This is a genomic window from Enterococcus sp. E5-37 (assembly GCF_035726925.1).
Lineage (GTDB): Bacteria > Bacillota > Bacilli > Lactobacillales > Enterococcaceae > Enterococcus_B > Enterococcus_B faecium.
Genome location: NZ_JAPMLG010000008.1, coordinates 1 through 57671 on the forward strand (window position 1 = coordinate 1; position 57671 = coordinate 57671).

Consider the following 57671-nt stretch of genomic DNA (forward strand, 5'->3'; position numbering starts at 1 on the left):
CTAGACCCTCTTCACCAAATTCTTGATAGGCATTGATCCAGCGCTTCACTTGTGATGGAGCCTTAATGGAATACTTCTTTGCCAGATAATCACTTCCGCCTTTACCATCCAAATAATCATGAACGATGTTTAATTTAAGTTCAAAAGTATATTTAACCATAAAAAATACCGACCTCCAAAAGTTAGATTTTTTGGTCTAACTTTTGGGGGTCGGTACATTGTCACAGTCCCTTTTTTCGTATAAACGGTGTTCTCCTGCCAACTTCTCGGTCACAAGTAACAATATTCATCAAACATGAAAAGCTGTTTTTTGAAATTGCTCCTTGTGACTCAGAGTTAAACGGCAGGCTCACAACCTCTTCCTTAAACGGTGTTCAAAAGCTTGCATCTACGGCACTAAGCCCAATCAGATGAAAAATATGGAGTGCTATTTTTATCTGATTGTTCTTACTGCTTGATGCAGAGCAGCTTTTTCACAACCTCTTCCTTAAACGGTGTTCAAAATATTATTCGCCTTTTGCTTCTTTCACTAATTTTGCGAATGCTTGTTGTTGGAATTCAGCAGCTAAGGCTTTCGTACGTTGTTCTTGCTCTGCTTTGCTCATTTGCGGATTTTCAGTCATTGCTTTTACCATACCGTCTTGAACATAAGCTTTTGCTTCACTTTCCATCGTACTTTGCTGTTTCTTCACTAATTCAGCTAACTTGGCTGCTTGGTCCGTACTTAATTCTACCCATGTCTCTGGGATTTTGAATGTATTCACTCGGCTGTCATATTCGTGATTGTTATCAGCAATATTGAACCAGAATTTATACATGTCGTTTTTGTATTCCCAATAAGTAGTTTTCGTCACTTTTTCAGCATCGCCGTCTGTCTTTTCTACTTTATTTATTTCGTTATCCGTACCAGTTGCTTTTGGTTTTTCTTGTTTTTCATTTGTTCGGTAAAGATACACTTTTTCTTTTCCATTCCCTAAAGCTTTATACAAAAGCATATCTGCTCCTTGGGAATCAGCACTGGAAACAATTTTTTCTGTTTTTGTTTCCGTTACTTTTTCCATTCCAAAGTGATTGGACAAATTAGCGACGATCAAACTTAGTGAAGCGACGAAGATTAGTCCGAAAATCAAAGATAAAAAGGTTTGCCATGTTTTTTTAGCGAACACGTTCGTTAAAGCAAAAGCAAGCAAGCTGACAATCAAAACTCCAATAATCATGCATTATCCCCCGCTTTCGTTAGAACAGGTTCTTTTTTCTTCAATAAAAAGGCAATAATAAAGCCAAGGATCCCAAAGATGATCGCTACGATAAACGCGGCATGGTAACCTGACAGTGTGGCATTGATTGCCTGATCTTTATAAGCTAATGGCGTATTATCCAATACAGATTTGCTTGGGATATTTGCTTTTGTCACATTCGTCAACACACTGATCAAAATAGCTGTACCAATCGAGCTTGCGATTTGACGGAATGTATTATTTACCGCTGTCCCGTGACTGATCAAGTTATTTGGCAATGCATTCATACCAGAAGTCGTTACCGGCATCATGACCATGGAGATCCCAAACATACGGATCGCATAAAGGATCACGATATATAAAACTGGAGTCGTTTTTGTCAAGAAAGCAAATGGTGCAGTTGCCGCTGTCAAAATGAACATCCCTGTGATGGCTAAACGTTTCGCGCCATATTTATCGAAAATCGCACCCGTAACAGGCATCATAGCCCCCATGATCAATGCACCCGGCAACAACATCAAGCCAGAATGGAATGCTGATTCTCCACGAATATTTTGAATATACAATGGTACGACCATTTCTGCCCCTACCATCGCCATATTTGTTACACCAGCTAAAACAGCTGCAATCGTGAATGTAGATGATTTGAATACGCGAAGTTCCAAGAATGGATGTTCCAAATGTAATTGACGCCATGAGAACAATGCGATGAAAATCACACCAACAACTAAGAAACCAATTACTTTCAAGCTTCCCCAGCCGTCATCTCCTACACTAGAAAATCCGTAAAGCAAACTACCGAATCCAATCGTTGATAAAATAGCGGATAAAATATCAATGCTAGGATTTGACAATGGAATAACGCTCTTCATTAGGAAGAATGCTAAAACCAAGACAAGAACAACGATTGGCAGTACCATACCAAACAAGTCACGCCAATGGTAGTTATCAATGATATAACCAGATAATGTAGGGCCTAAAGCAGGAGCAAGTCCAATAACGATCCCTGACATCCCCATTGCTGATCCTCTTTTTTCTGGTGGGAAAATAGATAGCATGATATTTTGCAATAATGGCATCGATACTCCCACACCGCAAGCTTGGATCAAGCGACCAATTAGTAATGTACTAAAATTAGGTGCTGTAAAGCAAGTAATCGTTCCGATCAAAAAGATCGTCATGGCAGAAAGATATAAATTTCTTGAACTGAATTTATTGATCAGCCATGCTGTTATTGGGATCATGATCCCGTTGACTAGCAAGAAACCAGTCGTTAACCATTGCACATCAGACGCTGAAATATCGAAAGCTTTCATCAATGTAGGAAAAGCTGTCGTCAATAAGGTCTGATTCAAAACGGTACAAAATGTACCAATTAATAAGACAACAACTAAAAGTGTCCGATTATATGGTTTTCCGTAAATATCTACGGGTTGGTTGTTACTCATATTTCTCCTTCTTTCTGAATTTTTTCTGAAACTACTAGAATACTTTAGTCCTAAATTCGTTATTTGTCAACCTACTTGACACATAAGTTAATACGGATATAATTAAGGGAAGCAAGAGGACAAAAGGAGTGACAAAAATGGTTGGGGCTTCCCTTAAACGTTTGTTGGAAAATGATCAATTGGTTGTTGGCATCAGTGAATTAAGTGATATCGTAGGTGTGTCTCCACGTCAATTAAGGTATTGGGAACAAAAGGGATTCATTCGTTCGATCGAAGCTGATGCGAATTGCCCTAGAAAATATCGTTTACCTACAGTCATAAAAGTAGAACTGATCAAAAAATATTTAGATGACGGATTTACTTTGTCAAAAGCTGCAGAAAAGGCAGAAATCCGTCAAAAGAAAATGCACCATGTCCGTAAAGTTTTTTCAAAAGCAATCAAAGATATCGAATTGATCGACGAACGCTATACGATTTTACAAATCGGTAACTTCAAAGAAGAGAATGCTAAGATGTACATCATTCATGACAACGAGACAGACGAATTAACTTACAAGCTCCTTCCTGTCGATGAAAAAGCTGACTACGAACAGCTGTTAAAAGAACTCTAAACGCCACTAATCTCCTAAGTACCAAGCTTTTTAATAAGTAGATGCTACATAAATACTTGAAAAAGGCCTGTTTGAACATAAGAATATCCGAACGGTGATCTGCGTTTCTTTCATATAGAAAGGAATTCTCCATCACTATTCGGATATTTTTTTATTTTTTTCGGTTACTTTCTTCTAATACATCTGTTAGCCAATTTGCATATTCTGTTTCTCGATTGATCGCATGCGCTAAAATCAGGTAGTGTCCGTAATTTTCATGTTTTTCTTTTTCAGTAGGAAAGATCGTTTTTTTTCGCTCTAATAGATGAAGTCGTTTTTCTTCATGAAGGTCACGCTGCTGCTGAATAATTTCTACTAATGCCGGATCATTCACGTCTTTGACGAAATATAATTTCAGAACAAATTCGTCTCGATTAACCGGTAGTTCATTGGTGGGTGTATGAATCCACTCTGCTAATTGTTCCTTCCCTTCTTCTGTTAATTCATAAACTTTCTTTTCCAATTTTTCACCTGTGATCTCTACTTGATGCTGAATGATTCCTTGCTCTTCCATTTTTGCAAGTTCAGGATAAATCTGACTATGTTTTGCTTGCCAAAATTCTCCTATTTCATTTTTGAACGATTGATTCAATTCATATCCTGTCATCTTCTTCTTACTTAATAACCCTAACAAAATATATCGAAGTGTATTTTTTCTTGCCATCAGTTTTCCCTCCTTGACAAATCTTTAAATCCATTCTATCATAAATGAGTAATCTAAAACATGTAGTTTATTACATGTTTTAATTTATAAGGAGATGCTTAAACATGAAAGAATTTAAAGAATTGGAAGATTTTATTGGAACTCACTTTATCTATACGTATGACAATGGTTGGGAATATGAATGGTATGCCAAAAATGACCATACTGTTGATTACCGTATCCATGGCGGAATGGTCAAAGGCCGTTGGGTAAAAGACCAAGAAGCTGATATCGTTAAATTGACGGACGGCGTATTCAAAATCACTTGGACAGAGCCAACAGGGACAGACGTGGCATTGGACTTTATGCCAAATGAAAAGAAACTTCACGGAATGATCTTTTTCCCTAAATGGGTTGAAGAACATCCAGAAATCACTGTTACTTTCCAAAACGAACATATCGCAGAAATGGAAGCAGCTCGTGAAAAATATGAAACTTATCCAAAATTACTTGTTCCTGAATTTGCTACTATCACTTATATGGGTGATGCAGGTATAGACAATGAAGATGTTATTAGCGAAGAACCATATGATGGAATGCCAGATGATATCCGTAGCGGAAAATATTTCGATGAAAATTATAAACGAGTAAAATAAGGTTGTGAAATCAGCGTTTTGACCTGAGTATTAGAGAAAGAAACGGAAAAATAGTTCCTCATATTTTGCCGTTTTTTGAGCTAATACCGAGGGTCAGCTGATTGAACACCGTTTATCAAGAGGTTGTGAAATCAGCGTTCTGACCTGAGTATTAGAGAAAGAAACGGAAAAATAGTTCCTCATGTTTTGCCGTTTTTTGAGCTAATACCGAGGGTCAGCTGATTGAACACCGTTTATCGAGAGGTTGCGACAGAAGTGGTTAGCTTCAAGAAATAAGAAGGAATTTACGAAAATTGCTTCTCAAATTTTTGTGAAATTTCGGCTTATTTTTCGAAGAAGCTACTTCTGGAACACCGTTTATCAAAGGTCGTAACAACTGCATATTCACACAGTTAAATTAGTGACTTCAAAATGAAATAATGCTCCCAGCAAAAAATTAGGCTGGGAGCATTATTTCGTTATTCTGTTCATCAAAAATCAGCGTTTTGATTCCATTTCATCACAAGTTCCTCCTCATTTACTGCTTCATCTTTTTGCTGTGTTTGAATTGTAAAACCTTGTGAAAGATAGAAATGAATAGCTGATTGATTTTTTTGATAGACTTTCAAAGTCAGTGTTTTATTGGTTTCTTTTATTTTTTTCATTAGTTGCGTACCGATTCTTTGTTGCCGGTATTCCCTTTTTACAAAGATTCCTGCGATAAACTGATCAATCACCCCAGCAAAACCAATAATTTCTTGATCTATTTCTGCTAAGTAAATCACTGCATCTGGTAAAGCTTTCTTAACAGATTCTACTTGATTCTCCCAATAAGTTGATGGAATGAATTCATGAGAATCCAAGTTAGCATGCAGCCAAATCGATAGAACAGATTCCAGTTCTTTGGCAGACAATTTTGTTGCTGTGCGGATCATTTTTTTCTCTCCTTACTTATTCATTGATTTTAAAATAAAAACCATTTTTTTGAAGCTCTTTTACAAGTTTTCGTCCCTCAAAAAAGTATATCTTCTCTTGTTTTACTTTTCTAATACCAAAAGAAACAGCAACTTTAGGATCATCAGCTGAAACGATTCGATAAGTCCCACCAGGCAATTGATCCAGCTTGACTTTCCCATGATGGTCGCTTTGTACTGAAAACGGCACACCATTTCTAGTAAGTGTTTTTTTCTTATGTTTCAAAATGAATGAACTACCATTTACCGGTTTCCCTGACGAATCACTAATAATAAATGAAAAATCAAGCACTTTTTTACTTAATCTATACTGATAGATTAGTCGTCCGATAAACACTAACAGTATGACTACAGCTATTATCGTTCCTGCAAGAATAAACCATTGCCGCATGGTTCTTTCCTGATTTCCTTTTCCTTCTTCTTTTTTTACCGATTCGTTATAAGGAATCCGATGTCCTGTCACTAGCAAACGATGCGTGTTGATCATATACGGCGTACATGTAAGCAAGGTAACTAAGTCTTTTCCTTCTGCAATCGTTAGAACAGACGTGTCATCTGGCAGTACCACTTGTATATTTTTAACTTGATAAGCCAATTTCTCCCCCAAAACAGTCAAAATAAACGTGTCTCCGTTTTCTAAACGATCTAATTCGGTAAATAACCGTCGATTAGGTAAACCGCTGTGAGCAGAGATCACTGAATGCGTCGAATTTCCACCAAGCGGGAAAGAGGTTCCTTGCAAGACGCCTGCTCCATTTTCAAGGATCCTACCATTGAGCCGATCATAAAGTGAAATATTTAATTGGATCTTAGGTATATTGATACTTCCGATCAGCCATTCCTCTAATTGGCTGGATGTTGTACTTTCATTTCTGTTCTTTTCATTGAAAGGATCAGTACCAGGATTGAATCCTTGGTCAGTTAATCGTTGGTTTTTCTCCTCCATTTTTTTTCGCTGCACTTCAATTTCAGCTGCGGTCCGTTTTTGTACTTGTTCGATACGTTTTTGATCAATAAAACTATTTAAAGAATCCACATAAAATGGATATAAAGCGATTAGTAACCCTACGACGATACATATTAATAAAAACAAACGAAACAAAAGTCGACGAGACTGTTTTTGCTTACTCTGCTTCACATGTGTCCTCCCTTGCAAGTTTTTTTGTTCTTTCTTTTATTATATGGGTTCAGGAAAAAAATAGAAAATGAAAGCCGATGAGGTTGTGAAAAAGCTGTCCTGCATCAAGTAATAAGAACAGCCAAACAAAAATAGCTCCTCCTATTTTTCGTTTGGTTGGGCTTATTACTGCAGATGCAAGCTTTTGAACACCGTTTAAGGAAGAGGTTGTGAAAACTGCGTTATGCTTTGAGTAATAAGAGCGCTAGTCGGAAAATAGCTTTTCATATTTTCTAGGCTAGTGAGCTTATTACCGAGAAGCAGCTGATTGAACACCATTTACCGAGAGGTTGTGAAAACTGCGTTATGCTTTGAGTAATAAGAGCGCTAGTCAGAAAATAGCTTCTCATATTTTCTAGGCTAGTGAGCTTATTACCGAGAAGTAGCTGATTGAACACCGTTTACCGAGAGGTTGTGAAAACTGCGTTATGCTTTGAGTAATAAGAGCGCTAGTCGGAAAATAGCTTTTCATATTTTCTAGGCTAGTGAGCTTATTACCGAGAAGCAGCTGATTGAACACCGTTTACCGAGAGGTCATGAAAAAGCTACTTTGTTTCGATTATTAAGAAAAATTCTGTTTCAAAACAAGGAGATGCAACAAAACTTATGTCGCATCCTCTCTCCTTAGAACTTTCACTTATATTTTTCTTGTAAAATTCATAAATATTTTCATGAATTTTCTAATTTCTTGCCTACCTCTCGCATAGGATATATGATGAATTTATCTAAAGTTTGTAAAGGAGTTCGACAATTGAAAAAATATGGCCCATTTTTAGCAATTTTTTTCATTGCTTTGGCATTTCTCATGCCTCATTTATTCACACATAAACTAATTTTGGGTGCTGATGCCCCATTCCATTACAATCGGTTCTATGATGCCGCGCAACAAATTAAATATGGGGATTTCCATTATTTTCCTTCCCTTTATGGATTCCAGCAAAGTGGCAGGATCGTGAATGCCGTTTACGGCCCATTTTTCGCTTATTTACAAGGATTGATCGTGTTGCTTGCAGGTAGCTGGTTTCATTATCAGATTCTTTCAAATTTTATTCTTTATCTTATTTCAGGATTTTCTATGCTGATTTTACTGAGATATGTCAATGTTCGAAATTGGGTAAGTGTACCAGTAGCCATTTTATTCATGAGTACCTATTCTATTCAATACTGGTCTATCAACCAAGGATTCACTAGCTGGGGAACTTGTTTTTATCCTTTATGTATGATCCCTATTGCTGATTTCGTACTTCATAAAAAGTTCCCTGTTATCAAAGTCGCTGTCTCAGTGGGACTTATGACGCAGATCCATTTGCTGTCTTCGATCATGTTAGCTTTGATGTATATCCCTTTTTATCTTTATTACTTTTTTAACCAGACTGAAAAAGGAAAAGCACTGCTTCAACTGATTAAGTCGGTCTTGCTTTATTTTGTTCTGACAGCAAATATTTGGGCAGGATTAGCTATTGTTTACAGTGGGAATAAGATTCTTCCTCCCTTTGTTAACAGAGAAATGAGTCAAAAGGCGATAGATCTTGATGGCAGTTATTGGCTCCATTACCCTAAGGCCTTTCCTATATTGATATTATCAGGTTTTTTGCTTTTTATTTTCTTTCAACAAAAGAACACCTTATTCCAAAAAATCGTGTTGTACACAAGTCTTGTTTTCTTTTTTCTTTCTACTAGCTTGATTCCATGGACGACATTGATCGAAAAAAATGTGCCTTTTATTAGTTTGATCCAGTTTCCATTTCGATTTTTCGTGCCATTTACGCTATTGCTTCTACTTTACCTTGCCCTTTCACTGAACCAGTGGTCTGAACAAAAGTGGTTCCGTCTTTTAAGTATATTTGGCATTCTTATTTTTTCAGCACAGACGATCCAGAACTTATACCAGCATCTGGAAAAGTGGGAAAATGAAACATTTGTCAGTCGACATACTTATCTATTCGATACACCGGAAGAAGCAAGGAAAACATTCTTCAGCAAAGATATGTCTACCAGCTTGTTCGTTTTCCAAAAAACCACACCTGACTATCTGCCAATCTATAAGGAGACAAAAGACAATAAATACGACCGGTATAACGAAGAAATACTAGAAAACGAAACAACTTTTATAAAAACACATCCAGGCGGTCTTTTGACAATCAAGTGGAAAAACACTGGAGACAAAACTGTTCATATCCCTGTTATCGTCTACGATCGGACTGTGCTACAGCAAAATGGAAAAACATTGACTGATTATGAAGTAACAGATATCGGGACCCCAATCGTGAAGCAGCAAAAAGGAATCAACGAGCTCACGCTTCATTATCAAACGCCAATCTATTTCTATTTCATTCTTTCTCTTACTTTGATTGGCTGGTTTACCTTGCTATGTTTATTTATTTATCATAGATACAAGCATTTACATGCTTAGGCAAAAGGGATAAATACATCCGATCAAAAAAACTCTCCAAACGGTATAATCGTTTGGAGAGTTTTATTTTAATCAGTTTTTTTATGTTATATGTTTTATTCGTTCACATCTAATTCGATTTCCACCCCGTAGTGATCACTGATGATTGGACTATCGATCCCATCAAAAATCCGTTGATATTTTTTAACCTGCATTCCTTCAGGGACGAAAATAAAATCTATACGCAATTTTTCTGTATTTTGTTCCCAACCATCGATTTTCTTTTCCACAGTAGCTGCTTTTCCTTTTTCATTCGCGACAACATACGAATCTTGAAGAAGAAGGCAACTTTCTCTTACAGTATAATAACCTTGAGAGTCTACTGGATTATTGAAATCACCTAGGAAAAAAAGTGGTACGCGAGTTTCCAAAAAGTAATTTTCCAAGTTTTTCCACTCAAAATAAAAGCCACTTTTTTTATCTGTCCACCAAGAAAAGTGGCAGCTCGAGACAAAAATGTCCTGGTCATCTATCTTTGTTTTCCCAATCAAGATCTTGCGTGTCTGATAATCTTCTTTCTTTTGAGATTGGGAGACGGTAAGGACCTGACTTTCCAATGTTTTTTTCGCAAGCAGTGCATTTCCTTCTTCATATTTATCATAACCGATGTGGCTCATTTCCCAACTCCAAAAATACTCTTTTCCGTGTTCCTTTAAAAGCTGAACTAAACGGTAGGCAAAATTATCTTTACGGATAGGTACTTGATTCTTTACCGGACAGAACTTCATTAGCTTCGCAGGTTCTACTTCTTCAGATTCCAGTAATTGGTTGATTTCTTGTAAAGCAATCACTTCATAATCTTCTAACAGGATCTTATCTGCTAATTCTTGCAATTTTTTCTCTGGTTCTGGCTCAAGCCAGCTATGCGTGTTGAGTGTCATGAATTTCATTGGTTTTCTCCTTGTCTTCATTTCGAAACAAAAGGGTTGTGACAAAATTTTTGTCACAACCTCTCCTTACATTTTAATGGAGCCGATCACTTTACCAGCTGTCACTGTACCTAATTGCTTGATCACTACTTCTTCTACTTTATCGTTTGTAAATACAATCATGATCGTTGGATCTTTTTCTTCGTTTTGGATCACATCAAGATCCATCTCAGCTAATTTCGTTCCTGTTCCTATTTCTTGGCCTTCTTTGACAGCAATCTCAAAAGCTGGCTGATTCATTTGAACTGTATCGATTCCCATATGGATCAAAACTTCGATACCATCTTTCGTTTCCAGCCCAATTGCATGTTTGCTTGGGAAAATACTTGTCACTTTTCCAGCGATCGGCGCAACAACTTCTCTTGATGATGGAATAACAGCAAAGCCGTCACCCATCATTTTTTGTGAGAATACCGGATCTTTTACTTCAGATAAAGGAATCACTTCTCCAGAAGCTGCGGAAACTAGTTCTTGTTCTATACCTAAGTATTGCTTACTATCTGCTTGTCTATTTCCTGTAGAAACCATTTCTGGCTCTGGAATCTCTGCTCCTGATTGCAGCAGATCTTCGATATCTGATTTCAAGACATCTGCTTTTGGTCCATAAACTGCTTGAACTCCATTGTCTTTGACGATCAATCCCATCGCCCCTGCTCGTTTCCAGGCTTCTTCAGTCCCTACTTTTTCTCGATCATTTACACTTACGCGTAACCGAGTCATACAAGCATCGACATCTTTGATATTTTCTTTTCCTCCCAGCAAATGAATGATCTGGACCACTTGCTGATCTGCTGTTCCTGTTCCGCTGTTAGATACAACGGTTTCTTCACTGTCATTGTCGTAATTTCCGTTACGTCCCGGTGTAGCAAAGTTGAATTTTTTGATCAAGAAATTTGCTAAGAAATACGTAACAACACCAAAAGCGATCACACACAACACGAAGTTGATAAGATCTCCACCTAAACCCGCTTTGATAGCTAACGGTGTCCGAGTCAGCAATTCGATATTCCCAAATGAATGGACCCGCAATGGCAAGATATCTGCCATCGCAAATGCAGCCCCTTGGATCACTGAATAAATGACATATAATGGCACAGCAGCAAACATAAACATGAACTCCAATGGTTCTGTTACACCTGTTAGAAAGACAGCCAACGCTGCTGAAAAATACATTGATTTATATCTTGCTTTCTTATCAGGATCGACATTACGATACATCGCAAAAGCCATTCCCATCAAGATGCCTGAAGAACCAATCATTTGTCCTACTTTGAAACGAGCCGGCGTCCAGTTATGCAACACAAACTCATATTGCGACATATCCCCTGCACCTTTAAGATTCACTAAATCAGTGGCCCAAGCTAACCATAACGGATCTTGCCCAAATACTTGTGTCCCCGCCTGTGCGCCTGATAAAATCTCATATGATCCGCCAAGCTGTGTATAGTTGATAGGAATCGTCAGCATATGATGCAATCCAAATGGCAATAGTAAACGTTCTAATGTTCCAAATAAAAACGGTGCTAGAATCGGTGCACTTTCTTGTGATTCTGCGATCCATAAACCAAAATTATTGATTCCAGCCTGTACGTTTGGCCACACCACAGCAAGAATCAATGCCACGATTGTTGACCATAAGATAACAACAAACGGAACAAAGCGCTTTCCATTGAAAAATGACAAAGCATCCGGCAATTTTCTATAATTATAGTACTTATTATAAGCCATTGCCCCGACAAATCCAGCGATGATCCCTACGAATACTCCCATATTCAAAGCTGGTGCTTCCAATACACTTGTAAAAAATCCTTTAACCATGATCTTCGTACCGAACAAAGTGTGGGTAAATGCATCTTCATTCGCAAGCATGTCACTTGTGACACCAAAGATAGCCCCAGTGATCCGATTGATCAAAATAAATGAGATCCCAGCTGCAAATGCTCCGCCTGCTCTTTCTTTTGCCCAACTTCCTCCTATTGCTAAAGCAAATAAAATATGAAGATTACCAATAATTGCCCAACCAATATTTTCAATTACTCCGCCCGTTGTGACAAGCGGCGTCCAATCAGGATTGATCAAGGGAATTGATTTCCCTATACTGATCATCAACCCAGCTGCCGGCATAACTGCTACCACAACCATTAAAGCCTTTCCAAATTTTTGCCAAAACTCAAAACTAAATATCTTTTTCATTCCGTTTAGCTCCTTTACGCAATCGGTTTCGTTAAACGTATTATAGCGTGCGTTTTCTTTTTTGTAAATGCTTTATTTTTTATTTTTCTGTCTATACCATTCTAGAAAACCTATAATGCGTGTGTTCCCTTCTATAATTTTCTCCTAAAAATTTATTTTTTTATGCTTTTTTCTATGAAATATTTTCTTTTGTCTATTGACTTGTGCAATCGGTTGCGTTTATTATGAACGTATAAAACAGCTCATTAGGAGGAGAAAAATGAAACAGATCAAACGACTATTTGCTATTGATCCATGGAAAATCAGCACGACACAATTAGATAAAAAAAATCTTCGACTGCAAGAATCTTTAACAAGTATTGGAAACGGTTATATGGGGATGCGCGGGAACTTTGAAGAAACTTACTCAGGGGACCACCATCAAGGTACTTATTTGGCGGGTGTCTGGTATCCCGATAAGACACGTGTCGGCTGGTGGAAAAATGGTTATCCAGAATACTTTGGAAAAGTGATCAACGCCTTGAACTTTATCGCGATAGATATTTCGATCAACGATCAGCTGATCGACTTGGCTTCTTTGGAACCAGAAGGCTTTTACTGGGAATTAGATATGAAAAATGGTGTATTATCTCGTACATTCACAATCACTACTTCTACTAATAAAGTACGCATTTCCTTCGAACGTTTTCTGAGCATTGTCAAAAAAGAATCAGCTTATATCTATTTAACTATAGAAATGCTTGAAGGTAGCGGAACAGTCAAACTCGTATCAAAATTGGATGGAAATGTTCAAAACGAAGACAGCAACTATGATGAACATTTTTGGAATGAGATTGATCGTGGAACTATAGAAGAAATCGGCTATTTGACGACTAAAACTATTCCAAACAACTTTGGGATTGAACAATTTACTGTTACTGCAGCAATGCGCCATTTCGTTAATGGAAAATCAGTCATCCCTGACTATCACGAAGATACTTTAGCATTACATGGTTGCTTGTCTGCAGAATTATCTCAAGGTGAGACATGGTCAGTGGAAAAAGAAATTATCGTTCTTACTAGTAGAGATATTCCAGAAGCGCAGCAAGCAGAAAAAGCTGTCTCAGAATTAACGAACCAGACAAACAATTATATCCAAGCAAAAGAAGAGCAAACAGCGGCTTGGGCAGAACGATGGAAGCTTGCCGATGTGGTCATCGAAGGAGACGAAGAAGCACAACAAGGTATTCGATTCAATTTGTTCCAACTATTCTCTACTTACTACGGCGAAGATGAACGATTGAATATCGGCCCCAAAGGATTCACAGGAGAAAAATACGGCGGAGCCACTTACTGGGATACAGAAGCGTATGCTGTCCCTCTTTATCTTGCTTTAGCCAAACCTGAAGTAACTAAGAATCTGCTGAAATATCGGCATAATCAACTGCCGCAAGCAATCCACAACGCTCAGCAACAAGGATTAAAAGGCGCGCTTTATCCTATGGTCACCTTCACTGGTGTCGAATGCCATAACGAGTGGGAAATCACATTCGAGGAGATTCACCGAAATGGCGCGATTGCCTATGCAATCTACAATTATACGAATTACACCGGCGATACGGAATATTTGAAAAATGAAGGACTGGAAGTTTTAGCAGAAATCGCACGCTTCTGGGCAGACCGTGTCCATTTTTCAAAACGAGCAAATAAATACATGATCCACGGTGTGACCGGCCCAAACGAATATGAGAACAATATCAATAACAATTGGTATACAAATACGATCGCAGCTTGGGTCTTGCGTTACACGCGAGAAAATTATTTAACTTATCAAAAAGACGCTACTATCACTATCAGCGAAGAAGAACTAGCCAAATGGAAAGATATCGCAGAGAACATGTACTTCCCAGTTGACGAAGAATTAGGAATTTTTGTCCAGCATGACACATTCTTAGATAAAGATCTCATGCCTGTATCCGATATTCACACAAGCGATCTTCCTCTGAATCAGCATTGGTCTTGGGACAAAATCCTTAGATCTTGCTTCATTAAGCAGGCAGATGTACTACAGGGGATTTATTTCTTCAATGATACTTTTACAAAAGAAGAAAAACAAAAAAACTTTGATTTCTATGAACCAATGACTGTCCATGAGTCTTCCCTTTCGCCAAGTATCCATTCGATTTTAGCAGCAGAATTAGGAATGGAAAGCAAAGCTGTAGAAATGTACCAGCGAACAGCTCGCTTGGATTTGGATAATTACAATAACGACACAGAAGACGGCTTGCACATCACTTCCATGACTGGTAGCTGGTTGTCGATCGTCCAAGGGTTTGCTCAAATGAAAACTGCCCATGATCAGTTGAGATTCGCACCATTTCTGCCAAAAACTTGGAAAGCTTATTCTTTCCATATCAATTATCGCGGACGTTTATTGTTCATCTCAGTCACAGATGAACAAGTTACTTTCGAGTTATTAGAAGGTTCTCCTCTAGAAATTTACGTCTATGAACAGTCTTATTCTTTAGCGGATCGTCTAGAAATAACGCTAAGAAAGGAGGAAGCAAATGTTTAAAGGGGTATTGTTTGATTTAGATGGTGTCATTACCGATACTGCTGAATTCCATTATCGTGCTTGGCGAAAGCTTGGTCAGGAAATCGGCATTACGATCGACCGCACATTCAACGAACAGCTAAAAGGCGTCAGCCGAGAAGACTCTCTCTCTTTGCTTTTAGCTTACGGAGGAAAAGAACACTCTTTTTCAAAGGAAGAATTTGCAGAATTAGCGAAAAGAAAAAACGATTATTATTTAGAGATGATCCAGACGATCGAACCAAAAGATGTCTTCCCCGGGGTCGTGCCTTTACTGGATTCTTTAAAAGAAGAAAAAATCAAGATTGCTCTTGCTTCTGCAAGTAAAAATGGGCCTTTCCTACTTGAAAAAATGGGTCTTACACCTTACTTTGATGCTATTGCCGACCCGGCAGAAGCAACAAACGGAAAACCTGCGCCAGATATCTTCCTCCTTGCAGCAAAAGCTGTCGGACTAAAAGCAGAAGAATGTATCGGGATCGAAGACGCGCAAGCCGGTATCCAAGCCATCCTCTCAAGTGGTGCTCAACCAATTGGCGTGGGACGTGCTGAAGACCTTGGAGAGGAGATCCCGCTTGTCCCTGATACGACTTTTCTTACGATCGATTACTTGAAAGAAAAGTGGCATGACCATGGATAATCCAGAAATCTCCGTCGTACCAGTTCCAGAGACTGAAATAAAGAAAATCACATTGAAGAACGACTATTTAGAAGTCGTTCTTCTCAATTACGGTGCCCGTCTGCACCAAATCTTCGCACCAGACAAAGAAGGAAAATCAGAAAATGTTTTATTGTCTTGCGATCGTTTCGAAGATGTTCTAACAGACAAAAGCTTTTTTGGAGCAACTATCGGACCTGTAGCTGGAAGGATCCGGGATGCTTCTTGGGGTGAGCATAGATTGGAGAAAAACTGCGGATCACACCATATCCACGGTGGCACGAAAGGCTGGTCTTTCCAATTTTGGGAAGTAGAAGTTTTCAAAACTCCATCATCAATAGGTGTGGTCTTTTACTTAAAAGATGAATTTTCTACCTATCCAGGACCAATCACTGCTACGATCACTTACCGTTTAACAAAAAACGAATTAGAGATGACAACCTCTGCTAGTAGCCTTGTTGAAACCATCTGCAATCCGACCAACCATGCCTACTTCAACCTTTCAGGAAATGGAACAAGAGACATCTATGAACATCAGTTAACGGTCTTTTTAGATGGTGTGCTTGAATTAGATCAAGAAAAACTGCCTACTGGAAATTGGACAAAAAAAGAAGAACTGCCAATCGACTTTAGAAAATCCCCAACACTGCAAGAGATCCTTACACGTTATCCAGATGGACTAGATGATGTATTTCTTTTGCATCATCCTAGGCTTTCCAAAACTTCCTTACAATTATTCGAGAAGCATTCTGGTCGCCAAATGACTATAGCAACTTCTAATAAAAGTATGGTATTATTTTCTACGACTGGATTCGAAGCTGATTTCTCTGTCAATGGAAAACAGATGCATTCAAACTACGGATTAGCAATCGAACCGCAAGAAATCCCTGATATCGTTCATTTTCCCAACTTTGGATCGATCAACCTCCATCCTGGTCAAGAACGGATCAGTCAGACGATTTATCGGTTCTCTGCACAATAACAAGAGAAAGGTGTTTTTATCATGGCTATTACCGTAAAAGATGTGGCGAAAAAAGCCGGTGTTGCCACCTCGACCGTCTCTCGTGTCATCAACGATCATCCTAGTATTTCCGAGACAACAAAGAAGAAAGTCCGAAAAATTATGGATGAACTAGGTTATGTTCCTAACATGACTGCCCGCAATCTAGGAAAACGCATTTCCAGTGCCATCGGCGTAATCTTACCCCCTCTTGATTCAAAAGAGCGGATCGGTAACCCATTTTATCTTGAAATCATGGAAGCAATCAACGAAGAAGCGCGGAATTATGATATGACTACAGCAATCGCTACTGCTAAAAATTTTGATTTGCTGTTAGAGAACGTCCAGCGTATGCATTTACAAAAACAAGTAGATGGTTTTATTCTAGTGTATTCAGATAGTCAAGATCCTGTCATTGATTATTTATACCAAAACCACATCCCTTTCACTTTGATCGGACAGCCTTATCATCATGAGAACGAAATCGTTTATGTAGATAACGATAACCAGCTTCTAGGTAAACAAGCAACAGAATTTTTGATCCAAAATGGACATAAGAATATCCTGTTTGTGACAAACACGACTCATGAAAGTTTGTATTTCGAACGATATTTCGGTTATCAAAAAGCAATGATGATGGCTGGTCTTCCTGCGTTATCCAGTGTAGTACTAGAGCATCCGGAAGATTATCTGTCCTTTGAGAAAACGTTGAAAGAAAACGAAGCCACAGCATTGGTGGTCATTGACGATATCTTCGCCCTTCGCACGATGCAGTTGGCGCAAATGTACGGCTATGTCATTCCAGAGACACTTTCCGTCATTAGCTTCAACAACTCGATCTTCTCAACATTAACACACCCTTACCTTACAAGTATCGATATCGATATCTCCGAATTAGGACGTGTCGCTATGCAAAAGCTGCGCGAATTGATCCATGAAGAATTGAGCAGTGGCGTACGTTTGGTCATCCCTCATCGCTTGATCAAAAGAGAGACAGTCGTTCCTTTAGAAAACCCATACTAAATAGTTGACTCACTAAATACGCTGACCATTTATCCTATGGTCAGCTTTTTATGTAAAAGAAGATACTACTTTTAACATATTGTTTATCTGTAAAAAAGAGCGTGGGACAAAAGTAAAGAACACTTTTGTCTCACGCTCTAAACACGTATAAACGGCGGAAGCAGAAGCAACTCCAAGAAATAAGCTGAAATTCACAAAAATTTAAAAAGCAATTTTCGTGAATTTCTTCTTATTTCTTGGAGTTAAACGCTTCTGTCCTAGCCTCTTTTTTCCTTCCTTCAATTTTTTACACGTCGACGATTCAATAAAAAACCGCCTAATATTGTAAAGACAGGTGCAAGAATCGAGAAAAAGGCAAAAGGCAAGTAATGCAACGCGCTAACTTTCATCGTTCCCATAATGAATGTGCCGCTGACTCCCCACGGTACGAGAGAATTGACGGTCGCACCTGAATCCGCTAGCGTTCGTGTCAAATAGGTTTTTGATAAGCCAACGTCATCAAAAGAACGCTTGAATGTTTCTCCTGGAAGAATGATGGACAGATACTGTTCTCCAACGATCAGATTGATTCCGATACAGCTCAAGGCAGTAAACCCGACTAAACGAGAAGGTCGGTCCATCTTTTCTTTTAATTCTTGAACGATGGTATCAACGATCAGATATTTGATCAGTAACCCACCTAATGCCAATGCAAGTAAAATCAAACTAGCAGAACCTAACATACTCATGATTCCGCCTCGAGAAAGCAGTTCATCTAGCTTTGGATCAGGTGTATTTGCGACATAACCATTCATCAAGATGTCTGCTGCTTTTCCGATCGTCAAACTTTTCTCATGGATAAAAGAAAGAACGAGAGCCGCTGTCGATCCCGCTAGTAATGTAGGGATAGCTGGAATTTTTTTGATTGCCCCTCCAAATAAAATAACTAGTGGAATCAATGTCCAAGGAGAGATCCAAAAGCTCGCTTTCATGTTTTGGATCATTTCATTGATACTAGCTAGATCGGCTGAATGACTGTTATGTCCTAATATCGTATAAAAAATCAACGAAAGGACGAATGCTGGGAAATCCGTATAACGCATACCAGCGATATGTTCGAATAGATTGACTCCTCCAATACCCGCTGCCAAGTTGGTCGTATCTGATAAAGGCGAGCAGTTATTCCCTAAAAAGGCACCGGAAACGACTGCGCCTGTAGTCATTGCATCATTGAATCCAAGTAAATGACCGATCCCCAAAAAAGCAATCCCAATCGTCGAAATCGTTGTAAATGAACTGCCGACGGTCACTCCGACAATTGCACAAACAAGAAATGCTGTCGGTAAAAAGAAACGCACAGAAACAAGTTTAAATCCATAAACCATAATCGTAGGGATGGTTCCAGATAAAATCCATGAAGCAACTAAGACACCAATCAAAAGAAAAATCAGGATCGGAATGATCCCTGGAGTAATTCCTTTGATGATTCCGTCATGGATCTCATCCCATGTGAACTTTTTAAATCTGCCATAAAACAACAAACACATGAAAGCTGCAAGGATCGGGATATGTGGCGAGAGCTGGAATCCGATGATCAGTACTCCTAGGAGTGCCAACAACACGATCAATACAGCGATACTTTCTTTTAAAGAAATATTTTTATTCATCGTCGATCTCCTATTTCAAATGAAAAGGCCCTGCCATGAAAAAACTATTCACTTGGCAGGACCTCCTACTAAATCAGCGACAAAACGTCGGCTGAAAGACTTATTTTTTTATTTTTCTTCTAAACTTTTTTCTACCTCAATCCCCCAAGAATCTTTCTTGAAGTGATTGATGATCAATGGAATAACGAACATGACCACTGTGATAGCTGCTACTAATAATGCATCACTCAATGTCGCTGTACCTAATGTAGCAAATACAACAACGATGATAGAGAAGATCAGCATGCAGCTGACTACCCAAGCTAATCCGTTTCCGTTTTTACCAATTCGGTAAGGACGTTCGAATTCTGGATGTTTCTTACGCATTTTAAGCAATGAAACAGCAATCAAAATGTACACGATACAATAAATAACAGTTGTAGCATTTGTAAGTGTCAAGAATACAGCACTTACGTCATCCATTACACCATAAAGCAAAGCAAATAATGAAATAACGATTGATTGTGTTAGAACGACATTTCTAGATACGCCGTATTTGTTTTCTTTATGGAATCCGAATTTTGGTGGAAGGAATCCTTCACGAGCTACTTGGATGATTGTTTTTGATGGTCCAGTAACCCAAGCTGATAATTGTAAAAGCACACCAATAAATACCATGAAGCTGAAGATATTTCCGATCACTTCTGGTAAGCCTAGGATTTGACAGTCAATCAAGATTGGCTGCGTGATATTTGCTAATTCCATTTTTCCATCTGGTACGACATTGGCAACAAGCATCGCATTGATGACATTCAATAAAACTAATCCGATCAAAGCGATAAATACGCCTTTTGTATAATTTTTTGTTGCGTCTTTCAAACGAGGCATGTAAACAGAACTCATTTCGATCCCAACAAAAATAAATGTGATACCAGCTAAGTATTTCAATGAATCAATATGTTCCAAGTCAGGGAAAGCTTTTGACCATGAAAAGTCACCTAGATAGCCGTTTGAGACTAATCCGACTTTGAAGGCTGCCAAAACACCTAAAACGAACATAATGACTACTGGGATATATACCCCTAGCCATACACCGATGTTCCCGCCGACTTTTGCCATATCGAATTTCAAGTTCAAGATCGTGATGATCCAGTAGATAACTAAAATACAACCTAAAACGAACCAGTGATTATTGCCAAGTTCTACATTACCAAATGTGTTTCCTAACAATGGTCCTAAAGTAGAAGCGACCATTACCATACCTGGGAACATTTGCACCCATAATAGCCATGCAACGACAAATCCCCATTTGCTGCCCAGTGCTGTCTTTACCCATAACTGAGGACCGCCTTCTTGAGGAAGCATCGTTGAAAGCTCACCGGAAACCATTGATATCGGACCGGCAAAAAACAAAACTGCAAAAATTGAATAAAAAATCAATGTCCAACCGACTGCGGCTAACGTAGGAATACTCCGAACCGTTGCACACAGTGCCATTGTCAGACCGATAAAGGTCCCAAGACCCATTTTACTTACTTCAGATTTACTCACCGTTGACACTCTCCTTGATTTTTTGGATAAAATAACGGTGTCTTTGAAGTAGTTTCAGCAATAAACGAAACAATTCAGCGAATATTTGAGGGGATTCTTTGAGTCTATTGCTTGAAGGGTTTCTTCAAAGACAACCTCAAAACAAAGGGATCGAAGAGCTTAGGTCTCCCCTTGCTCTTCAGATCCAAACATGCGTCAGAAACAGTTAGTATTCAAGCTGTTTTCTAACATGATTACCTTGCTTATTTTGCTTCGCTTGCCAATAATTGGTCTGCGTAGATTTTTTCCAATTTTTCTTGAAGAGCTGCTTTGATTTTTTCAGCATATTCTTCAAAGTGTTCTTCTTTGTTCATGTATGGTGTCATTACGCTGGCACGCAATACAGTTACTTTTCCGGCACGGTTCCATTCTTCATCTGAGAATCCTAGTTGGTTCACAAATTGTAATGGGCTGTTGCCATAGTCTGGGATAGCAAAGTCAGTATGTGAAGTTAAGAACTCATTACCGTAAATGCTTCCTTTCACGTATGAAGAATAATCATATACGTCATGGTTCAATTTATTCATTGCAACTAAGTCATCGTTGCCTTTTTCTTTGAATACATAGTCTACCATATTGAAATCTGGATAAGTTAATGGATGAACTTCGATTTCTTTGTCTCCTACTTTAAATGACAAGTCATTCAAGAAGTTGTAGAAACGATGTGCACCTTCGATTGATGCACCCATTAATTTACCATATCCTGTGACATTCAAAGGTAAGACATGGTGTGCTGCCCAAACGCTGGCTGCTGTTGCCCCTGCTTTTGAACCTTCCAAGATATAAGCCCCAAGTAATGCTGGGATATCTGCGCCTTTTTCAAATACATATGTCGCAAAGTAAGAGATAACGTCTCTCATGCGGATATCTTTGATGACGATACCACCGGCAGAATATGGAACATAGCCCATTTTATGTGGGTCGATCGTTACAGATTCTGCTTCTTCGATTGCTTTATATGCACTGTGTACTTCTTCTAAGATATAATCTTTGTTTTCTGTAAAGACATTGTATTTGTAATGAACATCTTTTAAATCTTCAAATGGAATGAAGTTGTTGTCTTCGTCTAAGAAAATCGCACGGCCGTATCCGCCATAAGCAGCATCTACGTGTAAGTAGAAGTAAATACCGTCTTTTTCTAATACGCGACGCAATGCAACGATTTTATCGATACCGTCGATTGCTCCTTCTTCTGTTGATCCTACAACACCGACTACACCTAGGATTGGTGTTTTTTCAGCTGCTAGACCACGAACGATTTTTTCAAGTTCGTTGATGTCCATGCGATAGTTGTGGTCAACTGGCACTGGAATCACTTGGTCTAAACCGATACCGATGATGTCGGCAGCTTTTAGCCATGAATAGTGTTTAGTTTGTGGAACCAACCATTTTCCTAATTTTTCTAAATGTTTTCCGCTACGTGCTGAGTGAGCTTTGATTTCGTCGATTTTTTCTGGGACGCTGTCTAACAGATTCATGATTTCTTCTGTTGACAAGTTCATTAATTCCCAATCGCTTTTTCCAGCAACTAGTTCAGGTGTCACTTCTTTCATTGCAAGCGGCAATGATTTGATGTTGCGGGCATACCAAAGTCCTTCTAAGTTTGCTAAAGAACCATCAGCAACGATGTGGCCCCAGCCATCTTTATAGCTCATTAATTTTGCAAATTCCATTCCTACTTCTTCTTCCATTTGGCTTGTTGCAGGAGAAGATTCATAGGCAACGTTATTACCATTCCATAGCATAGCAAAATTGTACGCTAGTAAAGATGGCATCAATGTTTCAGAGTTCATATGACCCCAGTAACGTCCGGCATTATGCCAAGGAACGGAATGGGTACGCATCCGCGCTGAAATTTCTGATAGAACATCCTTTGTTTTATTCACAGTGTGTTCAAAACTAGCACTGCTTTTTTCTTCTGGCGTAATAATAGGCATGTCTTGAGGCATGTAGTTTTGACGCCAGCCTAAATGTTCATCCACCAATTCATTCAACAAAGCTTTATAGATTTGGCCGTTCTCAGCTTTGTCCCCAATGAATAGGGCATTTAGGTTTAGATCTTTCGACAATGATTCACTCATAGTGAAACCCTCCTAAAAAAATATTTAAATTTTGTCGAGCCCTACATTACACCTGTTCTTCTATTCTGTAAACTAAGTTTTGGCCTGCTTTTTAATCATATTTTAATATGTATCAATTATCCGAATTGTTCACACTTTTGAAATAATTAAAAAAAACGAGGGAATTTACAAATGTAAACTCCCTCGCAAAGATTGTATTAACGACAACCAGCGTTCTATTTTAGGATGGGTTTCAAAATTGGAATGTTGTAATAGTATTTCCCTTTTTCAAGGCAAAAACTTACTAAATTCTAATCAATTACTTTGGCCAAAAAGTAATTTTTCTTACCTTTTCGAATAACCACAAACTTACCATCGAATTCATCTGATGGATTTATGACAAAATTTAAATCGGTAACGCGGTCACCGTTAATACTTATAGCTCCGTTTGAAACATCTTCACGTGCCTGACGTTTAGATGGTTCAATTTTTGTGGAAACAAGTAGTTCCACGATATTTTCAGGTGTGCTTGAAATTTCAACGTTCGGCATTTTACCGAATCCTTGCGCGATTTCTTCCGCATTTAGTTCTTTAATATTTCCAGAGAACAATGCTTGCGTTATTTTTTGCGCTTCTTTCAAGTCTTCTTCACTATGCACAAATCTTGTAACTTCTTCTGCCAAACGGCGTTGTGCTTCACGTTTCTCAGGTTCTGTCTCTACTTTTTTTGCTAATTCTTCGATTTCTTCTTGAGACAAGAAAGTAAAGAATTTCAAGTATTTCACTACATCACGATCATCTTGATTCAACCAGAATTGGTAGAACTCAAATGGTGAAGTTTTCTTCGGATCAAGCCAAACGGCACCGCCTGCAGTTTTTCCGAATTTCGTTCCGTCAGCCTTCAGCATCAATGGGATCGTTAAACCGAACGCTTCTGCTTCTGGTCCTTCTAATTTTCGGATTAGGTCTAATCCAGCTGTGATATTTCCCCATTGGTCTGCTCCACCGATTTGCAATTGCACATCGTATGTTTTATGCAGATGCAAAAAGTCGATAGATTGCAGGATTTGGTAAGTAAACTCTGTAAATGAGATTCCTACTTCCAAACGGCTGGCAACGATATCTTTTGCTAACATCGTGTTGATGTTGAAGTTTTTACCGTAGTCTCTCAAAAATTCAAGTAAAGAGATTTTTGACAACCAGTCGTAGTTGTTCACAAATGTGATATTTGCATCTTTACCAAACAATTTTCTCATTTGATTGGAAAGTGCGTCCACGTTATGTTGCACTTGTTCCATCGTTTGCAACACACGTTCTGTTTTGCGGCCGCTTGGGTCGCCTATCGTTCCTGTTCCGCCGCCAATCAGAATATATGGATGATGGCCTGCCAATTGGAATCTTTTCATCATCATAAATGGAATCAAATGTCCGATATGCATCGAATCACCAGTTGGATCAACGCCGCAATAAAGTGAAATGCTCTTTTCTTCAACGAGCTCGCGAAGTCTTTCTTCGTTTGTTTGCTGATTAATGGCGTCGCGCCAAGTTAATTCATCAATAATATTCATTTTACTGACCTCCGTGTAGTTTTTTTATGAAAGCAGGAACCTGCTAGCATGTGTAATTAAATATTTCTTCAGGATAGGATAGGAAATAAAAAAAAGTCCCTTGGCATATAAGCCAAGGGACGAAATCTCGCGGTACCACCCAATTTGTATGTCTAGATATCCAACATACCTCTCGAACATTTAACGCTGTCGCGTGGCAATCACTGCCAAAGACTCCTGAAATGTAATTCGCTTTAAAGCATGTACTGGTTTGCAGCAACCACCAGCTTTCTGAAACATTGGCTTTAACAACTACTTCGTTTCGATCTTCGTCTTGTTATTATTAATATGTGTCTATCATAGAGCGCAACTTTTTCTTTGTCAACAGAAAAAGGATATTTTTTTTAAATTCCTCATTTTTTCTTTTTTGAATCCGCTCTAATTCCGAACATTTTATTTTCAATTATTGTTAAAAGAAATAACTTTTTCTGTATTTTTTCTGCAATTTATCGAGAAGTCACTTTACTTTGCCTCTTATTCTTTCTTCGTTACAATAAGGAATGGGACAAGTAAAAAAATGAAAAAGCAAGGGACGAGGTATATGGAAAAAAAGCAAAAAATTATTTTAGGAGCCACTTCTGCTTTAACTATCGTTATTTTAATTTTAAGTTTGTTTTTTGTCATCCGATCATCTACAAAAAAAGAACCAATCATTCCTGAAAAAAAAATAACAGAAAAAGCAAAAGAACCGACAGATGATAAACAACAACTAGTTACTCAAGCAAAAAATCTGGCTCAAAGCTACGATTATGACCAAGCGATTGCGTTATTGGAAAAAGATAGTAAGAACGGATCTACTGAAACACAACAGCTTCTTCAAACACTAAAAAAGGAGAAAGAACAACTGATCGACTGGTCTGATCCTACTCAGATCTCTCATGTCTTTTTCCACAGCTTGATCGTGGACCCGCAAAAAGCCTTCCACTCTCAACAGGCACAAGGATACAAAGATTATATGGTGACTGTTGAAGAATTCAACCGTTCGATCGAACAACTTTATCAAAATGATTTTGTTTTAGTTAATTTGAATGATTTGATCAAAAAAGATGCAAAAGGAAATATTTCCTTTAACGGACTTGCTCTACCTGAAGGAAAAAAACCATTGGTTCTTTCACAAGATGATGTCAGCTATTATGAATATATGGATAATTCCGGTTTTCCTAGCAGATTGGTCGTATCAAATAACAATGAAATCAAAAATGTCTATAAAGAGAAAGATAAAGAAGAAATCGGTGACTTTGACATGGTTCCTCTGATCGATGCCTTTGTCAAGAAACATCCTGATTTTTCTTATCGAGGCGCAAAAGGTACCTTGGCCTTGACAGGTTACAACGGAGTTTTAGGTTATCGAACATCAAAATCTCAATATGGAGACAATGAAAAAACAAAAAAAGAGATTAAAGAAGCTAAAAAAGTGGCGGAACAGTTGAAGAAAGACGGCTGGAGCTTTGCTTCCCATACATGGGGTCACTTGAATATGACTCAAGCTTCACTAGAAGATGTAAAAAAAGACAATGAATTGTGGCAGCAAGAAGTTGCACCTATCCTAGGAAAAACAAATATTCTGATTTATCCATTTGGTGCAGACATCAGCGACTGGCAGCCTTATTCCGCAGAAAATCAAAAATTTGCTTACTTGAAGAGTCAAGGTTTCGATATTTTCTGTAATGTCGATGCTTCTACACCAGCTTGGGGACAATTAGGTACCGATTTCTATCGAAATGCTCGGATCAATATCGATGGCATTCGTTTTCAATCTGATTTAGACGGAAAAAATCCTATTCTTGATCAATTCATCAATGTCCATGATGTCTATGACAAAGAAGCACGCGAATCTGCTTGATTTTACGTCATTTATGAACCAAAAAAGCCGAACTGACATTTTATCGTCAGTTTCGGCTTTTTTATGCTTTATTTCTTCTTCGGTGCGATTCCCTTGATCAGGACTTCTGTCCATTCTGCTGTATATGGAAGCAGTTTTGCGTATATCTCCGGCTTAGAAATTCCTTCTACCATTGCTTGAAAATAGAGGATCAAGAACTCATCCGAATATTTCAAATCCACTTTTCCTTCTTTCCGCCCTCGATGGAAAAGATCAAGCATGATACTGAAACTTTCTTGCGTATACGCATCCATCGCGTCAGAAAATTCTTTTTTTTCTTTTTTTGTATAGTATGTCATCAAATCGATATAAAATTGTTTGTTTACTCGATTGAGATAACGGATTTTTTTTTCACTCATGGCAATCAGTGCTTCTTCAAATGGAAGATTTTCCGCAATCAACGCTTTCGCTTCTTGCCCTAAATCATTCATAAATGCAAAAAATACTTCATAAATCAGCCCTTCCTTGCTACCAAAATATTTAAAAATCGTCGCTTTACTTACCTGAGCGTTCTCAGCTACCTTATCCATTGTCACTCCAGCGGTTCCTATATCTGTGTTCATCAAGTCAAAAGCTGCTTGTAAAATCTCTTTCTTTTTCTCTCGTGCTCTCTTTTCAAAACCGTTCATTTGTAGAGCCTCCCGTAATTTTAAACTTTTATAATATATATAGTTCAAATTTATTCTGAGGTTTATTATAACTATCTATTGAGAAAGTATCAAGCTAGCAATTCCTTGTTTATGAATTCATTGACAGAAATTTATAAAAAGAATATTATGTACTAAAATAATAAAAAAAGTTTTACAAAAAGGTATAAAACTATTTTATTAAACTATTTCATCTTTTTTAGTATATATCTTCAGAAAAAGGAGTGGGGTTTTTATGGCAGAAATCGTCAAAGTCACACATTTGAAAAAGAGCTTTGGACGTTTCGAAGCTTTAAAAGACGTCTCTTTCACCGTACATTCAGGTGAAGTCGTTGGATTTATCGGACCAAATGGTTCTGGAAAATCCACGACGATTCGGACACTTTTAGGGATTATAAAAAAAGACGGCGGAACGGCAACGATTTTTGGGCAAGATGTATGGGAAGATAGTTTATCTATCCATGAACGCCTTTCTTATGTTCCAGGCGATATCTCTTTGTGGGGAAATTTGACTGGAGGAGCGATCATCGATCTCTTCATGAAGCTTCACGGAAAAGGGAACGCTCAAAAAAAGGATGAACTGATTCAACGTTTCTCTCTTGATCCTAAGAAAAAAGCAAAAAACTATTCAAAAGGAAATCGCCAAAAAGTGGGCTTGATTGCTGCTTTGGCCGTTGATTCGGATCTCTATTTATTCGATGAGCCTACTTCTGGTTTAGATCCTTTGATGGAAACGATTTTCCAAGAAGAAGTTGAAAAATTGAAAGAACAGGGCAAATCCATCCTGCTTTCTTCTCATATTCTCAGTGAAGTCGAGCGACTAGCGGATAAAGTCGTGATCATACGCGAAGGAACAGTCGTAGAAGAAGGAACACTCGATGAATTGCGTCATTTGACTCGTTCGACCATCACTATAGAAACAGAAGCAGAGAATAGTCACTTAGCACAATTGAACGGTGTCCATGACTTTGTGCAAAAAGGTCACCTCGCTCAATTTGCTGCTGATAACGAAGCTTTCGATGTGATTTTAGCTGAAGCGTCCAAATTAGGTGTGAAAAAATTTGAATCTATTCCACCGACTCTTGAGGATTTATTCATGAGACATTATGAAGGATGAGGAGGAAGCGAAATGACTGATAAATTTTCACGCTGGTCCACCCTTTTTTCTCAAAACCTTAGCCGTGACTGGAAAAAGATCCTGATATGGCTAGTCGGAGTCACTGCTTTTTCTGGTGGTTTTGTCCCTGCGTTTGAAGAATTGACTTCCGGACAAGGATTAGCTGGATTATACGAAACCTTGCAAAACCCGGCAATGATTGCAATGGTCGGTCCAACGCCAGCTTCAAATGCTGCTGAGTATACTTTAGGAGCGATGTATGCAAATGAAATGTTGCTTTTTTGCAGTTTGTTTGCTGCTGTGATCTCTGTTTTACACGTGGTGAGCCAAACGAGAAAAAAAGAAGAACTTGGTCTGATTGAACTTATTCGTTCCTTTCGAGTCGGACGTCAAGCAAACTCTTTAGCTGTCATTGCTGAAAGCATTCTGATCAATTTGCTTTTAGCAATATCGATCAGCTGTACGATGTTTTTTTTCCAAGCAGATTCGATCACTGCAGAAGGTGCATGGCTTTTTGGACTATCTGTAGGTAGTATGGGGATTTTTGGGAGTGCCGTTGCACTGTTTGCTGCACAACTGATGCCAAGTTCAGCCAGTTCGAATGGTCTGTCTCTAGCATTTTTAGGTGGACTTTACCTTCTACGAGCAATAACAGATGTAGCTGATTCTTCCCTTTCGATGTGGAATCCTTTAGGCTGGTCTTATTTGACCTATCCATTTACAACTAACAACTGGATTCCTTTGCTTTATTTGTTTTTGTTCAGTCTAATCTTGATAATCAGTTCATTTGTTTTAGAGGAACATCGAGATTTGAACACCGGCTATATCCCCGAACGCGAAGGAAAACCGTATGCTAAACGTTCACTTTTATCCTTGCGTGGCTTATTATTCTATCTAAATAAAGGGATGACGATCAGTTGGCTTATCACTTTTGGTTTGATGGGGGCGGCATACGGCTCTATCTACGGGAATATGCAACAGTTTTTAGAAAGTAACGACTTAATGAAACAGATGTTTATCCAATCTGGTGTCTCAATTGAAAAAAACTTTACAAGCACGATCATGGTCGTCTTGATTTGCCTAGCTGCTATTTTGCCGATTGCTAGCATCAATCGTTTATTTACAGAAGAAACCCACGAACGTATGAATCAGCTGTTCGCAACAAAAATTTCTAGGAATCAACTTTATTGGACCAATATGTTACTAGCTATTCTATTTGCTATATTGGCAATCCTGATTAGTTCTGGTGCACTAGGGCTTTCTGCTTTGGCTTCGATGAAGGATGCGAAAGATATGGATCTATTGCTGTTTCTTAAAGCCGGGTTCAATTTCCTGCCTGCCGTTTTAGTGTTTATCGGAATTAGTAGCTTTCTATTCGGATGGCTTCCTCGAATGGGTAAATTTTCTTATATCTACTTAGCTTACTCCTTTGCGCTCAATTACTTTGGCGGGATTTTGGATTTACCAGAATGGTTCTCCAAAACAGCGGTCCCTAGCTGGGTACCACGGATGCCAAACGATTCTTTCGATCTTTCCGTATTCCTTACGTTATCATGTATCAGCCTTGCACTGTTCGTTCTTGGTTCTATTGGTTATAGGCGAAGAGACTTACTAGAAGGATAATAAAAAAGCATGTACAATTTCATGCTAGCCTCCAAATCTGGGTCAAAAATCCAACATTTGGAGGTCATTTTTTTATTTACAAGTCTTCTAACTGCTCTTTATCAATGATCCAGACTTCTCGATTTTTTCTTTTTACATAACCATTCCCCTCTAATAATTTAAATTTTCTAGATAAAGTTTCGGGGGTCGTACCGATGAATGCAGCAAGTTCTTTCATTTTCATTGGCAGGAAAAAGTGATCCTTCCCTGTCACTTTAGCTAAATCAAGAAGATAGACAGCGACTCGTTCTTCTACTTTTTCCATCATCAAAAAAGTTGTCTGCTGCTGTACTTTTGTTAATTTCTCAGCGTTGATTGCTAAAAGTCTCAGACTAAGGGCGGGATAATGCAGTAAGAGTTCCGAGAAATCTTTTTGTCTCAACACGCAAATTTCCGTTTTTTCTAGTGCTTCGCCAAATAAAGACTTATTTGGAACGCCTAGCAACTGGCTCTCTCCCTCATATCCGCCCGGCTCTACTACTCGTAAAAGCTGTTCCTTTCCGCTAGCAGATAATTGATACACTTTCATACTGCCTGAAGCTACGATCACTAATTGAGGTTCTCCATTCGGCGCAAGAATCTGTTCTCCTTTTTCCACATAGTGATGTTTGACAAGTGCGTGTACTTTTTCTTGATCTTGCTGTACTAAGTGATTGAACAAAGGAACAAATGAAACACATAAATGATCATGACTCATAATCTCTCCTCCTTCTAAACAGCTATTTCTAATAAAGAAACATAACTTCCCTTATTTCAACTGATAATTTTCTTTTATCATAGCATAAACGTCAAGCGAACCAGATACCAGCAAATAGAGTGGATTTCTTTTTGTCACTTGCTTTATTTTCCTTCTTTTGAGACCTTAAGTAATTGATTCCTATCAATTTTTTAAATATTTACTTTTTGAATAATCAAAAACAAACCTTCACTCGCAAGCCGAGAGTAAGGTTTGTTTTTCGCATTGCTTATTTCGTGTTGTCTATTGAAATTTTTCCGCACCTAGCTTTTGATATAGTGATGCTAGTTCTTGTAAGGTTTCAGCGGTTACTTGCTCGATATGTTCAATTTCTTGCGGATAGAAGAATAGTTTACCCATTTGAAAGGTTCGGTCTCTCATCGCTTTTTTCAACTCTTCCTGTTTCTTTGTATCGGACAAATAGTCAGACAAAGCTAAGTGGTCGTCAAGTTCATGTTCTGGTTGCGGCCATATGTAATAATCCTTGATATCAACTGTTTTGCTCCACTCTTTCAGTATCGCAAGCAACTGGTTATACTCTGCAATGCTACCATATCGTTCTTCGCTTTTATAATTTTGGTACATCAAATAGATTTGGTATTGTTTTTGATTCAACAAAACTGCTAGACAGGCATTCTCGTCTTGACGAGATTCGCTTCGGTACGCGCTCCAAAAATGACTGCGTAAATTCCAGCCATTCGTCCAGCTTTCGATTTTAGGTTTGCTCATGCCGTACGTATCAGGCAAAAGTGCAGCTGTCTGGAGCTGGATCTCTTTCCATTTTTGCCAGTTTTCTTTATATTCTTTCTTGATTTTGTTCGATCTTATCTGTTGGATGGCTCTCTTTGAGCTGTTTGAATGCGTAGATTGGTCGATTAAACAACTGATAATCTGATTTTTCAAGTTCCATTGTTTCGCCTCTTTCCGTTATCTTTTGTATTCTACCTGAATTTTGCGATATGGACAAATAGAGGTTGTGAAAAAGCTGTTCTGCATCAAGTCATAAGAACAGCCAAACAAGAAACTGCGATGAGCATCACCGCAGCTTTATTGAACTTAAGATTGATTGATAACATCTAAAAGCGTTGAAAATAAAATGGCACTAGAAGCTGCTCCTGGGTCGATATGCCCGATTGCACGCTCTCCTAGATAGGAAGCACGTCCTTTTTTAGCTACCAGGTCTTTTGTATGTTCTTTTGCTTGGTCAATGATTTCTTTTGTTAAATTTCCTGCCTTCAATGCCTCTGTGACTGGCAGCCAAACATCTAACATCGTTTTATCGTCAGCTTCTGCCTTTCCTCGGCTTTGAATACCAGCTGTGCCCTGTTCGATTACTTCTCCTAATTTTTCTTGAGAATCGATAGAATCGACCTCTTTTGTCGCTTTCATCATGTTCATGAATGCAGATCCGTATAGTGGACCGGAAGCACCACCGACTTTCGATATCATCGCCATAGAAAATACTTTGAATGTATCGCTGATTGTTTCAGGATGATCGGCTTGAAAAGCTTCTTCATAAGCTGAAACTCCTCTTCCCATGTTATTTCCGTGGTCTCCATCGCCAATCGGGGTATCTAGATCACTGAGATATTGTTTGTTCTGATTGATTGCCTCTGCCAATTGCGCGAGCCACTCTTGGATTTCTTGAACGGTTAGCTTCATATTATCACCCTTTTATCTTGAGATTTTTTACCATGAAATCGTCTGTACATTGCTTTCTAAAGAATCTTTCCATTGTGTTTCCGTCAAGTCGATCAGTGTCAGAGAAAGACCTTGCATGTCTAGTGAAGTCATGAAATTACCGACTTTTCGGAAAACTACATTGACGCTTCTTTCTTCCAACAAAGCTAAAACATCATTCATGAACACGAACTGTTCCATCAAAGGCGTCCCGCCCATTCCGTTGACTAGTACACCTGCTTCTTTTGGCAAATTCGAGTAATCATCTAAAATCTTAGTAACAAGTTCCTTTGCCAGTACTTTAGAAGGTTGCATCTTTTCTCGACGATAGCCTGGCTCACCATGGATACCAACACCGTACTCGATCTCATCTTCTCCTAGCTCGAATCCAGGTTTCCCTACTTCTGGTACGGTTGCTGCTCGAAGCGCTACACCAATCGTCTTAGTTGCCTGTACGACCTTTTCTCCCAATTCTTTTAACTCTGCTAGGGAAGCACCGTTTCTTGCTGCATCTCCCACGATTTTGTGTACAAGGACAGTACCTGCGACTCCACGTTTTCCGGCAGTATACGTACTATTTTCAACGGCGATATCATCATCTACGATCACACTTTCTACTTCAATATCGTCCATAGCAGCTAGTTCCTTTGCCATATCGAAGTTCAATGCATCCCCTGTATAATTCTTAACGATCAGTAAAACTCCTTTTCCACTATCCGCTTCCTTGATAGCCGTTTGAATCTGATCTGGAGTTGGCGAAGTAAACACATCACCAAGCACCGCTGCACTTAACATCCCTTCCCCTACAAACCCGGCATGGGATGGTTCATGTCCGCTTCCTCCACCAGAAACCAAACCAACTTGTTCCGCTTTCTGATTCTTGGCTACAACACGGGAAGATTCTACACGATGAACAAGTTCTGGATAGCTTTTTACTAATCCTTCCAGCATTTCTTCGACAATATTGCTTGGATCATTCATGATTTTTTTCAATTTATTCCCATCCTTTCTTTCCTGCATTTTGTGCTTCTGTTAAGATTTGCTGAGTATCATCTGTTATACCGGCAGTGATGGCTGCTGCAAAAGCTCCTTCCACTAAAGGCGCATCCACCAGATGATAATGTTGCTGCTGTTCTTCTTCCAACATGTCTTTTGCCAGTTCCGAGTTCAATACCGCGCTGCCGATATCCGCAAAAACAAAATAACTAGCTGCATCGCTTGATTCATTGACTGCTTCTACGATTTTCATCGGGTCTGATCCGATCTCGCCATTTATTCCGCCGAGAGAAAAAATTTGCACCTCTTCGGATTTTTGCATCTGCTCAATCATTTCTTTAATACCATCTGTTACTTTTTGACTATGAGAAATAAGCAAAATACTTTTTTTCACAAGAATCTTCCTTTCTTTTACATAGTTGCTAACGATTGGTTCCGCTTTCATTGATGAACAATTCAAGTATATAATAAATTTCTAATTTTGGGAAAATATGTGTTGCGTATCTTGAACTTTGTTATACTTTCATTAAAGAGAGGAGTGATCGAATGATTACAACAACCACGAATAGTGTGGAAGGAAAAACCGTAGTAGCTTATAAAGGAATCGTTTTTGGTGAAGTTATTACTGGGATCAATGTATTGAAAGATTTTGGGGCTGGTTTGCGAAACGTCTTTGGCGGCCGTTCAAAAAGTTATGAAAATGAACTAATGGGCGCAAGAGAAGAAGCCCTTGCGGAAATGGCCGAACGTGCAAAAGCATTAGGAGCTGATGCAATCATTGGCGTAAAAATGGACTATGAAGTATTAGGCAGCGACAATGGCATGCTGATGGTCACATGTAGTGGAACAGCTGTCTCCACGAGATAAGTAGGGGACATCTGTTTTAATAACTAAAGAGAGATGGGACATGTAGTGGCACTCAAGAATTAGATTTTTCAGTCTAACTTCGAGGTACTCTACCTTCCCATCCTCTCTTTTTTATTTCTTTTTGCGGATGATTCCGTAAGCTGCTGCGACTAATACACCCGCCCCTGCTAAGGAATAACTGACAGAAGCTGTTTTTTCATTTGTTTTTGGCAAAGTCTGACTTGTTGATTTGGATGGCTCTGTCGTTTGCTGAACGGTTTCTGTCGGGCTTCCAGAGGCCACTGATTTTTCTCCTGCCGAATGCAAAATATCTTTTATGCGTTGGAAACTAGCTGCTAAGTCTGCTTTTTTTGCTTCAAAATCATTAGCAACTGTTTGTGCTTCGCTGATCTTTCCATGGATTGCTTGACTGGCCGCTGTGATATCCGCTTGAGTTTGACTTAGCTTTCCAGAAGCTGTTTGAGCAACCTGATCTAATTGTTGATTGAATTCTTTGGCTTGCTGGATCTTCCCGTCAAGATCTGTTTGGACAGCTTCCGCTTTTGCTTTCGCTTCGGCAAGCTTTTTCTCAAGTTGTGCACGGTCATTTCCCACTTTATTTTTAAGATCAGCTAAATCTTGATCGATTGCTGCTTGGTCTTCTTTCAATTTGTTTTTTGCAGCTTCTAATGCTTCTTCGAGTTCTTTTCTTTTATTTTCCAAGTCTTGCAAATGATCGATTTGGTCAGAAGAGGTAGAACTATTTATTGATGTATCTTCTGAAGATGAAATCGTTTCTCCTGAATTATCTATCGGTACATTGGAAGTCGTTTCTGTTTCCGAGGCACCGTTTTCAGCATCAGAAGAGCTTATAGTTGTTGAAGGTTCTGTTTGAGCAGGTTCAGAAGTTTCCGCAAAAGCTGTCTGTCCCAATAAGAAAATACTGGAAACAGCAATTGGCCAGATTAACGGCTTCATTCTTTTTTTCATCACTTTTCCCATCCTTACTACTTTTAACTAATTCCTTATTATAAGCAAAAACAACTGGAAGAACCATAAACACAACAGGCTATTTGTCTAAAAACGTTGCATCTTTTATTTTTTTGTACGTTCCGGGCTTTTCCATGTCCCGCTTCCATAACCTAAAATCGTTTTGACTGCTGGAATGAAAGTCGTCACGATCGTTATCGCGTTCACTATCCAGAACAAAAGCATATATAGTGGTGCGAAAAGAAGGTATTTCAATTTTCTTCGTCGATCATCTACAATCAGCGAAGCTAGCAACTGGAAAAATCCTGCGACCATTTCAAAGCAGATGAACACAAAACTGAATGTAAAAGTAATATAAATCTGTTCGTAGTTTCCTTGATATACATAATGCCCGATTAATCCAGCAAAAAGAACTACGGAAATACAAAAGAATATTGACCAGACAATACTCAATGTTTGATCAATGAAGATGATCGTTCTTCCAATATGTTTAAAAGGATGGAGCATCACTTTTTTGAAATTCGTCAGCCAGACTTCTGTTCCACCTTTTGCCCAACGTTTTCTTTGTCGATATAGCATCTTCAACGTCACAGGTACTTCCATGAAAAAGATGATCCCAGGAGCAAATACAGATACCCAATCATTTAACTGATGATCCCAAGCAATACTGATGTCTTCTGTCGCTCGATCTTGTCTGAATCCGCCCACATCGATCAAGGCTTCTTTTCGATACATCGTATTTGCTCCACTGTAAGCATAAAGACCACCGAAAACAGCTGACTGTGTTCGTTTGATGATACCCACGATACTTGAGAATTCAACCGTTTGAGATTTTGCAATCAATTTGGTACGATTTTGGACATCCATATTTGCAGTGACCGCAGCAATATGTCTTGCACCAGGGCGAATGAAATAATTCACATACCTAATCAGTGCATCTGGCTCCGGTACCGTGTCTGCATCATTGCTTAAAATCAATTTCCCTTTTGCAAAGGCAAGTCCGATATTAAACGCGTGGGCTTTTCCTTTATTTTTTTCGATCCGAACCACACGAAGATTAGCGTATTTTTTCATCAGTCTAGCTAATATTTCTGGTGTTTGGTCCGTTGAACCATCGTCTGTCACTAATACCTCATAGTTGTGATAATTCAATTTCGTCATCAAATACTCGATTGTATCTTCGATCACAATTTCTTCATTATGGGCTGGCACCATGATCGTGATGAACGGTTCGACACTCAAGGGAACATCTACCCATTCTTTTTGCTTATGTTTGTATAAAAACACATAACATCAGACACCAATAAACCATACAAATCCGCCTAAAATCGGATAAGAAACGAGAAAAAAATACATAATAGACAAACAAGTATCTAAGAATAAATTACCTGTATGGGTGATTGAGATCATTTCAGTTCCACCCCATTTTCTTTATACAAATCTGCAATGAATGTCGTATCTAGATTTTGCTCCGCGGAGACAGAATAAAAACGGACCGTTTCTCTCTCTTCTTTTGTTCCGAAACGTTCCGTATACATTTCTTCAAGTAATTCTTGTCTTTTTTCCAATTCTTCATCTTCATATTCAAAAGATTCATTTACTTTTTTGTATAGATTTCGATTGTTCCACCTAGTCAATACAAATGAGGTAATCAGGAAACTGAAAAAAATCAATACAAAAAAGCCGATTAAGAAATACAGCATTTTCTTTTCTGATAAAAAAGCGTACAAGGAAAAATCCTTGGCTCTTTCTGGTCTCGTTAATGGGAAAAACACCCATATAAAAGGAAGAACAACGATCATCCATCCTAAAAGAGCCACTAACGTTTGCCAAATCTTTAACCAGTAATTACCTTTTGAAAAATACTTATCTTTCACCAAAATTGATGCAACTTCTTCTCTTGTTACTTTTTTCATATCCTCACCTCACGTTTTTTTGTTACGACGTAGGAGTTTACCATACATTTCATTTCTTTTCACATAAAGTGTTCCTAAATTTTTCCTAAGAAAAAGAACAAAACATTTCTCATCAGCAAATGAAAAATATTTTGTTCTTTTTATCAGTTGTTCTTTTTATTTTTTATCTCTTAATTATGTTGCTCTTTCCAATACGACAATGCTTTTCATTCCTCTAGATATCGCCGTGTACATTTGTCTGCGTCTTCTTTGCTCATCTCCATTGTTTTCAAATGGATATAAGATTACATGATCAAATTCCAGTCCTTTTGCTAGACTCAAAGGGATGATTTGGCAGTTTTCTAATCCATATGAACTTTTTTTAATCGATTCTTGTAGCGTTTGAGCTTCTTTTTCTGACTTGGTGATAACTGCCGCTTTTTCTCCTTTTAGAGAAACCAAAATCTCAGCTAGTATTTTCAACAATTCTTCAGAGGATCGAAAAGAGCGGTATTCGGGTTCTTTTCCTTGCGGTCGGATCGATACGATGTCGATCTTCTCTTGATCCACAGCATAGGCTTTGAAAAACTCTGTGATTGCTCCGCTAGAACGGTAACTATTTCTAAGATCATACCGATGGATCGGCAGATGATAGTCGTCGAAGCTACTCATAATATCAGCAAAAGTAGTTGCAGAATTAAAAATTGCCTGATTCTCGTCACCTACTAAAGTAAAGTGAGTTTTTGGAAATAATTCAATCAATAAACCTAATTGTGCCAGGGTATAATCTTGTACTTCATCAATCAATAGATAGCGAAATGCTGGTACATTTACCTTTTCAACAAGTAAATGACGAATAGCTAATAAAATGACTGCTTCATCAACAGTACGTGTGGGTTGCCAAATATAGGCTGAGCCATATCGTTTTTCATAAATTCTTTCAAACAACTGGTGCTCATCCACCCATGCCATTTCTTCGATTCGTCTGGTTATTTTTCGATATTTTTTTTGTAAAAGTTTCCTTGCATAAGCTGCAATACTTTGTTCCGAATCATCAGAAATCAATTTACCGAATAATTCCAACTGCCTATCTTCTGTCAACGAGAGTACCTGATTCTGCACAGCAGGACTTTTTGCTTGTTTAAAAAGATGATTTTTCCATTCGCTCATCAGTGCCTTTTTCGTTGCTTGAAGTCTATGGATCAATTTAGGCTGAGCAGAAACTTTCTCATATATTTTTTCGATCGTTTTTTTAGAAAGAACTGTTTTTCCATTTTTAGTAAGTCCACGGATAAAATTCGGATGATCTAAAAACAAAGGATCTGATTGTTTTAGATTATCGATAAACTTTTTGCTACGCAAACGTTCTGTCTGCTCCGATACATTTTTTCCCGTGATACGTTTGAAATAAGCCTCTTCACCTTCTATTTCCTCTGCTGAAAGCTGTGAAACCAGCTGCAAGATGGTTAGATTCAGTGGATTTCTTTCGCCTAGTGATGGTAGGACATTCGAAATATAGTCGATGAACCGATGATTAGGTGATAGAATCAGCAAGTCATCAGATGTCATCGTATCTCGATATAAATAGAGCAGATACGCAATACGCTGCATGATAGCAGAGGTTTTACCACTTCCTGCTACGCCATTTACCAAGATATTTTGACTTTTCACATCCCGAATGATTGTGTTTTGTTCCGATTGGATCGTAGCAGTGATAGCCTTCATTTCATTGGTCTCATCTTGACCTAACACTTCTAATAACACATCGTCTTGGATAGCTACAGACGTATCAAAAAACTTGACCAAACGATCTCTTTCCAAAATAAATTGTCGTCTTTCTTTGATAACCGTATCGATTTTATTTTGACGAACCGTATAAGAAGATGGGCCAATCATGTTATTGTAAAAAAGTTCGGCAATTGGCGATCGCCAATCATAAACAAGATTCTCATCTGCATCATCTGTGAAATTTGCTGTACCAATATAAAAGGATTCTTGTGGCTCATTATCTAGAAAATCTACAACGACTTTTCCAAAGTAGGGACTTTTCAACAAACGTTCGATCTTTGCCAGCTGATTTTCTGCGTTTTTCTGTTTGATATTCATCTGATCGATTTCTCTATTTTTCATTTCAATCATCGAAAAAGTATCCAAATTATCTAAATAACTGTCAAAATTCAATCGAAGATCGCCAGCCATTTCTTTCAGCGACTGGTTTCCTTCTATTTTTGCCATATCCATCGATTCCCGAAGTTCGTTTCTTTTATCGATTAGCTTTTGATACACGTTCTTCAAATATGCTTCTTCTAACTGCCTTTGTGTGTTGACCATACACATTCTCCTCTTTTTTTAAAGTGGTGGAACCGATCAGTCTACCTCTTTTAAGAGTCGAATGCAAGCTTTTTAACGAGTATCATTTGTTAGGATATATCAGTTCTTCTGGTCGGACAGTTTGATATAAAGAAAATGCACCATCAAGGTTTTTTACGTGGTAGCCAGACTGCTTCAAGATTCTTTCCGCTAGATAGCTACGTAGTCCACTATGACAGCTGACGATATATTCTTGCTGGCTGTCTAATTCATCTAATCGGTCTCGAAGTTCATTCAAAGGGATATGTTTAGCTTCCTTGAATTTGCCCTTTTCCAATTCTTCTGCTGTTCGCACATCTAATAAAATTTTTCCTTTTGCTAATTCTGTCGGCAATTCATGCCATTGTACGGTTTCACTAAGCCCTTCTGCAATATTCATTGCTGCATATCCTAGCATGTTTACTGGATCTTTAGCTGAGCCAAATGGCGGTGCATACGTCAATTCTAACTCCGGTAAATCGAAGATCGTCAAATGTCCTTTGATCGCTGTTGCTAAAATATCAATCCGTTTATCCACACCTTTTGCCCCAACACCTTGTGCACCATAAATCTCACCAGTCTTTGGATGAAAGATCAGCTTCAGTAAAATATCTGTTGCTTCTGGATAATAGCTTGCATGATCTTTTCCTGATACATGAATGACTTCAAAAGACAGTTCGCTTTCTTTGGCTGTTCTTTCACTTAAACCGGTGGATGCAGCGGTCATTCCAAATGTTCGGATAATTGCCGTTCCGATACTGCCTTGATTTCTTCGAGAAATTCCGGCAATCGTGTCCGCAACTTGTCTACCTTGACGATTGGCTGGTGAAGCAAGAGAAATAAGTACATCTTTTCCAGTGATTTGCTGTTTTACAACGATAGCATCCCCCACCGCATAAATATCAGGAATATTCGTTTGATATCGTTCGTCTACTAGGATACCCCCGCGTATACCTAATTCGATTCCAGCGGACACTGCTAACTGGTTATCAGGACGAACACCAATGGATAAAATAACTAAATCAGCAGGGATGGTACGCTCGTCATCCAGTCGCAACCGTTTCCCGTGTTCTTCAAATCCAGCGACAGCATGAGAAGTAATCACTTCTACTCCTTGATGAGACAATTCTTTTTCTATAAAAGCTGCCATTTCTTCATCCAGTGTCGGAAGAATATGCGGTGCTTGTTCGATCACCGTGACTTCTAAACCTCTTTTTTTCAGGTTTTCAGCCATTTCCAATCCGATGAATCCTGCACCAATGATCACAGCACGTTTTGGCTGTTTTTCTAATGCATTCATCACTTTATCGATATCTGGTACATTTCTAATAGAAAAAACATTGTCGGCTTCTGTTATCCCTGGAATCGATGGAACAACTGGTTTTGCACCAGGAGATAAAACCAATGCATCGTACTGTTCAATGTGTTTTTGACCCTCATGTACGACTTCTACCGTTTTGTTTTCGGGAAAGATGGCTGTCACTTCATGATTTGGACGCACATCTAAACAAAAACGAGCGGATAATGATTCTGGCGTTTGGACAAGAAGATTTTCCCGTTCACTGATTTCTCCCGAAAGATAATAAGGCAAGCCGCAATTTGCAAAAGAAACATACGGTCCTTTTTCAAAAACAACGATTTCTGCATCTTCCATTAATCGGCGAAGCCGTGTAGCAGCAGACATTCCACCCGCTACACCTCCGACAATCACGATTTTCATCTTATTTCCCTCCTACTGTTCGATCAAACCATTGATTCATGCCACCACGTACATTCACTACATCGTAACCAGATTTCTTTAATTCTTTAGCTGCTTGTTTACTCCTCATCCCTGATTGACAAATCACATAGACGGTCTTTTCTTTGTCTCCATCATATCTGTTTATACTTTGTAATGGAACATTTTTAGCTCCTTTTATATGCCCACCCCGGTATTCTGCAGGTGTTCTAACATCAAGTAACGCTGGATTTTCCAAAAGTTTTTCCTTTAATTCTGGGACTGTTATCGATTTTATTGATTGAAATAGCAAACTCATTTTCTGCACCTCATTTACATTTTTATAAATACCTTACGGGGTATATTAAACAGGAGCTTTATTAATCTGTCAACCAGAATGACTCTTCATTTTTTTCACTACTTTTTATATTTGCATAAAATACCGATAAGGGGTATTATCTAATTATAAAAATAGAGGAGAATGTGTTATGGAGATTGAGAATAAAAATATCCTGAACCGTTTGAAACGTACAGAGGGACAAATTCGTGGTATCCAAAAAATGATCGAAGATGAAAAAGAATGTATGGATGTCATCACTCAATTAAGCGCTGTTCGTTCTAGTATTGATCGCGTAATGGGCATGATCGTTGCAGATAATCTGAAAAATTGCTTTGAGAAACCTGAGAGTAATCCAGAAGAACAAGCGGCTAAACTAGAACAAGCGATCAAGATGATTATTAAAAAGTAAAGGAATGATTTCAATGAAAGTCGTTTTCCATATTGATGAATTAGAAAAATGGTCAGAAACAAGGAAAAACGTAAAAAACCTGATAAAAGCTTCTCCAGAAACAACGATTGTCGTATCTGTAAACGGCATCGCGATTACCGGGTATCTTGACAATGCCAATGCAGAATTCCTGGATTTGGAAGGAGTCGTTTTTCACGCTTGCGCCAATGCTATGCGTGCTAATCATATTTCAGAAAGTTCTTTACCTGAACAAGTAATCGTTGTACCAGCAGGTGTCCTTGATTTAGTTGAACTGCAATCCCAAGGTTATGCTTATATCAAGCCTTAGTCAGTAGAGGTTGCGACAGAAGTGATCAGCTTCAAGAAATAAGAAGGAATTTACGAAAATTGCTTCTCAAATTTTTGTGAAATTTCGGCTTATTTTTCGAAGAAGCTACTTCTAGAAGCTACTTCTGGAAAACCATGAATCAGAGGTTGTGAAAAAGCTGTCCTGCATCAAGTAATAAGAACAGCCAAACAAAAATAGCTTCTCATATTTTTCATTTGGTTGGGCTTATTACCGCAGATGCAAGCTTTTGAATACCGTTTAAGGAAGAGGTTGTGAAATCAGTGGTTTAACCTAAGTATTAGAGAAAAAAACGGGAAAATAGCTCCTCATATTTTGCCGTTTTTTGAGCTAATACCGAAGGTCAGCTGATTGAACACCGTTTAAGGAAGAGGTTGTGAAAAAGTCGCTTAGTTTCGAGTAGTAAGAAAAATTTTGTGAAAATGGCTTTCTACATTTTTGCATAAATTTGGCTTAATACCGAGAAACTGGCTTTTGAATACCGTTTACCCAGAGGTTGTGAGCCTACCATTTAACTCCGAATCACAAGAAATAATTTCAAAAACAACTTCTCCTGTTTTTGGTTTGGTTGGCTTATTATCGAGAAGTAGCTACTGGGAATCTATTTATCAAAAAAAGGAGTGCGACATAGGTCACACCCCTTTTTTATTTTCTTTGAAACATCTTTCGGTACTCGACAGCATACAAGACAAAAGATTGTAAAAGACCGTAAGTGATGACGGCAAAAATGACTCTCACCCACAGCGTTGGTAATTCCGGGAAAAGCAGCAAAAGGATCATGCCAACATAGATGACAGCAGTCGCTACTTTGCCATACCACTTCGCTCCACTTAATTTGATATTTTTAGATAGCCCGATTAATCCAGCTACAAACATAAAGCCTTCTTTTATCAAGAATAGACCAAACAACAGCCAAAGCCACGGTCGATACCATGCCATAGACAAAATCAGAAAAAGTTGTGTCAATTTATCTGCAAACGGATCAAGCACCTTCCCTAAGTCTGTTACCTGATTATATCTCCGAGCAATGACCCCATCTAGATAATCAGACAAACCTGAGACAACAATGACCGCTCCTGCTATATAAAATGACTGTCTCAGCACAAAATAAAGATAAATCGGCAGCAAAAAAATACGGAATATCGATAAAAGATTTGGAATCGTTTGTATTTCTCTACGCCAGTCTGTGCTTAATTTCATTTTATCGCCTCACCTCCTCAGCACTCTTTTCTTTTTATTTTAGCTTACACGGAGAATAAAACCAATGTATTTCACTGTTTTTATTTTTCTTTACAGCCACTGATATTATGAGCTAATTTGAGATAATCACTTGCTGTTTTCATCGTTTACTCTTCTTTTTTCCTGTCGTTTGCGCATTTCTTTTACTAGTACTTTATGTGCTTTTTTTGATCCTCGCTCTAGGTCACGCTGCCGTTTGCGTGTTTTATAATCGATAAACAGACTGTCTAAATCGTAACCTGTCGGGTACAGATCTTCTGCTGAACGCACCAGACGAACACGCTGACGAGACACGTGGATCATTTTTTTGTCTAAATATACATCAATCGTATCTTCACCTATATCCTCATAAACCAACGCTTCTTTTTGGTATTCATTCACAAATATTCGATCACCTTTTGCAAAGAGCTGGCGTTCTTTTTTATTGTTATCCCTATTTATAACTGCTGTCTTAGGAGGAAATTCTTTTTTCTGTGTCCGATAGGCTTTTTCCGCCAAGTAACGCTCTGCTTGCTGGATCAATTTTATAGACATATCCATTTTATGAGCAATCCATAATGCCTGGCTTTCTCCTGTTTCTCCAACCCGCAATTGATATTTAGGCTGAAGTGCTTCCCGATCGAAAGCCATAGCAGCCGGCACAAAATCTTCATGATCTCCGGCGAATTTCTTGATTTCTCCATAATGGGTCGTGGCAATGATCAATGCCCCTTGCTCATACATAGATTCCATGATTGCGATAGCTAGTGCAGCCCCTTCATTTGGCTCTGTTCCACTACCAATCTCATCCAAAAGTACCAATGTATTCCTTTTTATCTTTTTCAAAATAGCAGCGATGTTTTGTATATGACCAGAAAATGTACTCAACGCATTTTCTAAATTTTGGTGATCACCGATATCGACGAAAACCTCATCAAAGACTGCAAGCTCCGTCCCTTCTTTTGCCGGAACTTGCATGCCGAACATCGCCATCAAAGTCAATAAACCGACCGTCTTCAACACGACTGTTTTGCCGCCGGCATTTGCTCCGGTGATAATCAAACCTCGATAGTCTTTACCGATTTCAACATCCAATGGTACCGCATGATCAGGTAAAAATGGATGTCTGCCTTGTTTGATGACGATATGTTCTGATTTATTGATTTTAGGCGTGATCCCATTGATTTCTCGGCTAAATTTTGCCCGAGCAAAAATGATATCTAATACCGTCATCGTTTCGATCAATAAGTCGATTGCTTCTTCATTTTCTGCAATAGCACCAGTCAATGCAGCCAGAACTTGATATTCTTCACTGATTTCTTCAGCTTTTAACAACTGATAGAGTTCATTCAATTTAGAAATCACAGTTGGTTCAATAAAAACCGTCGTTTTTTTATTTGATTCATCGATAATCGTTCCATCTATTTTATTTTTATAGCTGGCTTTGATAGGAATCGTATAGTATTCGCCTTTTTGAACAATCATTGCTTCTTGGATCATTTCTTTGTTTTTCGGATGACGCAAGAATTTCAGCAATTTTGACTGGATTTCTTTTTCGATTAGTTGTAATTGTTTGCGTACTTTACGCAAATTGCGTGAAGCATCGTCACTGACTTTATTATTTTTTATTTTCTGGTCAATCAACTCTTCTACATTTATCAAATCAGGAAGATGTTTGCTATAAACAAACAACAAAGGTGCCTGGTATTGATTCTTATCAAAAAACTTTGTGATCATCCGACTGCTTCTTAGAAAATCTGCATATTCGATCAAATCAGCGGGCGACAGAACCAACCCTTTTTTGACTTGTTCTGTCAGTGCATCGATCCTCGGCAATCCCATAAATGGAACATGCTGACTACTTTCTAAGATCAAGCGTGCTTCTCTTGTTTCTTCTTGACGGTCCAAGACAGTTTGTAGGTTTGTCGAGATTGTCATATCGCTGATTCGTTTTTTGCTATAGTTTCCAATCGCTCTTGCTTGAATTTCTTTTTTGATCCGATCAAATTGTAATTGACTAATCATTTCGTTGTTCATACTCTCTCCTTTTCTTGAAGAGATACCTGTCCCAAAATAAATAAGGGCCTAGAGATAAATAAAAGGATAGAACACAGCTTAAAAAAGTCATGTCCTATCCTCATTAGAATACAAAGATATTGTTTTTCTGACAGGTACCGTTTCATAAGCACGCCAAATAAACCTTGTTTATTGGCTATTCGACTTACTGATTAGATACCAGCTACACTCACAAAACATTCCCCATTCTTCTAGGTCTTATTTATTTTCCACTTAACTATAGCAAGACACACTTTGGTTGTCAAACCTTAGAATAAAACCGTGCAAAAAAAGGAACTGTGACAAAATTCGTGTCAAAGTCCCTTATTCCGAATAAACGGTGTTCTCCTGCCAACTCCTCGGTCACAAGTCACAATATTCATCAAACATGAGAAGCTGTTTTTTGAAATTGTTCCTTGTGACTCGGAGCTGAACGGCAGGCTCACGACCTCTTTCTTAAACGGTGTTCTATCAGCTGACCCTCGGTATTAGCTCAAAAACCGGCAAAATATGAGGAACTATTTTTCCATTTGTTTCTCTAATACTCAGGACAAAACGCTGCTTTCACAACCTCTTCCTTAAACGGTGTTCAAAAGCTTGCATCTGCGGCAATAAGCCCAACCAAACGAAAAATATAAGGAGCTATTTTTGTTTAGCTGTTCTTATTACTTGATGCAGGGCAGCTTTTTCACAACCTCTGATTCACGGTATTCCAGAAGTAGCTTCTTCGAAACATAAGATGATATTTCACAAAAATTTGAGAAGCAATTTTCGTAAATTCCTTCTTATTTCTTGAAGCTAACCACTTCTGTCATAACCTCTTTTATAGATTTACACCATTAATGAATAGACACCTACAGCGATAATTGCTCCGATCATTGGCCCTGCAATTGGTACCCATGAATATGCCCAATCTGAAGTACCTTTATTAGCTATTGGCAATACCGCATGAGCTAATCGAGGACCAAAGTCCCGAGCAGGGTTGATTGCATATCCTGTTGGCCCTCCTAATGAAAGACCGATTGCCAAGATTAATCCGCCTACAGCGAATACGTTCGTTCCAGGTGCAAATTCGTTTTGTCCAAAAGCTAGCAACCCAAGAACTAATACAAATGTACCAATTAATTCTGTGATCACATTTGCTGGATAATTCCGTATAGCAGGGCCTGTTGCAAACGTTCCTAAAATCGCGCTTTCATCTTTCGTTGCATTCCAATGTGGCAAATAAGAAAGCCAAACAAGAATAGCCCCTGCAAAAGCTCCTAAAACTTGTGCAATGATGAAAGGAACGACGAGATTCCAACTAATTGCCCCTGTCATTGCCATAGCTAGAGAGACTGCAGGATTCAAATGAGCTGGGCCCATGAACCCAGAAATATAGACAGCCATTGTTACAGCGAGTCCCCATCCAAATGCGATAACAATCCAGCCAGAAGCCTGTGCTTTACTTTTGTTTAAATTCACAGCCGCACACACACCATCTCCAAGCAAAACTAGGATCAGTGTCCCAATAAACTCCCCCATGATTTGAGTCATATCACTGTTCATTTATTTCTCCCCCTTTAGTTCCCGCAGATCTGATTCTGCAATCAATGCCTCTAAACGTTTAGTCTGTTGTGCCTTCTCCTCTTCTGTCCATTCAAAATACCCAGCAATTGCATCGATCACAGGTTGCTTGATCTCATCAAGCTGATCTCGTTCAAACAACAGATGATTCGTACGACGAATGAGATAATCGCCTGGGGCCAAAACCATTTCTTCTTCTAATCCATAACGTAACCGAGCTGACTCAGCAAGATTCAAACCAGGATAAGGTGCCATTTCTTTTGCTAATTCAAAGATACGTCGGGCATTAGTCCCGTAAAAATCAGCGATATAAGTAGCGTCTTCTTCCTCTAAACCGGCTGCTACTCCTTCTTTTGCCAATTCTGTTACTGTTTCTTCTAATTTCGTTGGATCGAAATTTCCACCTGAAATTTGATATTTTTTAGAATCGATTTCTTTCGTATCTATTCCGTATTCTTCTTTTAATAATTGGCGTATCAATCGCAAAGCTCCTTCTGCCATCTTACGGTAATCGGTGATTTTCCCACCAGATAAAGTCAGCAAACCATCTGGTTCTCTTTCTAAAGAACTACCTCTGGAAATCGTAGAAGGTGCTTTTTCATCACGGCTGTTTTCCAAATGGTTCAACACGTCTTCTACTTCAGCACGAGAAACTTTGTTTTCCTTATATTCACTTACTGTATCGACAACTTTATTGAAGCTCTTTTCTGAAATCGATCCATTATCTCCACCATTGTAATCAGAACCAGAATTACCAATCAACAGTGGACGAAGTCCTGCCCAGCTTGCTTCGATATCTTTCAATGTGATATTTGCTTCTGGATAGCGATGATTGATCACATCCAATAGATAATCTACATCTTCTTGTGTGACTTTCGGATCCGTAAAATCTCCTTGGTAATCCGTATCTGTCGTACCAAAGTAAGTCTTGTTTTCTCTTGGAATAGCAAAAACCATCCGCCCATCTTGCTTTCCTGTATCGAAGTATGTGGGTTGCGGTACAGGCAGTTTTTTCGCATCTACAACTAAATGGATCCCTTTAGTTGGACGCATTTTAGGAGAGACTGGACGCGTAAAATTCAAGTTTCGTACTTTATCTACCCAAGGACCACTCGTATTGATCACTAATTTTGCTTTGATTTCGATCACTTCATCTGTCAGCAGGTCACGAGCTTTGACGCCAACGATTTGATCGCCATCATATAAGAAGCCAATCGCTTTCATTTTACTTACTAGATAAGCCCCATCTTCGGCAGCCTTTTTGATATTATCAATCACTAAACGGGCATCATTGTTGCGGAAATCTAGATAGACACCCGCGCCTTTTAGCCCTTCTTTTTTCAAAAACGGTTCTCTTTCCAATACTTCTTCTGGTGTCAGCGTATAATTCTCATATTTAGTTCCTGTCACATTTGCCAATTTGTCATAAAGGTCCATTGCTACTTTGACCGAGAACATATTGAAGGTTGTTGCTCCTTCTCCCTCATAGATTGGCAAAAGCATTGGATCTGGTTTTGGGATGTGTGGGGCAATACTTTGTACGACTGCACGTTCACCAACTGTGTCAGCTACTACTTCCACATCAAATGTCTTCAGATAACGAATACCGCCATGAACAAGTTTGGTCGAGCGAGAGGAAGTCCCTTCTGCAAAATCCTGCATTTCGATCAATCCTGTTTTGATTCCTGATGCTGCTGACTGGACTGCCACACCGGCACCAGTGATTCCACCCCCGATGATCAACAGATCCAATTCTTCTTGCTGCATTTTTTGAATGCTATCTTGTCTTGTCTTGTTTGAAAACATATGGATTTCCTCCTTATTCAAATGCTTGGGTAGCTTTTACTGCTTTTTTCCAACCGTTGTAAAGTTTTTCCCGGCGCTCTTCCTCCATTTGAACTTCAAATAGCTTACCAGCTTCATAAAATTCACGGATCTCATCTGTATCTTTCCAATAGCCGACAGCTAATCCTGCTAAAAATGCTGCCCCTAGCGCCGTTGTTTCCAAGTTTTCTGCTCGTTGGATCGGTACATTCAAGATATCTGTTTGGAATTGCATCAGATATTCATTGTTTGCTGCACCGCCATCTACTTTCAATACAGGAATCTTGATTCCAGTGTCATCTTGCATCGTATCGATGATATCTCTCACTTGATAAGCAATCGATTGTAAAGTAGCTTTAATGATATCTTCTTTTGTCGTACCACGTGTCAAGCCAAACATAGCCCCTCGTGCCGCCTGATCCCAATAAGGAGCACCTAGCCCAACGAATGCAGGAACAACATAAACCTCATCTTCGCTTGTAGAGCGTTTCGCTGCGTCTTCTGAATCGCTAGCTTTTTGCAACATTTGAAGTCCATCTCTCAGCCATTGAATCGAAGAACCAGCCACAAAAATACTTCCTTCTAAAGCATAGTAAACCTTTCCATTTATGCCGTAACCAATTGTCGTCAATAAATTATTTTTGGATAATTGCGGTTTTTCACCGGTATTCATGACAATAAATGAACCTGTACCATAAGTATTCTTGACCATACCTGGTTCGAATGCCATTTGTCCGAATAATGCGGCTTGCTGGTCTCCTGCCATCCCTGAAATTGGTGCTTCGCTTCCATAAAAATGATAACCTTGCGTATAACCATAAACTTCTGAGTTAGAAGTGACTTTTGGTAACATCACTCGAGGAATATTTAGTAAATCTAAAATCTCCTGATCCCAATCTAGATGATGGATATTGAACAACATCGTCCGGCTGGCATTCGAGTAATCAGTAACATGCGCTTGTCCATCGGTTAGTTTCCATACTAACCAAGAATCGATCGTTCCAAACATCAATTCGCCTTTTTCAGCTCGTTCTTGCGCGCCTTCTACATGATCAAGAATCCAGCGTATCTTCGTTGCTGAGAAGTAGGCATCGATCACTAACCCTGTTTTTTCGTGGAAAAATTCTTGATAGCCTTCATTTTTTAAGTTATCTGCAATTCCAGCTGACTGTCTGGATTGCCAAACAACTGCATGATAGATTGGACGTCCTGTATCTTTTTCCCATATTACTGTTGTTTCACGCTGGTTCGTTATGCCAATCCCAGCAATCTGATTTGGTTTGATCCCTGATTCGATGAAAGCCCCGGCGATAACTGACTGTACAGAATTCCAGATTTCATTTGCATCATGTTCCACCCAACTTTCTTGCGGGAAATATTGCGTGAACTCTTTTTGAGAACTACCGATGTGTCTTCCTTTCTTGTCAAAGATAATTGCTCGTGAGCTAGTTGTACCTTGGTCAATCGCCATGATATACGTTGATTCTGTCATTGTGATTCCCTCCATTATATGCAAACGCTTTCTTTAACTACTCTTATCATACTACTGTTTTAAAAAAAGAAACTGTCAAAATTTTATTCTTTTTTTCTTTTTTTGACAGTTTTTTATTATGAAGCTATTTTTTAATCAATTCTTTTCTTTTTTCAGCGTCTCTATTCTTCTTTTCAATCGAATAATGTCGTAAGGTGACGCAAATTCTGACAGATAATATTCACACTGTTTTTTGTTTCTCTGGCAAAATGTGATCACCAAATCATATTCTTTACCTTCTTCATAACTTCCAATCTCAATGCCGCCGATTCCCCTCAGTTCTCTGATCAGATATTGTTGAAAAGCAATACGATAAATCGGCAGACTTTCTAAATCGATTCCAATCACTACTGGTTTTGCAATATAAAAATCGATCATCAAAAGAACATTGGCATACTGGATCATCAGGTAACTAAGTTCACTGTCTTCAGCTCTTTTCCTCGGCAATTGCTGCACCGCTGTTTCCTGTAATTTCGCCAGTAACTGTGTTAAGGAGTGCCCAAGCATTTTCTGCTGCTGTTCCAAAAGCCGATCACGCTCGTAGACTTCGATCTTTCCAACAAAGAAAAACCATTCATTGTTGATCTGGGAAATTTGGTAGCCTACTGCCTTTTCTTCTTTGATTTTCAAACGACGAGGACGATAATGCCATAACATCGTTTCCCGAATGTAAGTATCTAAAACAGCGGTTGGTAACTTTTTGCTCCGTGTCAAATCATACTGATAAAATATTTCTTCGTCTACTATCGAAAAAGAAACAAAAAAGCTGTAAAACATCATTGTTTCGTATACATTCAGTTCTGCTGCTGTTCGACTAAGATGCATCACGATGATTGGATCGATTGCTTGATAAAGCCGGTCCGACTGATAGAGTAATTTCTTTTCTTTCAAAGTTGCGTACGTACTTTTTTCATTCAATAGTCTTTTTTTCGTAATCCCGAGCCAGCAAGCAATCTGTGCTTCTGCTGATGCCGTAAACGTTGTTTCTAATACACGGTCCAATCCTAGAATGAACGGTCTTTTTTCTGGTGTATTTTGCAAAAAAAGCGGTCGCTGATCTTCCGGGATATATTGGAATAGTTCATAATAAAAATATCGAATCTGTAGCTCTTCTCCGTATAATTGACCGTTTTTGATTTGTAATCCAAATTCCTCTAAGAGCTGGTTCAATTCTTTGATCTTTCGAAAAACAGAAGACTCACTGATATTAAACGCTGTCGCTAATCGAACGATGGATACTTGTTGATGTTCTAATAAATAGACGAGCATCTTAAACTTCAAGCTTTCCTGCAATAAAAACAATAGAATTTTTTCCAAACTTACATCTTCGTCCAACACAAGCAGCGCCTGATACTCATTTCGCTGTACTTCTACTTTTTTTTCCATCATTCGGCCAATCAATTCAATATCTTCCAAATATTGATCAAACGAGGCTTTTGACAATTGGACATGCTCTCTCAAACCATTGATAGAGGCTGTTCCCCCTTGCAGAACAAGGTTTCGCAAAATCAGGATCTGTAACTGCTCTTTTCTTTCTAATAATGCTTCAATCTTCATAGGCAGTATTCGCCACCTTTGACCACACCATATCTGGCACACGGTATTCTGGCTGGAAAAATAGCTCATGTTCTTCTAACTGTTCAAACGTCCATCCTTCTTCTACTGCAATTGTCAGTTGGTCAAGAAGGTGGAACATCTCTTTTTTGCTTTGGAGCTGTGCTCCAAGAATCTTTTTTTCAGAATCAAATAGAAATTTGAGTTTAACTTTGCTTTGATTTATTGCTGTAAGCTTATATTCTACGTATCCTGTTTCAATTTTTTGGGGATAAAAAATGCTCTCTTCTTCTGTCAAACCTACGCTTCCTAAGAAATAGCCAAACCACTGATTGCCGACTGGACGATAGGTTCCCTGATCCTTTGTCTGTGAGCCACTAATTGTCTTGCTGACATTTCGTGCTGTACGGACAGCGTTATTTACTAGAGAAACATACATTTTTTCATTTGTTGGACGAAAAGTTACTTGGATCGCATCGCCAATCGCATAGACGTCTTTTTGAGACGTTTGCAAGTAGTCATCTACCCAGATCGTTCCATCATCATTCAATGTTAATTGTTCTTCCCACATCTGATTGTCGGGGCGAGAATGATTAGCCAGCAAAACAAGATCATAGTTCTCCTTTCTTTTTTCCGTCTCTACAATAGCGGTTTCATTTTCGGTCAAAGACACAACTTGTTCTTCTAAAAAAAGTAAAAGCCCTTGATTTTTCATTTCCTTTACTAACGGTTCTGTCATTTCAGGATCTAGATAACGAAAAAGAATTGACTTTCGGCTTTCGTAAAGATGGATTTGTTTTTTTCTTGATGCCAAACCTTCAGCTATTTCGATTCCTGCTTGTCCTGCACCAATAATTGCAATTTTCTTTGCATTCATGATCTTTTGCTGAAGAGCCGTTACGTTTTGTATCTTTTTAACTGGGTGAATAAGCGTTGCTTCTGCAGAAATATTTCGAAACTTTTGATTTGAACCAGTCGCTAGAATCAAACGATCAAAATCCAATTTTTCTCCTTCTGCTAAAACGACTTTTTTTTCTTTCAATCCTATTACTGTCTTTTCTGTGTAAACATGGATTCGATAGCGGTCAGTCAGTTCTTCTTTCGTGATCCAAGAAAGTTGTTTTTCACTGGTGACCTTTCCTTTTAATATCAGATTGAACCCGCTGGGAATCCATCCTAACTTCGATTGCTTTTCAATCAAATATATTTCACTTGTTGGCATCAATTGGCGAAGATAAATAGCCGCATGAATCCCTGCAAACGACCCGCCGACAATTACAATGTTCATCTGCATTCCTCTTTCTTATAAGGTGTTCTACTGCTAACTTCTCAATCAGAAAACACAGTATTCATAACTCGCTTTCAACCTTATGATACATAGCGATGCAGCAGAATCAACCCTCTCCATCATACCGTGTTCTAGGTCTGCTTCTCAATAATATACTAGTGGACCTAATTGAAGAGTATCATTTCTAAAGAGATGTTTCAAAAAATGTACTCTTATAAAAGAAAAAAACTCGCCTTTTACGTACCTCTGTCCAAATAGGAAACAAAAAAGAACGAAAAGACGAGTTTTAGTGTGTGTAATGTAATAGTTAGAATAGACACATCATTTTTATGCTGATAATTTTTAATTCTTTAATGCTTCAACAACTGCTTCGCCTAATTGATGAGCAGATTGAGGATTTTGCCCTGTAAGAAGTCGCCCATCAATTTGAACCACTTCTGAAAAAGCTCCACCAGACTGATAGTTTGCTCCTTTTTCTTTCAAAGCATCTTCTGCTAAGAATGGTACTTCATTCGTTGTACCATTTGCTTCCTCTTCTTCATTACTGAACCCAGTCACTGTACGTCCAGCTAAAATAGATTTTCCAGACTCATCTGTAACTGGCAACAATCCTACAACACCGTGACAAACAGCTGAGACCAGCCCTTCATTTCGATAGATTTGTGAAGCGACTTTCCCAAGATCTATTGCTTCTGGAAAATCCCACATTGTTCCGTGGCCACCAGCATAATAAACCGCTGCATAATCATTTGCATCCACATCATCAGGACGTAATGTACTTCCTAAAGCTCGATTTCTAAAATCTTCATCTTTGTAATACGTCCAATCGATTTCATCCATATTCAAAACACTTTGTGGTTCTAAAGGAACATATCCGCCTTTAGGACTGACAAAGTCTGCTTCAATCCCATTTTTTACTAATACATCATAAAAATGAGTGAGTTCACTTAACCATAAACCTGTAGGTCGCTCGATCTTTTCGTACTTTTCTACATTTGTTAATACGATCAATACTTTCATTTTCCCATCCTCTTTCTATAAAAATTGCGTTATTGATAACGTGCTTTCAAGAAATTATATAATGGACTTGGCAAATAAAGCTCTTTATATGCTTCTTCGAAGGGTTTCGTTACAAATTCATCCTCACGATTCTCAAATAGTTTTTCTGCCCAATCCGGATCGACGATCATTTGCTGTCCAACTGCTGCAAGTTCTGCATATTTCAATACCTGCTCTACATCTTCGCGATTGCGGATCCCACCGACACCAACCAAAGGGATCTTTCCTTGAATCGTGTTATGGACCACTTCAAGAATCGATTTATCGTTGTATTTATCAGAACGAGCTATTCGATCATACATATTTAATGAAACATGCAGATAATCTAGTTTTGACTCGCGTAATCGTTCAAGAAGCCAGATCGTGTCTTCAAAACGGATACTTGGTGTTTCATATTCTTCTGGTGAGAAACGATACCCTACGATGAATGGTTTTTTAGCATATTTTTCAACCGCTGAGAAAACCGTTGTTAATAATTCTTCAATAAAACGATAGCGATTTTCCAAGCTACCGCCCCATTGATCCTCTCGTCTATTCGAATGCGGAGAGAAAAATTGTTGGATCAAATACGTATTTGCTCCATGCAACTCGATTCCATCAAATCCTGATTCAATCGCTCTACGTGTGGCTTTGCCAAATGCTTGGATTGTTTCAACGATTTCTTCTTCACTCATTGCTCGTGGTGTTTCCGCATCAGGACGTTTTGCTGCAACTGCACTTGCAGATACAGGCTGTTCTCCAGATAAAGTTGCTCGACTAGTCATTCGTCCACCGTGGAAAATCTGAATAATCGCTTTTGCGCCTTCTCCTTGGATTGCTTTCGCTAGCTCACTTAACCGAGGAATCATTTCATCATGAGCGATGCTCAGTTCACCTGGCCAACCTTTTCCGATATCTTGGACATTTGCAGCACCAGTAATAACAGCACCAAGACCTTTAGAACGTTGTTTATAATAAGTGATCTCATCTTCGGTGATCACTCCATTGAAAAAGCTGAGTTGTGTCGTCATAGGCGACAGCATCAATCGGTTCTTCAATTGAACTCCTGAAGGTAAAGTAATTGATTGATCAAATTGTGACATTGTCATTCCTCCCATAATTCGCTCTTATTAACCTATCGAGAATCATCTATCATTAAACCACTCGGTTAGTTGTACATGCAACTAATTTGCTTAAAAAATTTTATTTTTTTTGTAACTTATCTGTTGCATCATTCATTGTCTGGGCTAATTCTTTACTTGCTTCATTTCCCAAAACTGCTTTGTATGACTGATGAAGTTCTTCCCAGCTACCATCGACTTCCTTAGCAAATTGGCGTCCTTGTTCTGTAAGATAAACTAATGACAAGCGACCTTCGCTAACTGTTTTGACGTATCCTTTATATTCTAATTTTTCAACAAAACGAGCAATCGTTGATGGGGCGGAATAGAGCATTTGTGCAATATCTTTTTGTGGTATTCCGTCTTTTTCTTTTAATATCAATAAAATAAAACCATAAGTTGGTGCCAGACCTGTCCTTCTAAACGCTTCATCAGCTAATTTATTCAACATGCGATCTAGCTTTTTCACGCTAAAGAAAAGACATTCATCTAACGCTTTTTCAATTGGCTTTTCCATTTCATCCCCTCCATTGGCGTACATATCATAGTATGATTTTTGTTTTTTGTCAAAAAACACGGAGTAATGACCGCCTCCTCTGTTTAGTTTTGAGAAAAAGAAGTTGTGACAAAAAATGTGTCACAACCTCTCGGTAATACGTTTCAATCAAATAAGCTTTTCTTTATTTACTTCCACCACAAATGCTTCATATGGTCGTAACTCGACTTTGCCGTCTGGTAACTGTTTCAGAGGATAATTTGACACAATAATCCTTAAAGCTTCACGTGGAACAGTGAACACCTGTTTTTCACTGGACATATTGCAAACAACGAGCCATTGCTGGTCTTCATATATGCGAGAATAGGCAAAGACATGCTCAGGCGTCTTTTCCACTAATTCATAGTCTCCCCAGACGATGATGTCATATTTTCTACGCAAATCGATCAATTTCTTGTACATATAAAAAACAGAATCTTGATCTGCTAACGCTTCTTCTGCATTGATTTCTTTATAATTTGGATTGACTCGAAGCCATGGAATTCCAGTAGTAAACCCAGCATGTTCACGGGCGTTCCATTGCATAGGCGTCCTAGCATTGTCTCTTCCTTTCGCATTGATTGATTCCAAGATTTCCTCTTTTGTAAATCCAGAAGAAATCCTTTCGTTATACATATTGATTGTCTCAATATCTTTTGCTTCCGCGATATCATCGATTGGGCAATTCGTCATGCCTAACTCTTCTCCTTGATAGATATAAGGGGTGCCTTTCATCATATGGAGCAAGATAGCAAACATCTTGGCACTTTCTTTTCGATACACATCGTCATTTCCCCAACGAGAAACAATTCGCGGAAGATCGTGATTATTCCAAAATAAACTATTCCATCCTTCATCACCTAAAGATGTTTGCCATTTGGATAATACTTTTTTCAGTTCAGAGATACTCAAGGGTTTCAAATCCCATTTGTCTTTGCCTTCTTGCTGATCTAATCCTATGTGTTCGAATTGGAAGACCATGGATAATTCATTTCTTTTAGGATTGGAATAAAGTTTAGCGATTTCGGTAGTTGCTCCCCATGTTTCGCCAACAGTCATCAGATTTTTGTCACCAAAAGTTGCTTGATTCATTTCCTGAAGATACTCATGCAGTTTAGGTCCATTACTTGTGATTTCTTTATCCGGTTCTTTGCCAATCATATCGATCACGTCCATACGAAAGCCACCAATACCTTTATCGATCCAGAAATTCATCATTTGATAAATCTCTTGGCGAACCTGTTTATTTTTCCAATTCAAATCAGGTTGATGCTTGCTATACAAGTGCAGAAAATATTGCCCCGTTTTTTCATCCAACTGCCAAGCAGAACCACTGAATATTGAGCGCAATCTATTAGGCTCTTTTCCATTGACCGGATCACGCCAAATATAATAGTCCCGATAAGGATTTTCTTTATTTTTACGGGCCTCAATGAACCACGGATGTTCATCAGAAGTATGATTCACCACCAGATCCATGATGATACGGATATTTCTTTTCTTTGCTTCTTCAATCAGTTCTTCCATTTCTTCCATCGTACCGAATTCTGCCATGATTGCTTGATAATTACTGATATCATACCCATTGTCATCATTCGGAGACTCGTATACTGGAGAAAGCCAAATTGCATCAATACCTAAATACGCCAGATAATCCAACCTGGAAATAATCCCCCGCAAATCTCCAATACCATCTTGATTTGAATCTTGAAAACTTCTTGGATAGATTTGATAAACAACTGAATGGTGCCACCATTTTTGTTCCATGATTTTCCTCCTATAAATGGATGTTTCTATTTTTTGCTTAATCATTTATTTTAGTCTCTCTCACTAAAAATTGTAACGCTTTCAAATA

46 protein-coding genes, 2 pseudogenes and 1 other annotated feature are annotated in these 57671 nt (G+C 38.6%); of the genes and pseudogenes, 13 read left to right on the top strand and 35 right to left on the bottom strand.

From position 1 onward, the window contains the following. From OS138_RS07990 to OS138_RS08000, 3 genes are all read right to left on the bottom strand, one after another. The coding region (locus OS138_RS07990) for a helix-turn-helix domain-containing protein (RefSeq protein WP_148077450.1) at positions 1–160 on the bottom strand (160 nt) is incomplete at its 3' end. 346 nt (positions 161–506) lie between these two features. Further along, positions 507–1217, bottom strand: coding sequence for a DUF4811 domain-containing protein (locus OS138_RS07995; RefSeq protein WP_325069963.1), 711 nt, complete (start codon positions 1215–1217; stop codon positions 507–509). Next, positions 1214–2686: an MDR family MFS transporter gene (locus OS138_RS08000; RefSeq protein ID WP_002293204.1), complete on the bottom strand. Its 1473-nt coding sequence runs from the start codon at positions 2684–2686 to the stop codon at positions 1214–1216. Before OS138_RS08000 ends, OS138_RS07995 begins: the two co-directional genes overlap by 4 nt. A gap of 137 nt (positions 2687–2823) precedes the next feature. Between OS138_RS08000 and OS138_RS08005 the strand changes: the two genes are divergently transcribed. Further along, a complete protein-coding gene (locus OS138_RS08005; protein ID WP_002286344.1) occupies positions 2824–3297 on the top strand; it encodes a MerR family transcriptional regulator in 474 nt (157 codons plus the stop codon). 151 nt (positions 3298–3448) lie between these two features. Here the strand turns inward: OS138_RS08005 and OS138_RS08010 are convergent, their stop codons facing one another. After that, complete coding sequence (locus OS138_RS08010; RefSeq protein ID WP_002286354.1) at positions 3449–4000, bottom strand: PadR family transcriptional regulator; 552 nt, start codon at positions 3998–4000, stop codon at positions 3449–3451. A 104-nt stretch (positions 4001–4104) separates the two neighbouring features. Between OS138_RS08010 and OS138_RS08015 the strand changes: the two genes are divergently transcribed. Continuing rightward, entirely contained in the window at positions 4105–4635 is a 531-nt protein-coding gene (locus OS138_RS08015) for a phenolic acid decarboxylase (RefSeq protein WP_002286355.1), read from the top strand. 470 nt (positions 4636–5105) lie between these two features. Here the strand turns inward: OS138_RS08015 and OS138_RS08020 are convergent, their stop codons facing one another. Then, positions 5106–5549 carry a GNAT family N-acetyltransferase gene (locus tag OS138_RS08020; RefSeq protein ID WP_325069964.1) on the bottom strand — a complete coding sequence of 148 codons (444 nt, stop codon included), beginning with the start codon at positions 5547–5549 and terminating at the stop codon, positions 5106–5108. Positions 5550–5565: 16 nt separating this feature from the next. Continuing rightward, positions 5566–6726: a class C sortase gene (locus OS138_RS08025; protein WP_325069965.1), complete on the bottom strand. Its 1161-nt coding sequence runs from the start codon at positions 6724–6726 to the stop codon at positions 5566–5568. 751 nt (positions 6727–7477) lie between these two features. Between OS138_RS08025 and OS138_RS08030 the strand changes: the two genes are divergently transcribed. Then, positions 7478–9178 (top strand): hypothetical protein, encoded by a 1701-nt coding sequence (locus OS138_RS08030; protein WP_325069966.1) that lies wholly within the window; start codon positions 7478–7480, stop codon positions 9176–9178. Positions 9179–9273: 95 nt separating this feature from the next. Here OS138_RS08030 and OS138_RS08035 read toward each other — a convergent pair whose 3' ends face one another. Together OS138_RS08035 and OS138_RS08040 are read right to left on the bottom strand one after the other, a co-directional pair. Next, positions 9274–10107 (bottom strand): endonuclease/exonuclease/phosphatase family protein, encoded by an 834-nt coding sequence (locus OS138_RS08035; RefSeq protein WP_002319551.1) that lies wholly within the window; start codon positions 10105–10107, stop codon positions 9274–9276. A gap of 66 nt (positions 10108–10173) precedes the next feature. Next, positions 10174–12339, bottom strand: coding sequence for a PTS transporter subunit IIBC (locus tag OS138_RS08040; protein ID WP_325069968.1), 2166 nt, complete (start codon positions 12337–12339; stop codon positions 10174–10176). A 259-nt stretch (positions 12340–12598) separates the two neighbouring features. Between OS138_RS08040 and OS138_RS08045 the strand changes: the two genes are divergently transcribed. The 4 genes from OS138_RS08045 to OS138_RS08060 are packed head-to-tail and all read left to right on the top strand — an operon-like array spanning position 12599 to position 17592. After that, positions 12599–14893, top strand: a complete 2295-nt coding sequence (locus tag OS138_RS08045; RefSeq protein ID WP_325069969.1) for a glycoside hydrolase family 65 protein — start codon at positions 12599–12601, stop codon at positions 14891–14893. Further along, positions 14886–15551: a beta-phosphoglucomutase gene (gene pgmB, locus OS138_RS08050; protein ID WP_002307916.1), complete on the top strand. Its 666-nt coding sequence runs from the start codon at positions 14886–14888 to the stop codon at positions 15549–15551. Before OS138_RS08045 ends, pgmB begins: the two co-directional genes overlap by 8 nt. Next, a complete protein-coding gene (locus OS138_RS08055; RefSeq protein WP_325069970.1) occupies positions 15544–16551 on the top strand; it encodes an aldose epimerase family protein in 1008 nt (335 codons plus the stop codon). The genes pgmB and OS138_RS08055 overlap by 8 nt, the downstream gene beginning before the upstream one ends. 21 nt (positions 16552–16572) lie before the next feature. Further along, the gene (locus OS138_RS08060) at positions 16573–17592 is read left to right on the top strand and encodes a LacI family DNA-binding transcriptional regulator (protein WP_002328286.1); all 1020 of its coding nucleotides are present in this window, start codon (positions 16573–16575) and stop codon (positions 17590–17592) included. Positions 17593–17870: 278 nt separating this feature from the next. Here the strand turns inward: OS138_RS08060 and nhaC are convergent, their stop codons facing one another. The 4 genes from nhaC to tyrS all read right to left on the bottom strand — a co-directional run bounded on the left by nhaC (position 17871) and on the right by tyrS (position 24435). Then, a complete protein-coding gene (gene nhaC, locus OS138_RS08065; RefSeq protein WP_325069971.1) occupies positions 17871–19238 on the bottom strand; it encodes a Na+/H+ antiporter NhaC in 1368 nt (455 codons plus the stop codon). 108 nt (positions 19239–19346) lie between these two features. Then, positions 19347–20744, bottom strand: coding sequence for a tyrosine-tyramine antiporter (tyrP, locus tag OS138_RS08070; RefSeq protein WP_002316652.1), 1398 nt, complete (start codon positions 20742–20744; stop codon positions 19347–19349). Positions 20745–21010: 266 nt separating this feature from the next. Next, a complete protein-coding gene (gene tdc / locus OS138_RS08075) occupies positions 21011–22888 on the bottom strand; it encodes a tyrosine decarboxylase (RefSeq protein ID WP_002286400.1) in 1878 nt (625 codons plus the stop codon). 290 nt (positions 22889–23178) lie between these two features. Beyond that, positions 23179–24435, bottom strand: coding sequence for a tyrosine--tRNA ligase (gene tyrS / locus OS138_RS08080; protein ID WP_002315946.1), 1257 nt, complete (start codon positions 24433–24435; stop codon positions 23179–23181). A 112-nt stretch (positions 24436–24547) separates the two neighbouring features. Beyond that, positions 24548–24753, bottom strand: a binding site (T-box leader). A gap of 262 nt (positions 24754–25015) precedes the next feature. Between tyrS and OS138_RS08085 the strand changes: the two genes are divergently transcribed. Further along, positions 25016–26317 (top strand): polysaccharide deacetylase family protein, encoded by a 1302-nt coding sequence (locus tag OS138_RS08085; protein WP_113941830.1) that lies wholly within the window; start codon positions 25016–25018, stop codon positions 26315–26317. Between the two features lie 68 nt (positions 26318–26385). On the opposite strand, the gene OS138_RS08090 is transcribed toward OS138_RS08085, so the two are convergent. Then, complete coding sequence (locus tag OS138_RS08090; protein WP_113941829.1) at positions 26386–26985, bottom strand: TetR/AcrR family transcriptional regulator; 600 nt, start codon at positions 26983–26985, stop codon at positions 26386–26388. Positions 26986–27238: 253 nt separating this feature from the next. On the opposite strand from OS138_RS08090, the gene OS138_RS08095 reads away from it, so the two are divergent. Both OS138_RS08095 and OS138_RS08100 read left to right on the top strand, forming a co-directional pair. Further along, positions 27239–28120: an ABC transporter ATP-binding protein gene (locus OS138_RS08095; RefSeq protein ID WP_002307912.1), complete on the top strand. Its 882-nt coding sequence runs from the start codon at positions 27239–27241 to the stop codon at positions 28118–28120. Between the two features lie 12 nt (positions 28121–28132). Then, positions 28133–29743, top strand: a complete 1611-nt coding sequence (locus tag OS138_RS08100) for an ABC transporter permease (protein ID WP_325069972.1) — start codon at positions 28133–28135, stop codon at positions 29741–29743. A gap of 76 nt (positions 29744–29819) precedes the next feature. Here the strand turns inward: OS138_RS08100 and OS138_RS08105 are convergent, their stop codons facing one another. From OS138_RS08105 to dhaM, 5 genes and pseudogenes are all read right to left on the bottom strand, one after another. Next, entirely contained in the window at positions 29820–30479 is a 660-nt protein-coding gene (locus OS138_RS08105; protein WP_113941827.1) for a Crp/Fnr family transcriptional regulator, read from the bottom strand. 282 nt (positions 30480–30761) lie between these two features. Continuing rightward, positions 30762–31428 (bottom strand): annotated as a pseudogene (locus OS138_RS08110) (glucose-6-phosphate 1-dehydrogenase family protein). 146 nt (positions 31429–31574) lie between these two features. Next, complete coding sequence (gene dhaL / locus OS138_RS08115) at positions 31575–32180, bottom strand: dihydroxyacetone kinase subunit DhaL (RefSeq protein ID WP_113941825.1); 606 nt, start codon at positions 32178–32180, stop codon at positions 31575–31577. Between the two features lie 27 nt (positions 32181–32207). Further along, positions 32208–33218, bottom strand: coding sequence for a dihydroxyacetone kinase subunit DhaK (gene dhaK, locus OS138_RS08120; RefSeq protein WP_325069973.1), 1011 nt, complete (start codon positions 33216–33218; stop codon positions 32208–32210). Continuing rightward, on the bottom strand, positions 33193–33588 hold the full coding sequence (gene dhaM / locus OS138_RS08125; protein WP_113941824.1) for a dihydroxyacetone kinase phosphoryl donor subunit DhaM: 396 nt from the start codon (positions 33586–33588) through the stop codon (positions 33193–33195). The genes dhaK and dhaM overlap by 26 nt, the downstream gene beginning before the upstream one ends. Before the next feature lie 152 nt (positions 33589–33740). Here dhaM and OS138_RS08130 point away from each other — a divergent pair, with 152 nt between their 5' ends. Continuing rightward, entirely contained in the window at positions 33741–34061 is a 321-nt protein-coding gene (locus OS138_RS08130; RefSeq protein WP_002292575.1) for a putative heavy metal-binding protein, read from the top strand. A 111-nt stretch (positions 34062–34172) separates the two neighbouring features. Here the strand turns inward: OS138_RS08130 and OS138_RS08135 are convergent, their stop codons facing one another. The 6 genes and pseudogenes from OS138_RS08135 to OS138_RS08160 form a co-directional block, all read right to left on the bottom strand. Next, positions 34173–35030, bottom strand: a complete 858-nt coding sequence (locus tag OS138_RS08135) for an LPXTG cell wall anchor domain-containing protein (protein ID WP_240186456.1) — start codon at positions 35028–35030, stop codon at positions 34173–34175. A 105-nt stretch (positions 35031–35135) separates the two neighbouring features. After that, positions 35136–36440 (bottom strand): annotated as a pseudogene (locus OS138_RS08140) (glycosyltransferase family 2 protein). Next, positions 36437–36946 carry a hypothetical protein gene (locus OS138_RS08145; RefSeq protein WP_086324441.1) on the bottom strand — a complete coding sequence of 170 codons (510 nt, stop codon included), beginning with the start codon at positions 36944–36946 and terminating at the stop codon, positions 36437–36439. Before OS138_RS08145 ends, OS138_RS08140 begins: the two are co-directional and overlap by 4 nt. Before the next feature lie 174 nt (positions 36947–37120). Beyond that, positions 37121–39256 carry a HelD family protein gene (locus OS138_RS08150; protein ID WP_252704519.1) on the bottom strand — a complete coding sequence of 712 codons (2136 nt, stop codon included), beginning with the start codon at positions 39254–39256 and terminating at the stop codon, positions 37121–37123. Positions 39257–39338: 82 nt separating this feature from the next. Continuing rightward, positions 39339–40994 carry an FAD-dependent oxidoreductase gene (locus tag OS138_RS08155; protein WP_231415497.1) on the bottom strand — a complete coding sequence of 552 codons (1656 nt, stop codon included), beginning with the start codon at positions 40992–40994 and terminating at the stop codon, positions 39339–39341. Between the two features lies 1 nt (position 40995). Beyond that, the gene (locus OS138_RS08160) at positions 40996–41310 is read right to left on the bottom strand and encodes a rhodanese-like domain-containing protein (RefSeq protein WP_113941819.1); all 315 of its coding nucleotides are present in this window, start codon (positions 41308–41310) and stop codon (positions 40996–40998) included. A gap of 169 nt (positions 41311–41479) precedes the next feature. Here OS138_RS08160 and OS138_RS08165 point away from each other — a divergent pair, with 169 nt between their 5' ends. Further along, positions 41480–41740 carry a metal-sensitive transcriptional regulator gene (locus OS138_RS08165; RefSeq protein WP_113941818.1) on the top strand — a complete coding sequence of 87 codons (261 nt, stop codon included), beginning with the start codon at positions 41480–41482 and terminating at the stop codon, positions 41738–41740. Positions 41741–41753: 13 nt separating this feature from the next. Continuing rightward, positions 41754–42068 carry a DsrE family protein gene (locus OS138_RS08170; RefSeq protein WP_113941817.1) on the top strand — a complete coding sequence of 105 codons (315 nt, stop codon included), beginning with the start codon at positions 41754–41756 and terminating at the stop codon, positions 42066–42068. A gap of 663 nt (positions 42069–42731) precedes the next feature. On the opposite strand, the gene OS138_RS08175 is transcribed toward OS138_RS08170, so the two are convergent. The 11 genes from OS138_RS08175 to OS138_RS08225 all read right to left on the bottom strand — a co-directional run bounded on the left by OS138_RS08175 (position 42732) and on the right by OS138_RS08225 (position 57583). Next, positions 42732–43286 carry a CDP-alcohol phosphatidyltransferase family protein gene (locus tag OS138_RS08175; RefSeq protein WP_113941816.1) on the bottom strand — a complete coding sequence of 185 codons (555 nt, stop codon included), beginning with the start codon at positions 43284–43286 and terminating at the stop codon, positions 42732–42734. Between the two features lie 126 nt (positions 43287–43412). Then, complete coding sequence (locus OS138_RS08180; protein WP_325069981.1) at positions 43413–45341, bottom strand: endonuclease MutS2; 1929 nt, start codon at positions 45339–45341, stop codon at positions 43413–43415. 849 nt (positions 45342–46190) lie between these two features. Next, a complete protein-coding gene (locus tag OS138_RS08185) occupies positions 46191–46907 on the bottom strand; it encodes an MIP/aquaporin family protein (protein ID WP_002292560.1) in 717 nt (238 codons plus the stop codon). Beyond that, the gene (gene glpO, locus OS138_RS08190; protein ID WP_113941814.1) at positions 46908–48731 is read right to left on the bottom strand and encodes a type 1 glycerol-3-phosphate oxidase; all 1824 of its coding nucleotides are present in this window, start codon (positions 48729–48731) and stop codon (positions 46908–46910) included. Positions 48732–48744: 13 nt separating this feature from the next. Further along, complete coding sequence (gene glpK / locus OS138_RS08195; RefSeq protein ID WP_086324436.1) at positions 48745–50241, bottom strand: glycerol kinase GlpK; 1497 nt, start codon at positions 50239–50241, stop codon at positions 48745–48747. Positions 50242–50376: 135 nt separating this feature from the next. Further along, positions 50377–51837, bottom strand: a complete 1461-nt coding sequence (locus OS138_RS08200; RefSeq protein WP_002296783.1) for a helix-turn-helix domain-containing protein — start codon at positions 51835–51837, stop codon at positions 50377–50379. Then, the gene (locus tag OS138_RS08205; RefSeq protein WP_002324354.1) at positions 51827–53122 is read right to left on the bottom strand and encodes an FAD-dependent oxidoreductase; all 1296 of its coding nucleotides are present in this window, start codon (positions 53120–53122) and stop codon (positions 51827–51829) included. The genes OS138_RS08200 and OS138_RS08205 overlap by 11 nt, the downstream gene beginning before the upstream one ends. Positions 53123–53464: 342 nt before the next feature. Next, complete coding sequence (locus OS138_RS08210) at positions 53465–54142, bottom strand: type 1 glutamine amidotransferase domain-containing protein (RefSeq protein ID WP_002317143.1); 678 nt, start codon at positions 54140–54142, stop codon at positions 53465–53467. Between the two features lie 29 nt (positions 54143–54171). Continuing rightward, positions 54172–55263, bottom strand: a complete 1092-nt coding sequence (locus OS138_RS08215) for an NADH-dependent flavin oxidoreductase (RefSeq protein WP_002324353.1) — start codon at positions 55261–55263, stop codon at positions 54172–54174. Between the two features lie 100 nt (positions 55264–55363). After that, on the bottom strand, positions 55364–55798 hold the full coding sequence (locus OS138_RS08220; protein WP_002294674.1) for a MarR family winged helix-turn-helix transcriptional regulator: 435 nt from the start codon (positions 55796–55798) through the stop codon (positions 55364–55366). Between the two features lie 147 nt (positions 55799–55945). Continuing rightward, a complete protein-coding gene (locus OS138_RS08225; RefSeq protein ID WP_325069982.1) occupies positions 55946–57583 on the bottom strand; it encodes a glycoside hydrolase family 13 protein in 1638 nt (545 codons plus the stop codon). Positions 57584–57671: the final 88 nt, after the last annotated feature.

Excerpts from the sequence above, each read along its gene's own strand:
- OS138_RS08055 (WP_325069970.1), top strand. The coding sequence starts at position 15,544 with ATGGATAATCCAGAAATCTCCGTCGTACCAGTTCCAGAGACTGAAATA.
- nhaC (WP_325069971.1), bottom strand. The coding sequence starts at position 19,238 with ATGAATAAAAATATTTCTTTAAAAGAAAGTATCGCTGTATTGATCGTG.
- OS138_RS08145 (WP_086324441.1), bottom strand. The coding sequence starts at position 36,946 with ATGAAAAAAGTAACAAGAGAAGAAGTTGCATCAATTTTGGTGAAAGAT.
- dhaL (WP_113941825.1), bottom strand. The coding sequence starts at position 32,180 with ATGAAGCTAACCGTTCAAGAAATCCAAGAGTGGCTCGCGCAATTGGCA.
- pgmB (WP_002307916.1), top strand. The coding sequence starts at position 14,886 with ATGTTTAAAGGGGTATTGTTTGATTTAGATGGTGTCATTACCGATACT.
- OS138_RS08095 (WP_002307912.1), top strand. The coding sequence starts at position 27,239 with ATGGCAGAAATCGTCAAAGTCACACATTTGAAAAAGAGCTTTGGACGT.
- OS138_RS08060 (WP_002328286.1), top strand. The coding sequence starts at position 16,573 with ATGGCTATTACCGTAAAAGATGTGGCGAAAAAAGCCGGTGTTGCCACC.
- OS138_RS08180 (WP_325069981.1), bottom strand. The coding sequence starts at position 45,341 with ATGAACAACGAAATGATTAGTCAATTACAATTTGATCGGATCAAAAAA.
- OS138_RS08160 (WP_113941819.1), bottom strand. The coding sequence starts at position 41,310 with ATGAGTTTGCTATTTCAATCAATAAAATCGATAACAGTCCCAGAATTA.
- OS138_RS08220 (WP_002294674.1), bottom strand. The coding sequence starts at position 55,798 with ATGGAAAAGCCAATTGAAAAAGCGTTAGATGAATGTCTTTTCTTTAGC.
- tyrS (WP_002315946.1), bottom strand. The coding sequence starts at position 24,435 with ATGAATATTATTGATGAATTAACTTGGCGCGACGCCATTAATCAGCAA.
- OS138_RS08130 (WP_002292575.1), top strand. The coding sequence starts at position 33,741 with ATGATTACAACAACCACGAATAGTGTGGAAGGAAAAACCGTAGTAGCT.
- OS138_RS08185 (WP_002292560.1), bottom strand. The coding sequence starts at position 46,907 with ATGAACAGTGATATGACTCAAATCATGGGGGAGTTTATTGGGACACTG.
- dhaK (WP_325069973.1), bottom strand. The coding sequence starts at position 33,218 with ATGCAGGAAAGAAAGGATGGGAATAAATTGAAAAAAATCATGAATGAT.
- OS138_RS08000 (WP_002293204.1), bottom strand. The coding sequence starts at position 2,686 with ATGAGTAACAACCAACCCGTAGATATTTACGGAAAACCATATAATCGG.
- OS138_RS08165 (WP_113941818.1), top strand. The coding sequence starts at position 41,480 with ATGGAGATTGAGAATAAAAATATCCTGAACCGTTTGAAACGTACAGAG.
- tdc (WP_002286400.1), bottom strand. The coding sequence starts at position 22,888 with ATGAGTGAATCATTGTCGAAAGATCTAAACCTAAATGCCCTATTCATT.
- OS138_RS08085 (WP_113941830.1), top strand. The coding sequence starts at position 25,016 with ATGGAAAAAAAGCAAAAAATTATTTTAGGAGCCACTTCTGCTTTAACT.
- OS138_RS08015 (WP_002286355.1), top strand. The coding sequence starts at position 4,105 with ATGAAAGAATTTAAAGAATTGGAAGATTTTATTGGAACTCACTTTATC.
- OS138_RS08170 (WP_113941817.1), top strand. The coding sequence starts at position 41,754 with ATGAAAGTCGTTTTCCATATTGATGAATTAGAAAAATGGTCAGAAACA.
- OS138_RS08040 (WP_325069968.1), bottom strand. The coding sequence starts at position 12,339 with ATGAAAAAGATATTTAGTTTTGAGTTTTGGCAAAAATTTGGAAAGGCT.
- OS138_RS08210 (WP_002317143.1), bottom strand. The coding sequence starts at position 54,142 with ATGAAAGTATTGATCGTATTAACAAATGTAGAAAAGTACGAAAAGATC.
- OS138_RS08030 (WP_325069966.1), top strand. The coding sequence starts at position 7,478 with ATGATGAATTTATCTAAAGTTTGTAAAGGAGTTCGACAATTGAAAAAA.
- OS138_RS08150 (WP_252704519.1), bottom strand. The coding sequence starts at position 39,256 with ATGGTCAACACACAAAGGCAGTTAGAAGAAGCATATTTGAAGAACGTG.
- OS138_RS08205 (WP_002324354.1), bottom strand. The coding sequence starts at position 53,122 with ATGAACATTGTAATTGTCGGCGGGTCGTTTGCAGGGATTCATGCGGCT.
- OS138_RS08090 (WP_113941829.1), bottom strand. The coding sequence starts at position 26,985 with ATGAACGGTTTTGAAAAGAGAGCACGAGAGAAAAAGAAAGAGATTTTA.
- OS138_RS08175 (WP_113941816.1), bottom strand. The coding sequence starts at position 43,286 with ATGAAATTAAGCACAGACTGGCGTAGAGAAATACAAACGATTCCAAAT.
- OS138_RS08135 (WP_240186456.1), bottom strand. The coding sequence starts at position 35,030 with ATGAAAAAAAGAATGAAGCCGTTAATCTGGCCAATTGCTGTTTCCAGT.
- OS138_RS08105 (WP_113941827.1), bottom strand. The coding sequence starts at position 30,479 with ATGAGTCATGATCATTTATGTGTTTCATTTGTTCCTTTGTTCAATCAC.
- OS138_RS08010 (WP_002286354.1), bottom strand. The coding sequence starts at position 4,000 with ATGGCAAGAAAAAATACACTTCGATATATTTTGTTAGGGTTATTAAGT.
- OS138_RS08035 (WP_002319551.1), bottom strand. The coding sequence starts at position 10,107 with ATGAAATTCATGACACTCAACACGCATAGCTGGCTTGAGCCAGAACCA.
- glpO (WP_113941814.1), bottom strand. The coding sequence starts at position 48,731 with ATGTTTTCAAACAAGACAAGACAAGATAGCATTCAAAAAATGCAGCAA.
- glpK (WP_086324436.1), bottom strand. The coding sequence starts at position 50,241 with ATGACAGAATCAACGTATATCATGGCGATTGACCAAGGTACAACTAGC.
- OS138_RS07995 (WP_325069963.1), bottom strand. The coding sequence starts at position 1,217 with ATGATTATTGGAGTTTTGATTGTCAGCTTGCTTGCTTTTGCTTTAACG.
- OS138_RS08225 (WP_325069982.1), bottom strand. The coding sequence starts at position 57,583 with ATGGAACAAAAATGGTGGCACCATTCAGTTGTTTATCAAATCTATCCA.
- tyrP (WP_002316652.1), bottom strand. The coding sequence starts at position 20,744 with ATGGGTCTTGGGACCTTTATCGGTCTGACAATGGCACTGTGTGCAACG.
- OS138_RS08155 (WP_231415497.1), bottom strand. The coding sequence starts at position 40,994 with ATGAAAATCGTGATTGTCGGAGGTGTAGCGGGTGGAATGTCTGCTGCT.
- OS138_RS08045 (WP_325069969.1), top strand. The coding sequence starts at position 12,599 with ATGAAACAGATCAAACGACTATTTGCTATTGATCCATGGAAAATCAGC.
- OS138_RS08215 (WP_002324353.1), bottom strand. The coding sequence starts at position 55,263 with ATGTCACAATTTGATCAATCAATTACTTTACCTTCAGGAGTTCAATTG.
- OS138_RS08200 (WP_002296783.1), bottom strand. The coding sequence starts at position 51,837 with ATGAAGATTGAAGCATTATTAGAAAGAAAAGAGCAGTTACAGATCCTG.
- OS138_RS08020 (WP_325069964.1), bottom strand. The coding sequence starts at position 5,549 with ATGATCCGCACAGCAACAAAATTGTCTGCCAAAGAACTGGAATCTGTT.
- OS138_RS08100 (WP_325069972.1), top strand. The coding sequence starts at position 28,133 with ATGACTGATAAATTTTCACGCTGGTCCACCCTTTTTTCTCAAAACCTT.
- OS138_RS08005 (WP_002286344.1), top strand. The coding sequence starts at position 2,824 with ATGGTTGGGGCTTCCCTTAAACGTTTGTTGGAAAATGATCAATTGGTT.